The 57671-nt window shown below is 67.3% G+C and carries 43 protein-coding genes, 1 other RNA gene and 2 pseudogenes (1 of these 46 running past the window's edge); 27 read left to right on the forward strand and 19 right to left on the reverse strand.

Annotated elements, in window-relative coordinates; translation table 11 throughout:
* From RN629_RS08180 to RN629_RS08200, 5 genes and pseudogenes are all read right to left on the reverse strand, one after another.
* Positions 1–420, reverse strand: a pseudogene (locus tag RN629_RS08180) (biotin synthase BioB); the annotation flags it as partial.
* 14 nt (positions 421–434) lie between these two features.
* Positions 435–618 (reverse strand): annotated as a pseudogene (locus tag RN629_RS08185) (hypothetical protein); the annotation flags it as partial.
* A gap of 21 nt (positions 619–639) precedes the next feature.
* Entirely contained in the window at positions 640–1572 is a 933-nt protein-coding gene (locus tag RN629_RS08190) for a 50S ribosomal protein L11 methyltransferase (protein ID WP_407034776.1), read from the reverse strand.
* Positions 1562–2269, reverse strand: coding sequence for an SDR family NAD(P)-dependent oxidoreductase (locus RN629_RS08195; RefSeq protein ID WP_407034777.1), 708 nt, complete (start codon positions 2267–2269; stop codon positions 1562–1564). The genes RN629_RS08190 and RN629_RS08195 overlap by 11 nt, the downstream gene beginning before the upstream one ends.
* Positions 2270–2390: 121 nt before the next feature.
* Positions 2391–3749: a methyl-accepting chemotaxis protein gene (locus tag RN629_RS08200; protein ID WP_407034778.1), complete on the reverse strand. Its 1359-nt coding sequence runs from the start codon at positions 3747–3749 to the stop codon at positions 2391–2393.
* A gap of 308 nt (positions 3750–4057) precedes the next feature.
* On the opposite strand from RN629_RS08200, the gene sdhC reads away from it, so the two are divergent.
* The 6 genes from sdhC to RN629_RS08230 all read left to right on the forward strand — a co-directional run bounded on the left by sdhC (position 4058) and on the right by RN629_RS08230 (position 10809).
* Positions 4058–4402 (forward strand): succinate dehydrogenase, cytochrome b556 subunit, encoded by a 345-nt coding sequence (gene sdhC, locus RN629_RS08205; RefSeq protein ID WP_407034856.1) that lies wholly within the window; start codon positions 4058–4060, stop codon positions 4400–4402.
* Positions 4402–4785, forward strand: coding sequence for a succinate dehydrogenase, hydrophobic membrane anchor protein (sdhD, locus tag RN629_RS08210; RefSeq protein WP_407034779.1), 384 nt, complete (start codon positions 4402–4404; stop codon positions 4783–4785). The genes sdhC and sdhD overlap by 1 nt, the downstream gene beginning before the upstream one ends.
* Positions 4785–6593, forward strand: coding sequence for a succinate dehydrogenase flavoprotein subunit (sdhA, locus tag RN629_RS08215; RefSeq protein ID WP_407034780.1), 1809 nt, complete (start codon positions 4785–4787; stop codon positions 6591–6593). Before sdhD ends, sdhA begins: the two co-directional genes overlap by 1 nt.
* A gap of 251 nt (positions 6594–6844) precedes the next feature.
* Positions 6845–7615, forward strand: coding sequence for a trehalose-phosphatase (gene otsB / locus RN629_RS08220; RefSeq protein WP_407034781.1), 771 nt, complete (start codon positions 6845–6847; stop codon positions 7613–7615).
* Between the two features lie 3 nt (positions 7616–7618).
* On the forward strand, positions 7619–9397 hold the full coding sequence (locus tag RN629_RS08225; protein ID WP_407034782.1) for a glycoside hydrolase family 15 protein: 1779 nt from the start codon (positions 7619–7621) through the stop codon (positions 9395–9397).
* Complete coding sequence (locus RN629_RS08230; RefSeq protein ID WP_407034783.1) at positions 9394–10809, forward strand: alpha,alpha-trehalose-phosphate synthase (UDP-forming); 1416 nt, start codon at positions 9394–9396, stop codon at positions 10807–10809. The genes RN629_RS08225 and RN629_RS08230 overlap by 4 nt, the downstream gene beginning before the upstream one ends.
* 97 nt (positions 10810–10906) lie before the next feature.
* Here RN629_RS08230 and RN629_RS08235 read toward each other — a convergent pair whose 3' ends face one another.
* Positions 10907–11575, reverse strand: a complete 669-nt coding sequence (locus RN629_RS08235) for a hypothetical protein (protein WP_407034784.1) — start codon at positions 11573–11575, stop codon at positions 10907–10909.
* Between the two features lie 133 nt (positions 11576–11708).
* Here RN629_RS08235 and RN629_RS08240 point away from each other — a divergent pair, with 133 nt between their 5' ends.
* Genes RN629_RS08240 through RN629_RS08255 form a run of 4 tightly spaced genes read left to right on the forward strand, consistent with a single transcriptional unit; the run spans position 11709 to position 16697 of the window.
* Positions 11709–12377, forward strand: coding sequence for a response regulator transcription factor (locus tag RN629_RS08240; protein ID WP_407034785.1), 669 nt, complete (start codon positions 11709–11711; stop codon positions 12375–12377).
* Positions 12374–13729: an ATP-binding protein gene (locus RN629_RS08245; RefSeq protein WP_407034786.1), complete on the forward strand. Its 1356-nt coding sequence runs from the start codon at positions 12374–12376 to the stop codon at positions 13727–13729. Before RN629_RS08240 ends, RN629_RS08245 begins: the two co-directional genes overlap by 4 nt.
* Before the next feature lie 35 nt (positions 13730–13764).
* The gene (treF, locus tag RN629_RS08250) at positions 13765–15357 is read left to right on the forward strand and encodes an alpha,alpha-trehalase TreF (RefSeq protein WP_407034787.1); all 1593 of its coding nucleotides are present in this window, start codon (positions 13765–13767) and stop codon (positions 15355–15357) included.
* 56 nt (positions 15358–15413) lie between these two features.
* On the forward strand, positions 15414–16697 hold the full coding sequence (locus RN629_RS08255) for an Hsp70 family protein (protein ID WP_407034788.1): 1284 nt from the start codon (positions 15414–15416) through the stop codon (positions 16695–16697).
* A 104-nt stretch (positions 16698–16801) separates the two neighbouring features.
* Here the strand turns inward: RN629_RS08255 and RN629_RS08260 are convergent, their stop codons facing one another.
* Both RN629_RS08260 and RN629_RS08265 read right to left on the reverse strand, forming a co-directional pair.
* Positions 16802–19177 (reverse strand): TonB-dependent receptor, encoded by a 2376-nt coding sequence (locus RN629_RS08260; RefSeq protein WP_407034789.1) that lies wholly within the window; start codon positions 19175–19177, stop codon positions 16802–16804.
* 222 nt (positions 19178–19399) lie between these two features.
* Positions 19400–21658 carry an NADP-dependent malic enzyme gene (locus tag RN629_RS08265; protein ID WP_407034790.1) on the reverse strand — a complete coding sequence of 753 codons (2259 nt, stop codon included), beginning with the start codon at positions 21656–21658 and terminating at the stop codon, positions 19400–19402.
* Positions 21659–22006: 348 nt separating this feature from the next.
* Here RN629_RS08265 and mutS point away from each other — a divergent pair, with 348 nt between their 5' ends.
* Entirely contained in the window at positions 22007–24580 is a 2574-nt protein-coding gene (gene mutS, locus RN629_RS08270; RefSeq protein WP_407034857.1) for a DNA mismatch repair protein MutS, read from the forward strand.
* Between the two features lie 287 nt (positions 24581–24867).
* On the opposite strand, the gene ssrA is transcribed toward mutS, so the two are convergent.
* Positions 24868–25215, reverse strand: a transfer-messenger RNA (tmRNA) gene (ssrA, locus tag RN629_RS08275).
* 36 nt (positions 25216–25251) lie between these two features.
* Here ssrA and RN629_RS08280 point away from each other — a divergent pair.
* The gene (locus tag RN629_RS08280) at positions 25252–25683 is read left to right on the forward strand and encodes an RrF2 family transcriptional regulator (protein WP_407034791.1); all 432 of its coding nucleotides are present in this window, start codon (positions 25252–25254) and stop codon (positions 25681–25683) included.
* A gap of 31 nt (positions 25684–25714) precedes the next feature.
* Here the strand turns inward: RN629_RS08280 and RN629_RS08285 are convergent, their stop codons facing one another.
* From RN629_RS08285 to RN629_RS08300, 4 genes are all read right to left on the reverse strand, one after another.
* Positions 25715–27592, reverse strand: a complete 1878-nt coding sequence (locus RN629_RS08285; protein ID WP_407034858.1) for a glycoside hydrolase family 127 protein — start codon at positions 27590–27592, stop codon at positions 25715–25717.
* Positions 27593–27894: 302 nt separating this feature from the next.
* Positions 27895–28410 (reverse strand): FUSC family protein, encoded by a 516-nt coding sequence (locus tag RN629_RS08290; RefSeq protein ID WP_407034792.1) that lies wholly within the window; start codon positions 28408–28410, stop codon positions 27895–27897.
* Positions 28410–30134 carry a ubiquinone-dependent pyruvate dehydrogenase gene (poxB, locus tag RN629_RS08295; RefSeq protein ID WP_407034793.1) on the reverse strand — a complete coding sequence of 575 codons (1725 nt, stop codon included), beginning with the start codon at positions 30132–30134 and terminating at the stop codon, positions 28410–28412. The genes RN629_RS08290 and poxB overlap by 1 nt, the downstream gene beginning before the upstream one ends.
* A gap of 218 nt (positions 30135–30352) precedes the next feature.
* On the reverse strand, positions 30353–31171 hold the full coding sequence (locus tag RN629_RS08300; RefSeq protein ID WP_407034859.1) for an arylamine N-acetyltransferase family protein: 819 nt from the start codon (positions 31169–31171) through the stop codon (positions 30353–30355).
* A 125-nt stretch (positions 31172–31296) separates the two neighbouring features.
* On the opposite strand from RN629_RS08300, the gene RN629_RS08305 reads away from it, so the two are divergent.
* On the forward strand, positions 31297–32232 hold the full coding sequence (locus RN629_RS08305; RefSeq protein WP_407034794.1) for an L-threonylcarbamoyladenylate synthase: 936 nt from the start codon (positions 31297–31299) through the stop codon (positions 32230–32232).
* A 94-nt stretch (positions 32233–32326) separates the two neighbouring features.
* Here the strand turns inward: RN629_RS08305 and msrA are convergent, their stop codons facing one another.
* Positions 32327–32866 carry a peptide-methionine (S)-S-oxide reductase MsrA gene (gene msrA, locus RN629_RS08310; protein ID WP_407034795.1) on the reverse strand — a complete coding sequence of 180 codons (540 nt, stop codon included), beginning with the start codon at positions 32864–32866 and terminating at the stop codon, positions 32327–32329.
* A 78-nt stretch (positions 32867–32944) separates the two neighbouring features.
* Here msrA and galE point away from each other — a divergent pair, with 78 nt between their 5' ends.
* Positions 32945–33949 carry a UDP-glucose 4-epimerase GalE gene (gene galE / locus RN629_RS08315; RefSeq protein ID WP_407034796.1) on the forward strand — a complete coding sequence of 335 codons (1005 nt, stop codon included), beginning with the start codon at positions 32945–32947 and terminating at the stop codon, positions 33947–33949.
* 7 nt (positions 33950–33956) lie between these two features.
* Positions 33957–34796, forward strand: coding sequence for an HpcH/HpaI aldolase/citrate lyase family protein (locus RN629_RS08320; protein ID WP_407034797.1), 840 nt, complete (start codon positions 33957–33959; stop codon positions 34794–34796).
* Here RN629_RS08320 and RN629_RS08325 read toward each other — a convergent pair.
* Positions 34773–35468 carry a phosphatase PAP2 family protein gene (locus RN629_RS08325; protein ID WP_407034798.1) on the reverse strand — a complete coding sequence of 232 codons (696 nt, stop codon included), beginning with the start codon at positions 35466–35468 and terminating at the stop codon, positions 34773–34775. The two genes, RN629_RS08320 and RN629_RS08325, sit on opposite strands and share 24 nt — an antisense overlap.
* Before the next feature lie 179 nt (positions 35469–35647).
* Between RN629_RS08325 and RN629_RS08330 the strand changes: the two genes are divergently transcribed.
* A complete protein-coding gene (locus tag RN629_RS08330; RefSeq protein ID WP_407034799.1) occupies positions 35648–35773 on the forward strand; it encodes a hypothetical protein in 126 nt (41 codons plus the stop codon).
* A gap of 103 nt (positions 35774–35876) precedes the next feature.
* On the opposite strand, the gene RN629_RS08335 is transcribed toward RN629_RS08330, so the two are convergent.
* Both RN629_RS08335 and RN629_RS08340 read right to left on the reverse strand, forming a co-directional pair.
* The gene (locus RN629_RS08335) at positions 35877–36020 is read right to left on the reverse strand and encodes a hypothetical protein (RefSeq protein ID WP_407034800.1); all 144 of its coding nucleotides are present in this window, start codon (positions 36018–36020) and stop codon (positions 35877–35879) included.
* Between the two features lie 16 nt (positions 36021–36036).
* Positions 36037–36969, reverse strand: a complete 933-nt coding sequence (locus RN629_RS08340) for an MlaA family lipoprotein (RefSeq protein WP_407034801.1) — start codon at positions 36967–36969, stop codon at positions 36037–36039.
* 437 nt (positions 36970–37406) lie between these two features.
* Between RN629_RS08340 and RN629_RS08345 the strand changes: the two genes are divergently transcribed.
* From RN629_RS08345 to RN629_RS08370, 6 genes are all read left to right on the forward strand, one after another.
* Positions 37407–39824, forward strand: a complete 2418-nt coding sequence (locus tag RN629_RS08345) for a TonB-dependent receptor domain-containing protein (protein WP_407034802.1) — start codon at positions 37407–37409, stop codon at positions 39822–39824.
* A 70-nt stretch (positions 39825–39894) separates the two neighbouring features.
* On the forward strand, positions 39895–41016 hold the full coding sequence (locus RN629_RS08350) for an efflux RND transporter periplasmic adaptor subunit (RefSeq protein WP_407034803.1): 1122 nt from the start codon (positions 39895–39897) through the stop codon (positions 41014–41016).
* Between the two features lie 10 nt (positions 41017–41026).
* Positions 41027–44113 (forward strand): multidrug efflux RND transporter permease subunit, encoded by a 3087-nt coding sequence (locus tag RN629_RS08355; protein WP_407034804.1) that lies wholly within the window; start codon positions 41027–41029, stop codon positions 44111–44113.
* The gene (locus tag RN629_RS08360) at positions 44110–45513 is read left to right on the forward strand and encodes an efflux transporter outer membrane subunit (protein WP_407034805.1); all 1404 of its coding nucleotides are present in this window, start codon (positions 44110–44112) and stop codon (positions 45511–45513) included. Before RN629_RS08355 ends, RN629_RS08360 begins: the two co-directional genes overlap by 4 nt.
* A gap of 21 nt (positions 45514–45534) precedes the next feature.
* Positions 45535–46095, forward strand: a complete 561-nt coding sequence (locus RN629_RS08365; RefSeq protein ID WP_407034806.1) for a GNAT family N-acetyltransferase — start codon at positions 45535–45537, stop codon at positions 46093–46095.
* A gap of 31 nt (positions 46096–46126) precedes the next feature.
* On the forward strand, positions 46127–46672 hold the full coding sequence (locus RN629_RS08370; protein WP_407034807.1) for a cytochrome b: 546 nt from the start codon (positions 46127–46129) through the stop codon (positions 46670–46672).
* Between the two features lie 62 nt (positions 46673–46734).
* Here the strand turns inward: RN629_RS08370 and RN629_RS08375 are convergent, their stop codons facing one another.
* Positions 46735–47715, reverse strand: a complete 981-nt coding sequence (locus RN629_RS08375) for an SGNH/GDSL hydrolase family protein (RefSeq protein ID WP_407034808.1) — start codon at positions 47713–47715, stop codon at positions 46735–46737.
* Complete coding sequence (locus tag RN629_RS08380; RefSeq protein ID WP_407034809.1) at positions 47667–47990, reverse strand: hypothetical protein; 324 nt, start codon at positions 47988–47990, stop codon at positions 47667–47669. Before RN629_RS08380 ends, RN629_RS08375 begins: the two co-directional genes overlap by 49 nt.
* A gap of 187 nt (positions 47991–48177) precedes the next feature.
* Between RN629_RS08380 and RN629_RS08385 the strand changes: the two genes are divergently transcribed.
* The 5 genes from RN629_RS08385 to RN629_RS08405 form a co-directional block, all read left to right on the forward strand.
* A complete protein-coding gene (locus RN629_RS08385) occupies positions 48178–49167 on the forward strand; it encodes a glycoside hydrolase family 43 protein (RefSeq protein WP_407034860.1) in 990 nt (329 codons plus the stop codon).
* A gap of 420 nt (positions 49168–49587) precedes the next feature.
* A complete protein-coding gene (locus RN629_RS08390) occupies positions 49588–52818 on the forward strand; it encodes a TonB-dependent receptor (RefSeq protein WP_407034810.1) in 3231 nt (1076 codons plus the stop codon).
* A 226-nt stretch (positions 52819–53044) separates the two neighbouring features.
* A complete protein-coding gene (locus RN629_RS08395) occupies positions 53045–55717 on the forward strand; it encodes a glycosyl hydrolase 115 family protein (protein WP_407034811.1) in 2673 nt (890 codons plus the stop codon).
* Between the two features lie 62 nt (positions 55718–55779).
* Positions 55780–57351, forward strand: coding sequence for a glycoside hydrolase family 43 protein (locus RN629_RS08400; RefSeq protein ID WP_407034812.1), 1572 nt, complete (start codon positions 55780–55782; stop codon positions 57349–57351).
* Positions 57352–57494: 143 nt separating this feature from the next.
* Positions 57495–57671 carry the 5' portion of a glycoside hydrolase family 43 protein gene (locus RN629_RS08405; RefSeq protein WP_407034813.1) on the forward strand. It continues 1242 nt past the right edge of the window, so only the first 177 of its 1419 coding nucleotides appear in the window; it begins with the start codon at positions 57495–57497; its stop codon lies off the right edge, out of view.

Consider the following 57671-nt stretch of genomic DNA (forward strand, 5'->3'; position numbering starts at 1 on the left):
CATGCAGGTCTCCAGCCCCATGGCCTTCACCCCCTCGACCATCGCCACGACCCTGTCCATGTCGCGGTCCTTCGGGCTGCGCCACGCCGCACCCATGCAGAAACGCTGCGAGCCCGCCGCCTTGGCCTCCGCCGCCGCCGCCAGCACGGCCTCCACGTCCATCAGCTTTTCGGCCTTCACATCGCTGTCCGCCGACGCGCTTTGCGAGCAATAGCCGCAATCCTCCGGGCAGCCGCCGGTCTTGATCGAGCACAGCGTGCACAACTGCACCTCGTCGGCCGCATGATGCGCGCGGTGGACCGTCGCCGCGCGGAACAGCAACTCGGTGAAGGGCAGGTCGAACAGATCCGCAATCTCCCCCCGGGTCCAGTCGGTGCGCAGGCCCGGTGCGGCCGGGGAAAGCGCGGTCATCGTCGTCATCACGTCTCGTCCTGTCATGCGTCCGCCTCGGGCGGCATATTATGTCCCAGCAGCCTCAGCACATCCGCGGCCGCCTTCACAAGATTGGTCCCAGGCCCGAAAATCGCCTGTACCCCGGCCCTGAATCCCGGCATCCTACAGCGCCCGATAATCCTGCGGCAGGATAACGCCACCCATGCCCCCCTTGCTATCGGGTCGGCAAGATCAGGCCGGGCGCGGTCAGATATCCAGCGCCCAGCCGTCGCGTCCCTTGGGATCGAAGGGGCCGTTCGGCACGAAGCGCTCGGCCGCCGCGCGCAGGCGCAGCACGCTCCAATCGCCGCGACGATCGACGGCCTCCAGCGTGCAGCCGCACGCCGCATAGGCGGCCACCACGTCGGCGCGCTGCGTCTCCAGCAACCCCGCCAGCACCAGCGTCGCCCCGCTCCCCGCGATCGCCGCCAGTTCGGGCGCCATCGAGATCAACGGTCCCGCCAGGATATTGGCGATGACCAGATCATAGGGCGCCCCCGCCATGATCGGATCGGCGAGCGCGCCGTCGGCGACGATCAGCTCGACGCCGTCGACACCATTGATGGCGGCATTATCGGCGGTCACATCGATCGCGATCGGATCGATATCGGTCGCCACCACCTTCGCATCCGGCCAGAGATGCCGCACGGCAAAGGCGAGCAGCCCGGTGCCGGTGCCGACATCGATCGCATTGGCGATGGTCTCGCCCGCCATCGCGTCGAGCATGGCGAGGCAGCCGCTGGTCGTCTCGTGATGCCCGGTTCCGAACGCGCGGCCCGCCGGAATGTGAAAGCCGCGCCGGCCTTCGGGCACCGCCTCGCCGCCCGTGTGGACGAAGAAGCGACCGACCGACAGCGGCGCCAGCCCTTCCTGGCTCATCGTGACCCAATCCTGCGCCGCCAGAAACTCGACCGTGGCGGGATGGTCGCCCGCGCTCGGGACCAGCGCGCGGATCGCCGCGATGGTCGCCGCGTCGGGCTCCACTTCGAAATAGGCGTCGAGCCGCCAATGCTCGCGATCATCCTCCACCTCCTCGGTGGTCATGATGACCGCCTCGATCGCCAGGTCATCGGCCGCGTCGATCGCCTCCGCTTCGTCGCGGGTACAGGGCAGGGTCAGCTTCCAGCTGTCAGCGGACATAGCTCGCTCCATTGATGTCGAGAACCGCGCCGGTCATCGAAGGCGGCGCGTCGAGGCACAGGAAACGCACCGTCGCGGCGATCTCCTCCGGGCTGGCGACGCGGCCGAGCGGAATATCGGCCAGCAGCGCGTCGCCGCCCCGGCTCGCCACATATTCGTCGGCGGGGCCGGTCATGGTAAAGCCGGGACAGACGGCGAATGCGAGAATTCCCTCCGCCGCATAGCCGCGCGCGATGGTCTTGGTCATCGCGACCATGCCGCCCTTCGACGCGGCGTAATGCCAGTGCGCCGGGCTGTCGCCGCGATGGGCAGCCCGGCTGGCGATGTTGACGATCCGGCCGCCGACGCCGCGCTCCCGCCAGTGCAGCACGGCGCGGCGGCAGAGCTCGGCCGAGGCGGTCAGGTTGGCCTGCATCGTGCGCGCGCCATTGTCCGACCAGTCCCCGGCCTCGATCGGGTTCGCCTCGAAGATACCGGCATTGTTGACCAGCATGTCGATCGCGCCGCCCGCCTGGTCGAGTGCCGCGTCCCAGAGCAGTGCAGGCCCGGACGCCGTGGACAGGTCCGCCGCCAGCGGCGTGTCGGGCCCCACCCTGGTGGCATGGCCCAGCACCCGGATGCCGGGCGCGGCGGTCAGACTGGCGCGGATCGCGGCCCCGATGCCGCGACTGCTGCCCGTTACGAGGATGGTCGTCATGCCCGCCGCCGTGCCGGTCGCGCGCCGTCGCGTCAACCGGCCGGTCGATCCGCGTCCGGCATGGCCCGATCGAAAGGGGCCGCCGGAGCGCCCGCTTCGTCGCGCCCGTTCCGGCCGGCCGCTAGACCGCGACCCGGACCACGAAATCGCCCGCGCTGGCCTTCAGTTCGCCCAGATGGGTGTCGAGATGGTCGAAGCCGCGCCCGACACGATCGATCTCCTGCGCCACGCTTTCGGTATCCAGCCGGATCGCGGCGATGGTGTGCGACATCGAATCGGCCGCCAGCGCGGTTTCGTCGACCGCGGCGGTGATCGCGGTCACGGTCTGCGCCTGCGCTTCCATCGCGGACCGGATGCGTTCGGCCGAGACCTGCACGTCATGCACCGTCGTCTTGATCGAGGCATTGGTTTCTACCGTCGAACGGGTCGCGGCCTGGATCGCGGCGATCTTGGTCGCGATATCGTCGGTGGCGCGCGCCGTCTGGCTGGCGAGGCTCTTCACCTCCTGCGCGACGACCGCGAAGCCCCGGCCCGCGTCGCCCGCGCGCGCAGCCTCGATGGTCGCGTTGAGCGCGAGCAGATTGGTCTGTCCGGCAATGTCGCGGATCAGGCCCAGAATCGATTCGATCGACTTGGCATGGTCCGACAGCATTTCGGACATGCCGACCGCCTGCCCCGCCTGGGCGGCGGCGCGGTTGGAGACGTCGGCGGCAAGATCGACCTCGGCCCGTGCATCCTCGATCGCGCGGATCAGCCCGGCGGCGGTCTGCGCCGCCTCGCGCATCGCGACGGCGGACTGTTCGGCGGCGGCGGCGACTTCGCTCGACTTGCCCAGCATCCCGCGCGTCGAGAGCGACGCCTCCTCCAGCTTGCGGCGCAGGTCATGCCCCTCGACGGTCGCATTCTCGACGACCAGCGCGATGCCGTTGCGGAAATCCCCGACCAGCCTGTCCCGGTTGCGCTCCACCGCGCTGGCGACATAGCCGTTATAAAGCGCGACCGTGACCTCTGTCTCCATGCCGAACAACCGCATCAGCGTATCGATCAGGATCGACCGGCGCGGATCGTCATGCGGCACCTCGTCCAGCACGATCCGGAGTGCGGTGCGATCGCTGGCGCAGGACATGGCGAGCAGGTCCATCAACGGCACCTCGGCGACATAGGCGGCGCTGACCGACCGGCCGAGCGACTCGACCCATTCCCCGCTTCCCAGATGGCAGAAACGGTTGCGCAGATAGGCGCGCCCCGCCGACAGCCGCCGGTCGCGATCCAGCGGAATCCAGTCCGTCTGGCCCGGACGGCCGATGCGCCAATGCTCCCAATAGGCCTCGACCACCTCGTCCACGCGCGACTCGATCACCGGCCACAATCCGGCGGCCGAGCGGGTCAGCGAGCCGTCGCCCCCGTCAAAGGCGCGAATCCGCCCTTCCAGATCGATGGCCGCGGCAATTTCATTGGACGATGACAGACTGGACTTCACGGTGCGGGCCCCTCGTTCAGGCGCATGACGGTCAGGCGCGTGAGAATTCACTGGCCGCAATTCTGCCGTTCAAAGCGTTAAGGTCGGGTTAGCCGTACCGGACGCCACGGGTCGGCGCGGGAGAATGGGCGCGGGGGAGCCATCCGCACTTCCTCGCCGTCACGACTTGCATCCTGGCGGCGTCTTCATCATAGGCATGTCCGCAAACCAGCCTGACCTTTAGACTGTTCGAGGATCCGCCCTTGGCCGCCCGCAACACCGCCCGTCCCCTATCCCCGCATCTCCAGATCTGGAAATGGGGGCCCAACATGCTGGTCTCGATCCTGCACCGTGCCACCGGCGCGGGCATGGCGACCGTGGGCACCGTCCTTCTGGTCTGGTTCCTGGCCGCGCTGGCCGGGGGGCCGGAAAGCTATGCGACCTTCCGCGACGTCTTCACCGTCCAGTCGGGCGGGCTGAACATCATCGGCTATGTCGTGGGCATCGGCCTGACCGCCTGCCTGTTCCAGCATATCGCGAACGGCATCCGCCACCTGTTCATGGATGTCGGCGCGGGCTTCGAGCTGAAGTCGAACCGGCTTCAGTCACAATTCACCATCGTCTTCGCCGTCGTGATGACGGTGGCGTTCTGGCTATATCTGGGGGTCAAGTGATGCGATCGGGAACCGCGATCGGCCGCGTGCGCGGCCTGGGCTCGGCCAAATCCGGCGCCCATCATTGGTTGAACCAGCGGCTGACCGCCGGGTCCAACTTCCTGTTGATGGTCTGGCTGCTGATCTCGATCCTGCGCCAGCCTTCCTATGACTATGCCGCGATGCGGCTGTGGCTGTCCAACCCCTGGGCCGCCATCCCGATGGTGCTGCTGGTCGCCTCGGTCTTCTACCATATGCGCCTCGGCCTGCAGGTCGTGATCGAGGATTATGAGCAGGACCAGAACCGGGTCGCGCTGATCGTCGTCATGAACCTGTTCGTCTTCACGACCGCTGCGGTCGCCATCTTCTCGATCCTCAAGATCGCCTTCGGAGCCGCCGCCTGATGTCCGCTGCAGCCTACAAGATCATCGACCACACCTATGACGCCGTCGTCGTGGGTGCGGGCGGCTCGGGCCTGCGCGCCACCATGGGCATCGCCGAGGCCGGCCTGAAGACCGCCTGCATCACCAAGGTGTTCCCGACGCGCAGCCACACCGTCGCGGCGCAGGGCGGCATCGCCGCGTCGCTGGGCAATATGGGCCCGGACCACTGGACCTGGCACATGTTCGACACCGTCAAGGGGTCGGACTGGCTGGGCGACCAGGACGCGATCGAATATCTGTGCCGCGAGGCGCCCGCCGCCGTGTACGAGCTGGAACATGCCGGCGTACCGTTCAGCCGCACGCAGGAAGGCAAGATCTATCAGCGCCCGTTCGGCGGCATGATGCAGAATATGGGCGAGGGTCCGCCTGCGCAGCGCACCTGCGCCGCCGCCGACCGCACCGGCCACGCCATGCTCCACGCGCTGTACCAGCAGTCGCTGAAATATGACGCGGACTTCTTCATCGAATATTTCGCGCTCGACCTCATCATGGACGAGCAAGGCCAGTGCCGCGGCGTCATCGCTCTGTGCATGGAAGACGGCTCGATCCACCGGTTCCGCGCGCACAATGTCGTGCTGGCGACCGGCGGCTATGGCCGCTGCTATTTCTCGGCCACCTCGGCGCATACCTGCACCGGCGATGGCGGCGGCATGGTGCTGCGCGCCGGCCTGCAACTCCAGGACATGGAGTTCGTGCAGTTCCACCCGACCGGCATCTACGGCGCGGGCGTCCTCATCACCGAGGGTGCGCGCGGCGAAGGCGGCTATCTGACCAATTCCGAGGGCGAGCGCTTCATGGAGCGCTATGCCCCCTCGGCCAAGGATCTGGCCAGCCGCGACGTCGTGTCGCGCTCGATGGCGATGGAAATCCGCGAAGGGCGCGGCGTCGGCAAGGAGGGGGATCATATCTACCTTCATCTCGACCATATCGACCCGAAGGTGCTGGCCGAGCGCCTGCCCGGCATCACCGAGACCGGCAAGATCTTCGCCGGTGTCGACCTGACCCGCCAGCCGCTCCCCGTGACGCCGACCGTCCACTATAATATGGGCGGCATCCCGACCAATTATCATGGTGAAGTCGTCCGACTCAAGGACGGCAACCCGGACTCGGTCGTCCCCGGCCTGTTCGCGGTCGGTGAAGCGGCCTGCGTGTCGGTGCATGGCGCCAACCGCCTGGGCTCGAACTCGCTGATCGATCTCGTGGTGTTCGGCCGCGCGACCGGCCTACGCATCAAGGACACGCTGAAGCCCGGCACCGGCCATGCCCCGCTGCCCAAGGGCTCGGAAGAGCTGGCGCTGGGTCGCCTGGATCATTTCCGCCATGCGGCGGGCGAGGCGCCCACCGCCGTGATCCGCAGCGAGATGCAAAAGACGATGCAGCGCCACTGCGCCGTCTTCCGCACCGACGAGCTGCTGACCGAAGGCAAGCAGATGATCCGTGGCACCTATGCCAAGCTGGCCGATGTCGGCATCAAGGATCGCTCGCTGGTCTGGAACACCGACCTTGTCGAGACGCTGGAGCTGGACAATCTGCTCGGCCAGGCGGTGGTGACGATGGAATCGGCGCTGAACCGCAAGGAAAGCCGCGGCGCGCATGTGAACGAGGACTTCCCCGATCGCGACGACGCCAACTGGATGAAGCACACGGTTGCGACGTTCGACGGCTGGGGCGGCAAGGGCGGCGAGATCGCGATCGATTATCGCCCGGTCCACGACTACACGCTGACCGACGATATCGAGTATATCAAGCCGAAGAAGCGGGTCTACTGAGGCCCGTTACCGACGGTTCGGACCAAGGGGGGCTGGCGAGCGATCGCCGGCCCCTTTTTTATCCTCCCCACCCCGGGGAGGTGGCAGGCCGAAGGGCTGACGGAGGGGGGCGCAGCCGCAAGGGACGCCCATTGCCGCACGCCCCCTCCACCATGCTGCGCATGGCCCCCTCCCCCTACCAGAGAAGATAGCAACCCCAATCATTTCGCTTGCGCAGCGGAACGCGAGCGGCGGGGATGGGTTCACTCGGCATGTCCGCATCCGCTACGCTGTCGCCCATGCTGGCCGACCTCACCCCCCCGCCGCCTCGCCTGTCCGAACGGGACAGCCTGTTCCTCGATTTCGACGGCACGCTGGTCGACCTCGCCGACAATCCCGAGGGCGTGCATGTCAGCCCCGCCCTTGCCGATCGACTGGATGCGCTGGCCGCGCACATGCCCGGCCGCCTCGCCATCGTCAGCGGCCGTTCGATCGCGCAGCTCGACGCCCTGTTCGGCCCACAGGCGCAGCATTTCACGCTGGCGGGCAGTCATGGCGCGGAACGCCGCAGCCCCGAGGACGGCCATGTCCAGCCCGACACGCCTGCGCATCTCAGCCTGGCGACCGACGAGATGCGCGCCATCGCCGAAGCGCATGACCTGTATTTCGAAAGCAAGAGCTTCGGCGCGGGCCTTCACTATCGCCGCAAGCCGGACGCCGAAGCGCTTGCGCTGCGCGAGGCGAGCGTGATCGCCCGGCGCCACGGCCTGACCCTGCAACCCGGCAAGATGATGGTCGAGGTACGCCTGTCGGGCGACAAGGGACAGGCGATCGCCGCCCTGATGCAAACCGCCGCGATGCGCGCGACCCTGCCGATCTTCTTCGGCGACGATGTCACCGACGAGGACGGCTTCGTCACGGCCGCCGCGCTGGGCGGGGCGGGCGTGCTGGTGGGGCCGATGCGCGAGACCGCCGCGCGCTACCGCCTGCCCGATGTCGCCGCCGTCCACCAATGGCTCGCCCAAGCGCTGGAGAATGCGTAACTCATGCAACAGGATATGAATCTCTGGCCGATCGGCAACTGCCAGGTGTCCGCGCTGGTCGACGCGAGCGGCCGCTTCGTCTGGGGGTGCGTGCCGCGGGTCGATGGCGACCCGGCCTTTTGCGCCCTGCTGGGCGATGGCGAGCCGGAAACCGGTTATTGGGCGATCGAACTGGAGGACCGCGTCTCCACCACCCAGGGTTATCTGCGCAACACGCCGATCCTCGTCACCACCCATATGGACGATCGCGGCAACGGCATCGAGATCACCGATTTCTGCCCCCGATTCTCCCGCGAGGGCCGCACCTATCGCCCGACCAGCTTCGTGCGGATCGTCCGGCCGATCCGCTCGCCGCGGATTCGCGTGTCGCTGCGCGTCGCGACCGACTGGGGCCATCCCACCGAGCGGACCCAGGGCTCCAACCATATCCGCTACCTGATGACGCAACAGACGTTGCGCCTGACCACCGATGCGCCGGTCGGGCACATCACCGCCGAGCAATGGTTCCGGCTGGAGCGGCCGATCCACATGTTCCTCGGCCCCGATGAAAGCTTTGCCGGCGTACTGAGCGAGGCGTGCCGCGCGATGCTGGAGCGGACCACCCATGAATGGCATCACTGGGTGCGCGGGCTGGCCACCCCGGTCGAATGGCAGGCGGTCGTCATCCGTGCCGCGATCACGCTCAAGCTCTGCCAGCATGAGGAAACCGGAGCGATCGTCGCCGCGCTGACCACCTCATTGCCCGAACACGCCGATTCGGGGCGCAACTGGGACTATCGCTACTGCTGGATCCGCGACGCCTATTACACCGTCCAGGCGCTCAACCGGCTGGGCGCGCTCGATGTGCTGGAGGGCTATATCGAATATCTCCGCAACATCGTCGATGCGGCGAAGGGTGGCCATATCCAGCCGCTCTATGGCGTCGGCGGCGAACCGACCCTGGTCGAACGCATCGAGGAGAATCTGCCCGGCTATCGCGGCATGGGTCCGGTACGCGTCGGCAACCAGGCCTATGAGCAGATCCAGCACGACGCCTATGGCCAGATCGTGCTGTCGGACGTGCAGGCCTTTTTCGACACCCGCCTGTTCCGTATGTCGGGGACCGAGGATTTCCACTCGCTCGAACGGGTCGGCGAACGCGCCTGGGCCAAGTATGACCAGCCCGATGCGGGGCTGTGGGAGCTGCGCACCAAGAGCCATGTGCATACCTATTCGGCCGCGATGTGCTGGGCGGCGTGCGACCGGCTGGCGAACGCTGCCCAGGCGCTGGGCCTGGAGGAACGCCGCGCCTTCTGGCAGGAGCGCGCCGACCTGATGCGCGAGGCGATCGAGCAATCGGCGTGGCGCGAGGAAACGCAGCGCATGTCGGCGACCTTTGGCGGCGACGATCTGGACGCCAGCATCATCCAGCTGCTCGAACTGCGCTTCCTGTCGCCCGACGATCCCCGTTTCCGCTCGACGCTGGACGCGGTGGAGAAGGGATTGCGGCGGGGCAGCCACATGTTGCGCTATGCGACCGAGGATGATTTCGGCCTGCCGCATACCGCTTTCAACGTCTGCACCTTCTGGTTGATCGAGGCGTTGTATTTCACCGGGCGTCACGCGGACGCCCGCGCGCTGTTCGAGGAAATGGTGGCGCGCTGCACCCCCGCCGGGCTGCTGTCCGAAGATATCGACCCGAATACGGGCGAACTGTGGGGGAATTATCCGCAAACCTATTCGCTGGTCGGCCTCATCAACTGCGCCGTCCTGCTCAGTAAGCCATGGAGTGCCGTGCGATGAGTCGCCTGATCGTCATCTCGAACCGGGTCCAGCCGCCCACCACCGGGCCGGGCGGAAATCAGGGCGGGCTGGCGGTCGCACTTCTGGCGGCGCTGCGCGAACAGGGCGGCATCTGGTTCGGCTGGTCGGGGGAAGCCACCGACCAGTTCAACGGCCATATCAACTTCCAGCAGGGCGGCGGCGTCACCACCGCGACCATCGACCTGGAAGAGCAGGATATCGACGAATATTATAACGGCTATGCCAACCGGACGCTGTGGCCGCTCTTCCACTATCGCATCGACCTGACCGAGTTCGAGCGGGACTTCGATTCCGGCTATGCCCGCGTCAACGAACGCTTTGCGGAGACGGTGCAGCCGCTGATCGAACCGGACGATCTGGTGTGGGTCCACGACTATCACCTGATCCCGCTGGGCCGCGAGTTGCGCCAGCGCGGGTTCAGGAACCGGATCGGTTTCTTCCTCCACATCCCCTGGCCGCCCGTGCGGCTGCTGATGTCGCTGCCCAGCCATCGCAAGCTGGTCGAATCGCTCTTCGCCTATGACGTGGTCGGCTTCCATACCGAGGACTGGCTCGACAGCTTCCGCGACTATGTGACCAAGGAGCTGGGCGGGACGCTGGGCGACAATGACGAGGTGACGTGGAACAGCCGTACCATCCGCGCCATCCGCGCCCCGATCGGCATCGAGACCAAGGAGTTCGAGGACGCCGCCAGCGGCCATGACGCCCGCTTCGCGCGCGAACGCATGTACATGTCGGCGACGGGCCGCAGCCTGATCGTCGGGGTCGACCGGCTGGATTATTCCAAGGGGCTGGCCGAGCGCTTCCTGGGCTATGAACGCTTCCTGGCGTCCAATCCCGAACGGCGCGGCCTTGTCTACATGCTCCAGATCGCCCCGCCCAGCCGTGAGAAGGTGAGCACCTATCAGGAGATCCGCGCCAATCTCGACGCGCTGTCGGGGCGGATCAACGGCGAATATGCCGATATCGACTGGGTGCCGATCCGCTATGTCAACAAGGGGTTTCCGCGTTCGGTGCTGGCGGGCATCTATCGCGCGGCGCGGATCGGGCTGGTCACGCCCTTGCGCGACGGGATGAACCTGGTCGCCAAGGAATATGTCGCGGCACAGGACCCGGACGATCCCGGCGTACTGATCCTGTCGCGCTTCGCGGGGGCGGCCGAGCAGTTGAAGGACGCGGTCCTCATCAACCCCTATAGCGCCGAGGAAATGTCCGACGCGATCGTCCAGGCGCTGGCCATGCCGCGCGACGAGCGAATCCGGCGCTGGGAAAGCCTGATCGCCAATGTCCGGCGCGAGGATGTCTTCTGGTGGTGCGCGGTGTTCCTCGCCGCGCTGCGCGGCGACGGTGCCAACCACGAAGCCGAAGCGATGGCTACGGCGACGTCCTGACCCCTCGTTTCCGAGCTGGCGATGCACTGAGCCGGGCAGCGCATAAGGACCAGCGACGAAAGCGCCCCCGACGTGAAGCCGGAGGCGCTCCCGGGCATCAGGCCGCCGGGCGAGCGGCCGGAGCCCCGTCCGTGGCGGGCGGCGGCGGCACCGGGGCACCCTGCGGCGCCACGCCGTTCACCGGAGGCGGTGGCGGAACGGCACCCGGGACACAGCCTCCGGGCGGCGGGGGTGGCGGCGGAGCCGCGCCCTGCGGGCCACCGGGCAACGGGCCACCCGGCGGCGGGGGCGGAGGCGCATCGCCGCGCGGACCACCGGGCGGGGGCGGAGGCGGCGGGCCGTCACCGCGCGGACCGGCACCCGGCGGCGGCGGGGGCGGGCCCATCGGCACGACCGATCCATTGGGACCGACCAGATATTGGGCCTGCATGACGCCATCGTCATAGCGTCCCTGGACCAGCACGTTGCTGCCGACGGACGGCATGGCGTCGCGGGCGCCCGCCACCATCGCGCGGCCGGTGCCGTCCTGCACCACGAAACGGTCGCCGAACACCTCGGTCACGCGGCCCTTGGCGCTGACGATGCCGCTGGTCGAGGCCAGCCGGGCGATCGGGGTGGGGGTCGTGGGGGCCATGGTCACGGTCGGCCGGGTCATCGACACCGCCGCGGCGCCACCACCGGCGCCCAGTGCGACCAGCACCGCCGCCGCCAGCGCGAGCGGGGCCTTGCCCTGAAAGCGCGGGTTCTGGACATTCCATCGAGACATTGAACGGACTCCTTGGTTGATGAGCCGGTTCTAGGCGATTCGCCCCGATGCCCGCTGAACCACGCGGTTCAGATTGGGTTTAAGCACGGAGGCGATAGCCCGGCAGGATCGGCAAAGGGGAAAAGAACAGGTCATGCGCATCTTGCTGGTCGAGGATGATCCCGCGCTGGGCCCCGCCATCGCGCGCGCGCTGCGCGCCGAACATTGCGCGGTCGACCTGTTCGACAATGGCCTGGACGCCGGCCATGCCGGGGACACCGAGATCTATGACGCCGCCGTCCTCGACCTCGGCCTGCCCGATGGCGACGGCATGAGCCTGTTACGGCAATGGCGCGAGGCCGGGCGCGCGCTGCCCGTGCTGATCCTGACCGCGCGCGACGGCTGGTCGGACAAGGTGGCCGGGTTCAAGGCGGGCGCGGACGATTATCTGACCAAGCCGTTCCGCGTCGAGGAACTGGTCATGCGGCTGCGCGCGCTGGTGCGCCGCTCGGCGGGCCATGCGCAACCGCGCCTGACCTGCGGGCCGCTCGCCTTCGACAGCCAGACGGGGCAGTTCGAGCTGGACGGCCTGCCGCTCAAGCTCACCGCCTTCGAATGGCGTGTCCTGTCGGCGCTGATGCTGCGCAAGGACGCGGTGATCCCCCGGCTGGAACTGCTGGAGCGGGTGTATGAAGGCGATGCCGATGTCGATTCCAACAGCCTGGAAGTGATCGTCGGGCGGCTGCGCAAGAAGATCGGGGCGGATCTGATCGAGACGGTGCGCGGGCTCGGCTATCGCCTGACCTCGGGGGACGCGGCATGAGGATGCCGCGTTCGATCCATGGCCGGATGATCCTGATCTCGACGATCATGATCGCGGCCGTCCTGCTGCTGGCGGGCTGGGGGCTGGCCCGCACGCTGGAGGGGATCGTCACGCGCGGGCTGGACCAAAAGCTGGATTCGGAGATCGCGGTGCTGGCCGCCGCCGTCGATCCGCAGGGACGCGTCGATCGCGACCGGATCGCGCGGCGGCGCGGGCTACTGGAACCCGAACCCGGCTGGCGCTGGCGGATTCAGGGGCCGGACGGCACCATCGGATCTGGCGATTTCCCGCCGCTCGCCCCTCCAACGCCGCCCGCGCCGCCCGGCGGACCACAGCCCCCCGCCCCGCCACCGCCCGCCCCCGGCCCGGAAGCGCCGCACCCCGCCGAGGGGCGCACCGAACAGGGGGTACGCGTCCATGCGCGACAGGCTATGATCGCCACCCCGCGCGGGCCGGTGACGATCACCGCCGCCGCGCCGCGCGCCGTCATCGCCCGACCGATCCGGGCCGCGATCGCCCCGCTGCTCGCCATGCTGGCCGGACTGGGCATCCTGCTGGCGGGAGCAAGCCTGATTCAGTTGCGGCTCGGCCTGGGGCCGCTGCGCCGCTTGCGCGCGGAGGTCGCCGCGATCCGCGCGGGCGAGCGAGACCGGGTCGATGAGGACCAGCCCGCCGAACTCCGCCCGCTGGCGATCGAGCTCAACGCGCTCGCCGCCGACAGCGAGGCGACGCTGGCGACCGCGCGCGCCGCCGCCGCCAATCTGGCGCATGCGCTCAAGACGCCGGTGGCGACGCTGGCACTCGACCTGGCCGATGATCCGCCGCGCGCGGCGCAGGTCGCCCGGATCGATGCGACGATTCGCCACCATCTCGCGCGCGCCCGTGTACAGACGGCGGCGACCCGCGCCGCGACGCCGCTGGCCCCGGCACTGGACGATCTGGCGCACGCGATTGGACGGCTTCATGCCGAACGCGGGCTGACCCTATCGGTCGATTGCCCCGCCGATCTGGCGGTGGCGATGGATGCCCAGGACCTGGACGAAGTCGCGGGCAACCTGATCGACAATGCCGCGCGGCATGCCCGCGCACGAGTGCGGGTACAGGCGGTGGCGGACGGGCGGCACTGTCGCCTGACCATCACCGATGACGGCCCCGGCATCCCCGAACCCGACCGGATTCGCGCGACCCAGCCGGGCACGCGGCTCGACGAGCGCGGGGACGGGCATGGCTTCGGCCTCGCCATCGCGCGCGAACTGGCCGAACTCCATGGCGGGCGGCTGATGCTCGAGGAGGCGACGGGTGGTGGCCTGGCTGCTACGGTATTGCTGCCGCGCGCGATAGCGGTACGATGACCGAGGCCGACGCCCCACAGGAGAGACGCGACCCGATGATGCCCCGCCCCGCCCGGCTCCGCCCTCTGGTCCTGTGGCCCTTGCTGGCGCTGTTGCTTCAGGCGCAGGGCCCGGTGCGCGACCTGCCGCCCTCGCCCGCCAATATCTACGGCCCGCTCTTCGAGGCGGTGCAGGAGGCGCAGGTGTTCCCCGACGGCAAAACCTTCGCGGATGCGGTGCCGCGCGAAGACCCGGCGGCGATCCTCGCCGCCTATGCCCGCGAGAAGCCGCGCGACAAGGTGGCGCTCGCGGCCTTTGTCCGCCGCTACTTCTCGGTGCGCGGCGAAAGCGCCGGCCGCCCGCCGCTGCGCGCGCATATCCGCGACCTCTGGCCGGTACTGGGCCGCGCGCCCTTTGCCGCGACGCCGGGCTCCTCGGCGCTCGGGCTGGATCATGGCTATGTCGTGCCCGGCGATCGGTTCCAGGAAATCTATTACTGGGACAGCTATTTCACCATGCTGGGCCTGAAGGCGGACGGACAGGGCCCGCTGATCGAGGCGATGCTCGCCAATTTCGTCGCCCTGGTCGAACGCTACGGCCATATCCCCAACGGCACGCGCAGCTATTATCTCAGCCGGTCGCAGCCGCCCTTTCTCGCCCTGATGATGGACCTGTCGGAGGATCGCGATCCGGCGCTGGCCCGGCGGCGGCTGGCCGCGCTGGTCCGCGAGCATGATTTCTGGATGACGGGCGCATCCTGCCTCGATGGCGGTGGAGCGTGCGCGCATGTGGTGCGGATGCCCGATGGCAGCCTGCTCAACCGCTATTGGGACGCGCGCGAAACCCCACGCGACGAAAGCTGGCGCGAGGATCGCGAGACCGCCGCCAAAGCCGCGCCGCGCGCCCCCACCCTGGTCCAGCGCGACCTGCGCGCGGCGGCGGAATCGGGCTGGGATTTCAGCTCGCGCTGGCTTGCCGATCCGATGCGACTGGAAACGATTCGCACCACCGCCATCGTGCCGGTCGACCTCAACAGCCTGTTGTGGATCGGCGAGACGCGAATCGCCCGACGCGCCGAGGCCCTCGGGGACCAGGCGACCGCTCGCCGCTTCGCCGCGATGGCGAACCGACGAAAGGCGGCGATCGACCGCTATCTCTGGGTGCCGGGCGAACGGCGCTTCGCCGATTGGGACCGGGTGGCGCAGACGCCGACGGCGGCGCGGACCGCGGCCTCGCTCTTCCCGCTCTTCGCCGGCCATGCGAGCGCGGACCAGGCGCGCGCGGTCGCCGCCACGACCCGTGCCATGTTGATCGGCGAAGGTGGCCTGCGCACGACCAATATCCGGTCGGGCCAGCAATGGGACGCGCCCAATGGCTGGGCCCCGCTGCAATGGATCGCGGTCGAGGGGCTGGGGCGCTATGGCGAGCAGGCGCTGGCCAAGGAGATCGCCCGCCGCTGGATCGCCACCGTCGCGCGCACCTATCGCGAGACGGGCAAGCTGCTGGAAAAATATGATGTGGAGGACCGGCGGCCCGGCGGCGGCGGGGAATATCCGACGCAGGACGGGTTCGGCTGGACCAACGGCGTGACGGCGGCGATGCTCGACCGCTGGCCCGACCTGACGCCGCGTGTCGATGCGGCACCTTAGCTTTTCGCGCGAACAAAATTCGCCCTCCCGCGCCCGCATCGTGTAGCGGACGCGGCATGACCGATACCCCGCACACCATCCTCGGCATCGATTTCGGCACCACCAACTCGGTCATCGCCCGGGCCGAGCGGGGCGAATCGCATCTCGTGCCCTTGCAGGGACCGGGTGGCGCCGATCCCGTCTTCCGCTCTGCCCTATGCTTCTGGGAAGAGGATCGGATCGAGGTGGAAGCAGGACCATGGGCCATCGCCGAATATCTCGATTTCCCGAGCGGCAGCCGGTTCCTGCAATCCTTCAAGTCGGTCGCGGCGTCGCCGGTGTTCGAACATGCGACCGTGTTCGACAAACGCTATCGGTTCGAGGAACTGGGCCGCGCGTTTCTCGACCGGATGGCGGCCCGCAGCGGGGGCGTGCTGAACGGCAAGGCCGCGCGGATCATCGTCGGCCGCCCGGTCGAATATGCCGGGCACCGGCCCGACGAAGCGCTGGCGCGCCAGCGCTATGACGCGATGTTCGCGCGGCTCGGGGCCGAGATCCATTATGTCTACGAACCGCTGGGCGCGGCGTTCAGCTATGCCTCGCGCATCGCCGAGCCCGCCACGGTTCTGGTCGCCGATTTCGGCGGCGGCACCAGCGACTTTTCGGTGGTCCGCATCGCGGAGGCGGGCGCGGCGCGGCGGTGCGAGCCGCTGGGCCATGCGGGTGTCGGCATCGCGGGCGACCGGTTCGACCAAAGGCTGATCGATCACCTCGTCCTGCCTCTGCTGGGCGCGGGGGGGCAGTATCGGTCGTTCGACAAGATATTGGAGATTCCGCGCGGCTATTTCGCCGATTTCGCCGACTGGTCGCGGCTGGCGCTGATGCGCAACCGCAAGACTCTGGCCGAACTGGAAAAGCTGCGCCGCGCCGCGCTCGATCCCGATGCGATCGGCCGGATGATCGCGATCATCGAGGAAGAACAGGGCTATCGCCTCTATGACGCGGTCGGACGGGTCAAGCGCGACCTGTCGGCGACGGAGGAGGCGCGCTTCCGCTTCGAGGGCGGCGGTCTGTCGATCGAGGCGGCGGTGACGCGCGCCGATTTCGAACGCTGGATCGCCCCCGATCTGGTGCGGATCGAACAGGCGGTCGACCGCGCGCTGGCGGCCGCGGGATGCGGGGCGGCGGCGATCGACCGCGTGTTCCTGACCGGCGGCACCTCGCTGATGCCCGCGATCCGGCGGATGTTCGAGACGCGGTTCGCCGCAGAGAAGATCGCGACCGGCGGCGAACTCACCTCGATCGCCCATGGCCTGGCGTTGATCGGTGAGCAGCCCGACATTACCGCCTGGGCGGTGTGAGAGGGCGGGGCGAGCGAACAGCCCGCCCCTTCGCCCGGTTTAGATCCGGGTGATGTCCGATTGCTCCCCTCCCCCCGAAGGGGAGGGGCTGATCGCATCTTGCCTTAGAAGCCCTTCTTCAACGTCACGAACCACTGGCGCGGCGCGCCCGTGAGCAGCGTCTGGTTGTCGCCGCTGGCGGTGAAGCCGTTGGTGCCGATGGTCGAGATATATTGCTTGTCGGTCAGGTTGGTGACGCTGCCCTCGATCGAGAAGCCGCCCCATGCCGCCGGGAAGCGATAGCCGATGCTGGCATCGACCAGCACGCGGCCCGCGACCGACTGGTCGTTCAGATAGGTGAAGTAGCGCTTCGACATATAGTCCGCGCCGACCCGGCCAAAGACATGGCTGTCGTCATAGACCAACTCGCCCTTGACCATGTTCTGCGGCGTATCGACCACATAGCGGCCCTTCTCGGAGAGCAGATTGCCCTGCCCGTCGCGCACCGTCTGCTGATAGGTCGCATGGTTGTAGGAATAGCTGGCCAGCGCCGAGAAGGCCGAGGTCAGGCGATAAAAGGCGGAAAGCTCCGCGCCATAGCTTTCCACGCCACCGACATTGTTCAGCGTCGGCGGAATACCCTGGATCGCGGTGCCGATCGAATAGGTCAGCAGCCGGTCGGAGAAGTCGATATAATAGCCGACCGCCGACAGTTGCAGGCCGCCGGTACGGATGCGCACGCCACCCTCGGCCGTCTTGGACTTTTCAGGCCGCACGGTGCCCGAAACGCTGTCGAACGCCGTCTGGGCGATGGCGAAGGGCGGTGCGGTCGCGGCGGCGATGAAGGCGCGCATATTCTCGGTATAGCTGGCGAAGACCTCCGCCTGATTGCCCAGGTGCAGCACCGCGCCGATCTGCGGCAGGAACCAGTCCTCGCTCTTGATCGTGCCCCGCGCCAGCGCGCCGACCAGCGTATTGGCCTGGTTGCGGACGCGGACGCCCTTCCAGCCGCCGTTGATCGTCAGCTGGCCGATATCGAGCGTGTCGCCGATCGAATATTGCAGCGTCTCGGTATCGTACTTGCCGTTCCACGCGGTCGACATCGGATTGCTCTGGAAATCCGTCGCGCGGCGGTTCGGCGTAGCCGTGTCGGTCATGCCGTACAGGCGACGCGCCTGGTGCAGCGTGTTGCTTTCGTACCAGCCGGTCAGCTCGACCTTGTTGGTGCCGGTGGTCCATGCCAGCTTGGCGATCGTGCCGGCGCGGTCCAGGCGATATTCGGTCGTGCGGAACGACACCGGCGCGGGATTGGTGATCGGCGTGCCATCGGCGTTGGGCGCGCCCATCGTGGTCGGGTTGTAGGGCGTGATCCACGACCCCTGACCCTTGTTGTGATGATAATAGCTGGTCGAGGTCAGGGACAGATTGTCGGTCAGCCGGGCGTCGAAGATGATGCCGCCCAGATAGTCGCGCCGCAAACCCGCCGCGTCATAATAAGCATCGTCGAGCTTAACGCCATTGGGCAGGCCAATCCCCACATTCGCATAGGGCGCGTTGAAGCCGGTCAGCGATCCGTTATTGGCCGCCGCATAGGCCGCCGCGGCGGCACCATTGGTCGCCTGCTTGGCATATTGGACCGCCAGCGGATAATTGTTCGAGATATTATCGTTATAATAGCCCCGACGCCTGATGATATCGAGGCTCAGGTCCTGATAATCGTGCTCGCGCCGATCGGAGAAGTTGAAGAAGCCGGTGATCGAACCGCGATTCCCGAATTCCTTCACCAGCTTGGCATTGGCCTGATGCTGACGCTGACTGCCATAGCCTTTCCACTTGTCGGTGGTCAGATAGGCATAGCTGATATAGCCCTTCAGCCCGTCGCCCAGATCGCCGCTGTCGGCACGGACAAAGGCGCGGACGGTGTCGTTGCTGCCATAGGTGCCCGAGGCGGCGATCCCGGCGGTTTCGGACGGCGCACGGCTGGTGAACTGGATGGTGCCGCCCAGATTGCTGGTCGACGCGGTGCCGAGTGCGCCCGCGCCCTGTGCGACGCTGGTGCTCCCGATATTCTCGGAGATGATCGCGCGGCTGATATGCAGGCCATTGGTCGGGCCATAGCTCATATCGCCGAGTGGCACGCCGTCGAGCGTGAAGCCCAGGCGGTTCTGGTCAAAGCCGCGCAGGCTGATCTTGGTCGCCCATTCATAGGCCCCGAACGGGTCGGCCGCCTGGAAATTGACGCCCGGCAGCTTCGAGATCGCCTTGAGCGGCGAGGTGCCCGGCGTCAGGCGATCGAGATCGGCCGCCGTCACGGTCTGCACCTGGCGGCTCTGGCCGAAGCCCAGCACGACCACGTCCCCCGACGCGCCCGCCTGATCGCCATCGGCGGTCTTCGGGTCGGCCACCGCGTTGCTGACCGCCGCCTGGGCCGGCAGGGTCTGTGCGCTTGCGACCGGCGCGATCAACGCGGCGGTCGCCACACCGGCGAGAAGCTTCAACATCGTCATTTATCCCTAAAGAGGAGGCCCCCGTGTGGGATGACGCTTGCGGGGCGTGCATGACGGCTCGAAGACGAAGGCGTGACTGGCGCATGACGCCGGCGGACCGTTACTTTCTTGCAACGATGGGGCGGCGGCGGGCCGGTCCGCATTCCGGCACCGGCACGAAAAAAGGGGCCGGACAGTTGCCCTGCCCGGCCCCGTTCGAACGTTACTCGGGTCCGATCAGCGCGCGATACCACCCGCCGCCAGCACCGCCAGCGTGACCAGATCGCCCGCAGTCGAGGTCATCGGCGCGATCTGCACCGGCTTCTCCATGCCGATCAGCATCGGGCCGATCATGCTGTCGCCGCCCAGTTCGCGCAGCAGCTTGGCCGAGATATTGGCCGACTGGAGACCCGGCATGATGAGGACATTGGCCGGCCCCGACAGGCGCGAGAACGGGAAATTCGCCATCTGCTTCGGGTTCAGCGCGACGTCGGGCGCCATATCGCCTTCATATTCGAAGCCGACCTGCTGCTTGTCGAGCGCGGCCACGCCGTCGCGGACATTGTCGATCCACTGCCCCTCGGGATTGCCGAAGGTCGAGTAGGACAGGAACGCCACGCGCGGTTCATGCCCCATGCGGCGCGCGACCGCGGCGGTGCGCTCGGCGATGTCGGCCAGTTCCTCGCCCGTGGGACGCTCGTTGACCGTGGTGTCGGCGATGAACACCGTGTGGCTTTGCCCGACGAGCAGATGGATGCCGAACGGCACCTTGCCGTCGACCGGATCGATCACCCGGCGGATCTCGCGGAAGCTCTGCGCATAGGTGCGGGTGATGCCGGTGATCATCGCATCGGCCATGCCCATTTGCAGCATCACCGAGCCGAAGATGTTGCGATCCTGGTTGATCAGCCGCTCGGCGTCCCGCTTCAGATACCCACGCCGCTGGAGCCGCTGGTACAGGAAATCGACCATCTGCGGCACCATTTCCGAGGTGCGGCTGTTATGGACTTCATATTCCCGGGGGTTGGTGACGCCCAGCGCGGCGAGATTGTCATAGACGTCGTCGCGCCCGACCAGCACCGGCGTGCCATAGCCGCCTTCCTTGAACGCGATGGCGGCGCGCAGCACCACCTCTTCCTCGCCCTCGGCGAACAGCACGCGCTTCGGATGCGCGCGCGCGCCTTCATAGGCCAGCGTCAGGACCGAGGTGGTCGGGTTGAGCCGCGCGCGCAGCTTCTGGCGATAGGCGTCCATGTCCAGGATCGGCCGCGTCGCCACGCCCGAATCCATCGCCGCCTTGGCCACCGCCGAAGGCACCAGCTCCATCAGGCGCGGGTCGAACGGCGCGGGAATGATATATTCGGGGCCGAAGCTGTGCTGCGTGCCATAGGCCAGCGCCACCTCTTCCGGCACGCGCTGGCGCGCCAGCTCGGCGATCGCGTTGGCGGCGGCGATCTTCATCTCGTCATTGATGCCCGTCGCGCGCACGTCGAGTGCACCGCGGAAGATGAAGGGGAAGCCGATGACGTTGTTGACCTGGTTCGGATAGTCCGAACGCCCGGTCGCGACGATCGCATCGGGCCGCGCGGCCTTGGCCAGTTCGGGACGGATTTCCGGTTCGGGGTTGGCCATCGCGAAGATGATCGGCGACGGCGCCATGTCCTTGACCATCTCGGGCTTGAGCGCGCCCGCCGCCGACAGGCCCAGGAACACGTCCGCGCCCGACAGCGCCTCGGTCAGGGTACGGCGGTCGGTGACGGCGGCGTGCGCCGACTGCCACTGGTTGATGTCCTCGCGGCCCTGGTAGATCACGCCGGTCCGGTCGCACATGATGACGTTTTCGTGCCGGACGCCCATCGCCTTCATCAGCTCGGTACAGGCGATCGCCGCCGCGCCCGCGCCGTTGACCACGACCTTGATCTCGTCGAGTTGCCGCTCGGTCAGCAGGCAGGCGTTGATGAGCCCCGCGGCGCAGATGATCGCGGTGCCGTGCTGGTCGTCATGAAAGACCGGGATGTTCATCCGCTCGCGCAGCGTCTGCTCGATGATGAAGCATTCGGGGGCCTTGATATCCTCAAGGTTGATGCCGCCGAAGCTCGGCTCCATCAGTTCGACCGCGTCGATGATCCGGTCGACATCCTCGGTCTTCAGCTCGATATCGATCGAGTCGACATCGGCGAAGCGCTTGAACAGGACCGCCTTGCCTTCCATCACCGGCTTTGCGGCCAGTGCGCCCAGATTGCCCATCCCCAGGATGGCGGTGCCGTTGGAGATGACCGCGACCAGATTGCCCTTGGCGGTATAGTCATAGGCGGCGGCGGGATCGTCAGCGATCGCCTGCACCGGCACCGCGACGCCGGGCGAATAGGCCAGCGCCAGGTCGCGCTGCGTCGCCATCGGCTTGGACGCGATGATCTCGATCTTGCCGGGGCGTCCCTCGGAGTGGAACAGCAGGGCCTCGCGTTCGGAGAACTGGTCGGTGGGTTCGTCGGACATGCGCGCGGCCTTCGATGCTGTGGATACAGGGACGCTACGGCTCTTGAAGCTTTCGGGCACGGCTGACAACCCTGTCGCGCGTCACTTTTGCCGTCTGGTCCATCCGGATTATCGGGCCAGATTATCGGGCGACCGAGCCAGGCCCTTTGCCTTCACCATCATGCCGCACCGCACCATCGAAAAAGCGATCCGCGCCGTGCCTCGGGCCCCGAGTCTCGCCAGCCGATCGACGCCCCGCTATAGCGCACCATCCATTCCCGCACCGGGTGCCGACGAATTCGGCATGCCCTGTCCCGCTCTTGCCGTTTTGAATCTGGAACAGACGCCTCGATGACCACCCCCACCCCGATGATGGCGCAGTATCTGGCGTTGAAGGCCGAGGCGGAGGACTGCCTGCTTTTCTATCGCATGGGCGATTTCTTCGAGCTGTTCTTCGACGATGCGCGCATCGCCTCGGCCGTGCTGGACATCGCGCTGACCGCGCGCGGGGAGCATGGCGGCGAGAAGATTCCGATGTGCGGCGTGCCGGTCCATGCCGCGACCGCCTATCTGCAACGCCTCATCAAGGCGGGGCACCGCGTCGCCATCGCCGAGCAGACCGAAACGCCCGCCGAGGCCAAGGCGCGCGGCGGGTCCAAGGCGCTGGTCGCGCGCGGGATCGTTCGCGTCGTCACCGCCGGCACGCTGACCGAGGAGGCGCTGCTCGACGCCAGGACCGACAATTGGTGCGTCGCGATCGGCGAGGCGGGCGGCGCGGTGGCGCTGGCCGCCGCCGACATCTCGACCGGGCGGTTCGTGGTGATCGACGTGAAGGCGGAGGCGCTGGGCGCCGAACTCGCGCGGCTGGCCGCTGCCGAAGTAGTCGCGGCCGAGAATGGTGCCCATGCCGACGCCGCGACCAGCCTGCGGCCGACCGCGACCTTCGACAGCGGCGCGGCCGAGGATCGGTTGAAGCGACTCTACGGCGTGGCGACGCTGGACGGCTTCGGCCAGTTCAGCCGCGCCGGGCTGTCGGCGGCGGGCGGGCTGGTCGCCTATCTCGACCATACCGCCAAGGGCGCGCTGCCCTTTCTCCGTCCGCCGGTCCTGTGCCAGGCGGCGGGGGCGATGGCGATCGACGCGGCCACGCGCGAGAGCCTGGAGTTGACCCAGACGGCGGGCGGTCAGCGCAAGGGCTCGCTGCTCGATGCGGTGGACCGGACCGTCACCGGCGCGGGCGCGCGCGCGCTGGGCGGGGATATCGGCGCGCCGCTGATGAACCGGGCGACGATCGAGGCACGGCTCGACCTGGTGCAGCATTTCCATGACGATGCCGCTCTCCGCGAACGGTTGCGCGCGGCGCTGCGCGCGCTGCCCGATATCGGCCGGGCGATCGGGCGGATCGCGGCAGGGCGCGGCAGCCCACGCGATCTGGGGCAGTTGCGCGACGGGCTCGACGGGGCGTGGGCGCTGTCGGAGCAACTGACCGACGGGCCGCCCCTGCTCCGCGAGACGACGCCCCGGTTGCGCGGACATGGCGCGCTGATCGACCTGCTCCGCCGCGCGCTGGTCCCCTCCCCCCCGATCGACGCGGGCGAGGGCGGCTATATCGCGGCGGGCTATGACGCCGCGCTCGACGATCTGCGCGACGCGGGCGCGGGCGGGCGGCGCGCGATCGCCGCGCTGGAGGCCGAGTTCCGCCAGAAGACCAACATCGCCGCGCTGAAAATCCGCCACAACGGCGTGCTCGGCTATCATGTCGAGGTGCCCGCCCGCTCGGCCGACGCGCTGATGAAGCCGGAATCGGGCTTCACCCATCGCCAGACGCTGGCGGGCGTCGTCCGCTTCAATACCCCCGAACTGCATGAGGTCGCCAGCAAGGTCGCGCAGGCGGGTGCCCATGCGCTGGCAGCCGAAGCCGCGCATCTGGAGGATCTGACCGCCGCCGCGCTCGCCGCGCGCGAAGCCATCGCGGCGACGGCGGACGCGCTCGCCCGGCTGGACGTGGCGAGCGGGCTGGCCGAACGCGCGGTCGAGGGGGGCTGGGTCCGCCCCGAACTGGTCGATCATCCCTGTTTCGAGATCACGGGCGGCCGTCATCCGGTGGTGGAGGCGGCGGTGGCGCGCGCGGGCGAGCGGTTCGTCGCCAATGACTGCCAATTGTCGGAAGGCTCGCGGCTCTGGCTCGTCACCGGCCCGAACATGGGCGGCAAATCAACCTTTCTCCGCCAGAACGCGCTGATCGCGGTGCTGGCGCAGGCCGGCTCCTACGTCCCCGCGACCCATGCGCGGATCGGGCTGGTCGACCGGCTGTTCAGCCGCGTCGGCGCGTCGGACAACCTCGCGCGCGGCCGCTCGACCTTCATGGTCGAGATGGTCGAAACCGCCGCGATCCTGGCCCAGGCGACGCCGCGCAGCTTCGTGATTCTGGATGAAGTGGGGCGCGGCACCTCGACCTATGACGGCCTCGCCATCGCCTGGGCGGTGGTGGAGGCGATCCATGAGGATAATCGCTGCCGCTGCCTGTTCGCGACGCATTATCACGAGCTGACCCGGCTGGCCGAGCGGTGCGAGGCGCTGTCGCTCCACCATGTCCGCGCGCGCGAGTGGAAGGGCGAACTGGTCCTGCTGCATGAAGTGTCGGAGGGGCCGGCGGATCGCTCCTATGGGCTAGCGGTGGCGCGGCTGGCGGGGATGCCGCCCGCGACGGTGGCGCGGGCCAAGACAGTGCTGGCGAAGCTGGAGGCGGGCCGCGCCAAGACCGGCGGGCTGGCGGCGGGGCTGGACGACCTGCCCCTCTTCGCCGCCGCCGCCGCGCAGATCGAGGAAGAGCAGGGCGATGCGATCCGGGCGGAGGTGGAGAAGCTCGACGTCGACGCACTCTCGCCAAGAGAGGCGTTGGATGCACTGTACCGGCTGAAGGCGCTGGCACGGGAAGGGTAAGGCCCCCAGCCCCTCACCTTCCACCCCGGCGAAGGCCGGGGCCCCGTTGCAGGGAATGATCGAAGGCGGGATGCGATTGCTTCCCCTTCGCCGTCGTGGCGCACCACCAGCCGCGAGGATTCTGGGCCCCGGCCTTCGCCGGGGTCGGGCTGTGTCGAGAATGGGGAAACTTCCCCAAACGCCGTTCCGCCTGAGCGATGTCGAAGGCAAGGCCCGAAGCCTTACCGAATCATCTCACGAAAAAAGAAAGTGGGGAGCTTCTGTTGCCCGGTGCTCCCCGTACCGCTGGAATCCCCTTCTGTTGCCCGGTGGGGTCCAACCGCGCTATTTTGGTGTAACGTCAGGCCGTGAGGCCCTCAATTACGCCGCAATCGCGAGTGCTTCGTTATCGTTGGCACTTGTGAGTATGGGCCGTTGCGGTGGTCCCATTCCGAACGAAAACAGCGCTTTTCAACACACGTCGATCCTGGTTCGGCCCCGTCAGAAACGGTGTCCAGATACACCACCTTTTATGGTGGAGCCGCCGGGTACTGCCCCCGGGTCCGCTGCGTCTATTACTCGCCGCAATTTATCGTCATAGCCGGGCGAACCCGGCACGATGCGATATAGGAAGCCCTGCGCCATTACGCAAATGCCTTTCGCTCGCCCCATTTTGCGTCCATGGAGGCCCCATGTTGACCCAGCGGTCCCGTTATGCGCTGCGCGCGATGCTGTTCCTCACGGAGATGCCGGCAGAGGGCCCTCCGACCTCGATGACGCGGATCGCGGCCGAGGCCAATGTGCCGCGCAAGTTCCTGGAACTGATCCTCGCCGACCTGAAGGGCGCGAACCTGCTCGACAGCCAGCGTGGCAAGATGGGCGGATACCGCCTCGCACGGCCCGCGCACCTGATCTCGCTGGGCGACATCATCCGCACGATCGAAGGGCCGCTTGCGCTGGTCCCCTGCGTCAGCCGGACCGCCTATCGCCCCTGCAACGACTGCAAGAGCGAGGCCGACTGCGCGATCCGCCATGCGATGATGCGGGTGCGCGACGAAACCGCCCGCATCCTGGACGGCACCAGCCTGGCCGACGCCACCGCCCGGAAACTGGCGGCGGCGTAGACCTTTCCGCCCGGTTCGGATCAGCGTCCGGTCAGGTCAGCTTCCAATAGGTCGCATAACGCTCATGCGCGATGCGGTAATAGGGGATCAGGCGCACCGCGCGTCCATCCGCCGCCGGAACCGCGAATTCCAGCGGCTGGCCCGTGCCGCTGATCCGCCGTGCCAGCACGTCCGGCTCGCCGCTGAGCATCGGCGGCTGGAAGGGCGTGTTGTTATATTCGCCATATTTGCGTTCGCTGACGACAATGTCCGCGCCGGGGGCCAGCCCCTCGCGCCCCAGCGCCCCGGCCAGCACCAGCGGGCCATAGGTGAAGGCGACGATCTCCGGCGCGGCGGGCGCGCTCTCGACGCCCGGCTCCATCGCCATGCGCCATTCCACCGTGTCGCCCGTCTTCCACGTCCGGCGTGCCTCGACATAGCGGCCGGGCTTGTCCGAGCGCGACACCTCCGCCCCGTTGACCAGCAGGACCGCGGTCCGGCTCCACCCCGGATGGCGCAGCTTCAGCGTCAGCTCGGTCGGCTGGCGCAACGTCCAGCGCAATTGCGTCGACGGTGTCTCGGGGAAGCGCGTCACCTGGGTCAGCACCGCGCCCTTGTCGCGCCACGTCACCGAGGATGGGATGAACAGGTTCACGTACAGCGCGCGATCGTCGTGGAAATAGATCGAGTCGCGATATTTGACATGGTTCTCCATCCCCGTGCCGGTGCAGCACCAGAAGCTGTCCTCCGGGGTGTGATAGAGCTTCATATAGCCCGGCCGCGCCCCCTGGAAATAGGTCGCCATGCCGCTGTCGGGGTCCTGCGACGCCAGGATGCCGTTGTAGAGCGTCCGCTCATAATAATCGGCATATTCGGCGCGCGGATCGTGCAGGAACAGCGCGCGGGTCAGCTTGAGCATGTTATGCTGGCAACAGGTCTCCGACCCCTTGGCCGAGAACACATGCTTGTCGAAATCGGCCATGGCGAAGAAATGCTCGCCATCGCCATGCCCGCCGGTCGCGAAGGAGCGGGTATGCGCCACGGTGCGCCAGAAAAAGGCCGCCGCGTCGCGATAGCGCGCATCGCCCGTCGCCTCATAGACGCGCTGAAACCCGATGATCTTGGGCACCTGGGTGTTGGCGTGCAGCCCGTCCAGATAATCGCGCCCCCGCGCCAGCGGGGTCATGATCGCCTTTTGCGAGAAGCGCTCGGCGACGCGGCGATATTCCTCGTTGCCGGTCATGAAATAGAGGTCGGCATAGACTTCGTTCATGCCGCCATATTCGGTCTGCAACATCGTCTCGAACTGGTCGTCGGACAGCGGCCGGGTGGCGACCACGCCCCAGTCGGCCAGCCGGATCAGCACCGGCCGCGCCGCTTCGCTGTCCGCCAGCAGCACCGCGTCGCGCAGCCCCGCATAGACCTTGTGCAGCGTATACCAGGGCACGCCGGTAATCCGCTCGCCGCGCAGATGCGCCGCGACCAGCGCGGGCCCGTTGGGGAAGGCGCAGACCAGGCCGGTCCCCGCCGCCTGCTGGCACGCGGCCAGCTCGCCCGCGATATAGTCGATCCGCTGGCGATAGCGCCTGTCCTTCGTCGCGCGATAGGCGAGCGCGCAGGCCGATAGATAATGGCCCAGTGTATGGCCCTGACAATGGATGTCCGCCCATTGAGGCTCCGACTCCCAGCCGCCATAGACGGGCGCCTTGGGCTTCAGCCCCGCATTGGTGCGAAAATTGGCGAGCAGCCGATCGGGTTGCAGGCGCATCAGATACGCCTCGGTCATCTTCTGCGCATGGAGGAAGGGCCCCTCCGGCAGCGTGACGTCGGCCATGTCGAAAGGCTGGACGACGGGGGTTGGCCCGGTTTTGACCGGCGGAGTCTGCGCCCAGGCGCTGGCGGGCAGCGCCATCCCCCATCCGGCGGCCATCGCCCCGATGCTGGCGGTGGCAAGGACATCGCGGCGCGACGGCGCGGCATGGTGACAGCGACCCAAGACTCTTCTCCGACTAATATATTTTTTGCCAGCGTAGCGCCGTCACGCCGGATCGGCAACGAACTTTGCTAAAAACATCGCTCCTTGATACGATTCGCCTGTTCCTAAGGATCCACCGAACCGAACCGCCTATCGGATCAGTATCGCCCCGACGAACATCCTGGTTGAATATTTATTCATTTGTCTGACATCCGAATCGGACGCGGTTCCAGATCGCTGGCCGTCGTCGTTCCGGCTTATGCCGCGCGACGGAACAGCAGGCGATCGGCCAGCCAGTGCAGCGCCGCCCCGATCGCCACGCCGAGCAAGACCTCCTGCGCCCGTGCCATCGCGGAGGCGGGCACCGTGCCGCCCGGCGGCACCGTCAGCAACACGATGACCGAGGTCCACATGCCGGCCCGCAGATCGCTGCGAAACCGCGCGATGGCCGCCGTCACGCCGACCGCGACCGCCAGCATCCCCTCCGGCCCGGCCCAGGGCATGGCCAGCGCGACGGCGAGCGCCACCCCCACCCCGATCAGGGTCGCGAGCACGCGCCAGTTCAGCGAGCGATGGGTGTCCCCCAGTTTTTCCTGCGACACGACCAACGCCGAGACGCTGGCCCAGACCGGGTGGTCGAGATGCAGCCATTTGGCGAGCACCAGCGCCAGCACCGCCGCGCCCGTGCATCGAATCACGAACGCGGCGGCGCGGATCGTCTCCGCCCAGGACAGATGGGCCGTGACCCAGGAGCGCAGGGCGGGTGGGCGCATCAACGGAAGAGGTTGGCCCGGGCCAGTTCGATCACCTCGTCCCCGCGCCCGCTCAACACGGCGCGCGCGGCGTACAGGCTGAAGCCCTTGATCTGTTCGACCTTGACCTTGGGCGGCATCACCAGCTCGAACGTCTCGGTCACGACATCGACCAGCGCCGGGCCGTCATGCGCGAACGCCTCGCGCAGCGCCCCTTCCAGCGCGTCCGATCGCGTCACCCGCACGCCGAAATAGCCCATCTCCCGGGCAATGGCGCCAAAATCCGGATTCTGCAACGCGACATTGGTGTCGACATAGCCCGACGCCTTCTGCTCCAGTTCGACAAAGCCCAGGGTCGAGTTGTTGAAGACGACGATCTTGATCGGCAGCTTCATCTGCACGGCGGTCAGCATGTCGCCCATCAGCATCGCCAGCCCGCCATCGCCCGACAGCGACACCACCTGCCGCCCCGGAAATGCGCCCTGCACGCCCAGCGCCTGGGGCAGCGCATTGGCCATCGATCCATGGTTGAACGACCCGACCAGACGGCGCCGTCCGTTCATGGTCAGATAGCGCGCGGCCCAGACGGCCGGCGTGCCGACATCGGCGGTGAACACCGCATCCTCCGTCGCGATCCGGTCGACCAGCTTGGCGACATATTGCGGGTGCAGCGGCTTGTCGCCGTCGCGCGGGGTGGCGAGATCGTCGAGCCCTTTACGCGAATCCCGGTAATGCGCGCGCGCCTTGTCGAGGAACGTGCCGTCGCGCTCGCCCTGGATCAGCGGCACCAGCCCGCGCGCCACCTCGGCCACATCGGCGACCACGCCCAGATCGAGCGGGACGCGGCGGCCCAGCGCGCCGGGATCGCGATCGACCTGTACGACCCTCGCCTTGTCGGGATAGAAGCCGCGATAGGGAAAGTCGGTGCCGAGCATCAGCAGCGTGTCGCATTCCATCATCGCGTGATAGCCCGACGCGAAACCGATCAGCCCGGTCATCCCCACATCATAGGGATTGTCATATTCGATCCATTCCTTGCCGCGATAGGCATGGACGATCGGAGCCTTCAGCGCCGCGGCGAGCGCCACCACCTCGTCATGCGCGCCCGCCGTGCCCGATCCGCACAGCAGCGTGACCGCCTTCGACCCGTTGAGCCATTCGGCAACCTGCCCCAGGGCTCCGGCATCGGGCACCAGGCGCGGCGTGGCCAGCGCGGGGAAGGGCACGGCACGCGTCGCGGGCGCTTCCTGCAACGCAACGTCGCCCGGAATCACCAGCACCGCCACGCCGCGCCGACCGATCGCGGTACGGATCGCGCGGTGCAGCAGTTCGGGCATCTGTCGCGCATCCTGCACCATCTCGCAGAAATGGCTGCACTCGCGGAACAATTCGGTCGGGCGGGTTTCCTGGAAATAGCCAAGGCCGATCTCGCTCGACGGAATATGCGCAGCGATGGCCAGCACCGGCACATGGTTGCGATGGCAGTCATACAGCCCGTTGATGAGGTGGAGATTGCCCGGCCCGCAACTGCCCGCGCACACCGCCAGCTGGCCCGTCGCGGCGGCCTCGGCTCCGGCGGCGAAGGCTCCGGCCTCTTCGTTGCGCACATGCATCCAGGCGATCTCGCCCGACTTGCGCAGGGAATCGTTGAACGCGTTGAGGCTGTCGCCCGTTACGCCCCAGATCCGCTCGACTCCCGCCTCGACCAGTGTGCGGTTCAGAAGATCGGCGATCGTCTCGGCCATGGTGATTCCGTTCGTTGTTGATGGTAACGGACAGGAAACGATCGCCCGTACGATTGGCTTCGCGTCAAAGACATGAAGTTGCTGCAACCGTGATTGCCGCCAGAACATGCTCGAAGCCCGAAGGCGGATCGGCGCGGCGGGCCGTTGCGACCGCCCCATGCGCGGCGGCATGGCCGGCCGACGGATCGACCGGGCATGCCGTGCCTGCCCGCAACCGCCTATTGATCGAACAGGGCGGTGGTTTCTTCGGGTGTCAGGTCGATGCCGAACATCAGGCTCATGCGCATCCGATAGACGCGCGGATCGGTGATCGCGGCATCGGTCTCGTCCTCCGCGACGCGCCGGCGATATTGCCGGTCGGTCAGCGTGGCGAAGCCCCGCGGCAGGATGATGCTCACGATATTGGCCTGACGGAACCGGCTGTCCTCGGCGGTCGAGGTCCAGTGATTGCCCATCGCCAGATCGGCCTCCCACACTTTGTCGGTGGTGAAGCTATATTGCGGCTGCCACCCTTCGCCGGTCGAACGGCCATCGGTGTTGCCGGGATGGCCGTTGCGCAACAGCATCCAGCCATGCTGCGCATCGCGGACCAGCCGGAAGCGCGCGCCGTCCGGCGCCTCCGCTTCCGCCCCGTCGACCAGCGGCATGGGCGGCGAATAGCTGCCCCCGAAGCCCGCATCGGCGATCCAGTCCTGTTCACCGATCGTCACCAGGCTGAGCGCATGCGTCGTCGGAGGCACGTCGGTGGTGCGCAGCCAGACACGCGCCAGCAGCGGCCGCGCCTCGAACCCGTGCGCCGCCAACGCGTCGAGGAACAGCCGGTTCTGCTCGAAGCAATAGCCGCCGCGCTTGCCGATCACCAGCTTGCCAAAGACGCGCGCGCTGTCGATCCCGATCGGACGGCCGAGCCTGATGTCGAGATTTTCAAAGGGAATGGCCAGGCGATGCGCCCATTGCAGCCGCGCCAGCCCCTCGGCATCCACGGTGACGCGCGAAGGCAGGGCGATGCGGGCGAGATAAGTGTCGAGATGGAACATGGCCCACAGATAGGGTGCCCCGTGCCGCTTGTCGAAGGGGGCCGGCACCATCGACGTTCGCCCAATCCCCCTTTTGCCCGCCCCCTTCTGCCTCATCCCCGAAGCCGCTATAGCCCGGCACGATCATGGACTTTCCCGACGACGACGCCACCCTGGCCTTCGGCCCTTCCGCTGTCCGCGCCGCCGCGCGCGTCATTCTGGCGGGCGGCATCGTCGCGGTGCCGACCGAAACGGTCTATGGCCTCGCCGCCGACGCCACCGATGCGCAGGCCGTGGCGCGGATCTATGCCGCCAAGGGGCGCCCCTCGTTCAACCCGCTGATCGTCCACGTGCCCGATCTGGCGGCGGCGCGGGCGATCGCCGATTTCGATGCGGATGCGCTGGCCCTGGCGCAGGCCTTCTGGCCCGGGCCGTTGACGCTGGTGCGCCCATTGCGCCTGGGCACGGCGATCGCCGGGCTGGTGACGGCGGGGCTGGACACGGTCGCGATCCGGGTGCCGCGCCACCGCGCCATGCAGGCCCTGCTGGCGGAGAGTGGCCGCCCGCTCGCCGCCCCGTCCGCCAATGCGAGCGGCGGGATCAGCCCGACGCGCAGCCAGCATGTCCGCGCCAGCCTGGGCCCCGCCATACCGATCCTCGACGACGGCGCGACCGAGGCCGGGCTGGAATCCACCATCGTCGCAGGCCGCATCATCCTGCGCCCCGGCCCGGTGACGGCGGCGATGCTCGCCGATGTGCTGGGCACCGTCGAACAGGGCCCCGAGACCCCCGCCCTCGTCACCGCGCCGGGCCAGCTCGCCAGCCATTATGCGCCCCGCAAGGCGCTGCGGCTGAACGCGACCGAGGCGGCGGCGGACGAATGGCTGATCGGGTTCGGCGCGGTCGCCGGGCATGACACGCTGTCGGCATCGGGCGATCCGGTCGAGGCGGCGGCGCGGCTGTTCGATGCGCTCCACCGCGCCGATGCGAGCGACCATGCCCGGCTGGCGATCGCCCCCATCCCGGCGGACGGGATCGGCGCGGCCATCAACGATCGGCTGCGCCGCGCCGCGACGCGCTAGGCAAATCGGCAGGGAAGGCCGGGAGGCGACCGGCTGCCCTGCGCCTGAAAGGGGGGCAGGCCATATCGATACCCGCCCCCCGCATCCTACACTGTCAGGCGGTCACGGCCTTCGACCGCGTGGCGAAGCTTTTGCGCAGTTTTTGCAGCTTGGGCGGGATCACCGCCATGCAATAGGGATTGGACCGGCCCGAGACCTCCCAATAATCCTGATGATAATCCTCGGCCGGATACCATTCGCCCATCGGCTCGATCGTCGTCACCACCGGCTTGTCCAACCCGTCCTGCGCGCGCGCCAGCGCCGCCTGCATCGCCGCGTCCTGCGCCGCGTCGGCGGGGAACATGGCGGAGCGATATTGCGTGCCGACGTCATTGCCCTGGCGGTTGAGCTGCGTCGGGTCATGCGTCGCGAAATAGATGTCGAGCAGATCGTCGAGCGCGAGCTGTTCGGGGTCATAGCCGATGCGGATCGCCTCGGCATGACCGGTGTCGCCGCCGCACACCTGCTTGTAGGTCGGGTTGGGCAAAGTGCCGCCGATATAACCGCTTTCGACCGACTCCACGCCGATCACATCCTTGAACACCGCTTCGGTGCACCAGAAACAGCCACCGGCCAGCGTCACATATTCGGTCACGGATATCTCCTTGTCGTCTTGTACGCCTAGATAGGAAGGCGCTAGGCCACGGCAATCCAAAGCTTCGAGGCAAAAGACATGGCGACGATCGACGGCAAGATCATGGTGACGGGCGGCGCGGGCTATATCGGCAGCCATGCCGTGCTGGCACTGCTCGACGCCGGATATGACGTCGTCGTGCTCGACAATCTGGTCACCGGCTTTGACTGGGCGGTCGATCGCCGCGCCGCGCTGGTCGTCGCCAATGTCGCCGATGACGACGCCGTGCGCGCCGCGATCCGCGAACACCGCGTTCGCGCGATCATGCATTTCGCCGGATCGGTGGTGGTGCCGGAATCGGTCAGCGATCCGCTCAAATATTATCGCAACAACACCGCCGCCAGCCGTTCGCTGATCGAAAGCGCGGTGGCCGAGGGCGTGGCGCATTTCATCTTCTCGTCGACCGCCGCCACCTATGGCACGCCCGAGCGGGTGCCGGTCGCGGAGAATGATCCCAAGATGCCGATCAACCCCTATGGCATGTCCAAGCTGATGACCGAGATCATGCTGAAGGACGTCGCCGCCGCGCATCCGATCAATTATTGCGCGCTGCGCTATTTCAACGTCGCGGGCGCCGATCCCGAGGGGCGGACCGGCCAGTCGACGGTCGGCGCGACCCATCTCATCAAGATCGCGGTCGAGGCGGCGATCGGCAAGCGCGACGGCGTCGGCGTCTATGGCACCGACTTCGCCACGCGCGACGGCACCGGCGTGCGCGACTATATCCATGTCTCCGATCTTGCCGCCGCGCATGTCGCGGCGCTCGAACTGCTGATCGCGCAGCCGGGTGAGAGCCACACGCTGAACTGCGGCTATGGTCGCGGCTTTTCGGTGCTGGAAGTGCTCGACGCGGTGGATCGGGTGACGAACCTGAAGGTCGAGCGCCGCCTGGAAGGACGCCGGGCGGGCGACCCCGCCGAGCTGGTCGCGGACAACAGCGCGATCCTGTCGACCCTGTCCTGGCGGCCCCAGCGCGACAATCTGGACGGGATCGTCCGCGATGCGCTCGCCTGGGAACGCAAGCTGGCCGAGATGGGCCGGTAAGGCCGCGATGCGGCTGCGCTCGCTCCTGTTCGTGCCGGGCGACCGGCCCGATCGCATGGCCAAGGCGATGGGAACCGGCGCCGACGCGCTGATCCTCGACCTGGAAGATGCGGTCGCGCCGGACGCAAAGCCGCGCGCGCGCGACGCGATCGCCGCCTTTTTATCCCGCCCGCGCGACGCAGATGTCGGGCTGTTCGTCCGGATCAATCCGGTCGACGGCCCGCTGGCGGCCGATGACCTTGCCGCGATCCTCGACGCGCGCCCCGACGGCATCGTCCTGCCCAAGGCCGAAGGGCTGGTCAGCCTGCACGCGCTCGCGGCCCGGGGCGTGACGCATATCCCGATCCTGCCGATCGCGACCGAGACGCCTGCGGCGATCTTCCGGCTGGGCGACTATGCGGGGGCCAGCATCCCGCTGGCGGGGCTGACCTGGGGCGCGGAGGACCTGCCGGCCGCGATCGGCGCCACCAGCGCCCGCGAGGCGGATGGCGACTATACCGCGCCCTATCGGCTGGCCCGCGCCCTGACCCTGTTCGGCGCGCATGCGGCCGGCGTGCCGGCGATCGAGACCGTCTATCCCGATTTCCGCGATCTGGACGGACTCGCCGCTTATGCCGGGCGCGCGCGGCGCGACGGCTTTACCGGCATGATGGCGATCCATCCGGCGCAGGTGGCGGTCATCAACGCCGCCTTCACCCCGTCGGAGGAGGAACTGGCGCGGGCGCGGGCCATCGTGGAGCTGTTCGCCGCGAACCCGGGCGCGGGCGCGTTGCAGCTCGACGGGCGGATGGTCGACGCGCCGCATTTGAAGGCGGCGCAGCGGCTATTGGCGCGCGTCACCCCATGAGGCGCGCAGCCGCGTCGTTGCCCACCACCATCCCAGCGCCCAGAAGGTTCCGAAGCACCATCCCGCCGCGACGTCCGACGGCCAGTGGACGCCCAGATAGACACGGCTGACCCCGATCGCGACGACCAGTCCGATCGCCAGCGCCATGATCGCCGAACGCATCCGTCGATGGCGCGTCACCTGCGTCGCCAAGGCGGCCAGCGTCAGATAGACCATCGCGCTGCCCGCGGCGTGACCGCTCGGAAAGCTGGCGTTGGACACCGCCACCCAATGCGGCACCAGATCGGGCCGGGCGCGCGCGATGCCGGTCTTCATCACCGTGACCACCGCGCCGCCACTGATCCCGGCCGCCGCGGTCGCCACCGCCGTCAGCCACAGGCCGCGCGCAGCCAGCAAGATCGCGGCGCCCGCCACCATCAGGATCAGGACCGGCACGCTGCCCAGCGCGGTGATGTCGACCGCCACGCGCATAACCCCTGGCGATTGCGCGTGGGCGCGCAGCCACAGCAGGATCGCGCGGTCCGCCGCAAAGGGCCAGCGATCGACCAGCAGCCCGATGATCAACAGCAGCGCCAGCGCCAGCGCCGTCGCCCCCGCCGCCGCGCCGCGCAAAAGCCAGGACGGGGTATGGCGCGTCGGCTGCACGGGCGACGGCGTTCCGACGGGGCTCAAGCAGCGATCTCGATCATGCCCTTCCTCTGACGCGCCGAGCCGCGTCCTGCAATGCCCGACACCGCGTTCATCGACGTACTCAATCTGCGCGATTAGAAAATTGGGTTTGCCATTTTAAGCAACTTGTCGCATTTTTGTCTCACACTAGCGCGCAGACTGGTGGGAGAGGATAGGTCGCCATGAACCACGATATGATTTCGCCGCTGAATCGTCTGATGATCCTGACGGTCGGTGCGATTGCGAGCTGGGCCGCCCTGGGTGGTGTCGTGGCTGGCGTATCGCATCTTGTTCGTCGCCTGATCTGACGCCCCGATCGGCGCGTCCCTGGGGCGCGCCGACCGAAGGCCTTTCAGGCACGCCGGGTCGAAACTTCGGGCAGTTCAGGCTACGGTATGACCCGCCCGCGAATCACTCGACACAGGCGCGGGACGGCGCGCCGTGCAGCGCCACCGCGCACTCCGCTTTCGAAGTTTCGGTTTGCTCCTGACGCTGTTGCGGGATCAACAGCGCGGACAATAGCAGCGAGGCGAGGCAGAATGCGATGAGGCGCATCGGTCTTCCTTTCGAATCAAGAACCGGATCGTGAGGCTGGCCGGTCAGCCCGGCGGGCGCAGGACTCGATCGGTACGACCGGGTTTCCGGCCGCCGACGCCGCATAGGCTCCGGCGGGCGGCGGGGCCGTGCCCGCGTCGCCTTGCCCCTTCAGGCGTTCGAGCCGCTCCGCCCGCCGCCGCAGATAGCGATCGCGCCGTTCGCTATAGGGATGGTCGCTGGCGCGTATGTCACGCAGTTCCGCATCCATCTCGACGCGGCGATCGAGCACCCGGATCACCCCGCTGCCGATCAGATAGGCGCGGTTGCGAAACGGCCCGCCGATCGCGACCGGCATGACGACGCCGTCCACCACCCCGCCGACGATATCGCGGATGGTCGTCGGCCCCAGCAGCGGCACGAACAGGAATGGCCCCTGCCCGACCCCGTAAAAGCCCAGCGTGTCGGAAAAGCCGTTCGGACGCCAGGGCAGGCGAAAGGGACAGCGGCCGGCGGCGTCGTGAAATCCCAAAAGGCCGATCGTGGAGTTGATCGCGAAGCGGCCGACCGTTTCCGCCGCCTTGCCGAATTTCAGCTGGAGCAGGAAATTGGCGAAGACGACAGGCTCGCGCAGATTGTTGAAGAAGTTGCGCAGACCGGTGCGGACCCGCCTGGGCGCGACTTTGCGATAGGCCTGGGCAGCGGGCGCCATGACCGCGTCGTCCGCCCGCTGGGTCAGCGCGAAGGACGCCTCGTTCATCGCCGCCAGCGGATCGCCGGGCCGGAACTTGCTCGCGGTCACGACGATCTCGGCCGGGGCGGCCTCCTGTGGCGGCGTCACGGCGGCGGACGGCGACGATGACAGGACGACGGCGTCCTCCTGCGTCGCCAGGGCCGATGGCGATGGCGGTTCCCATTGGCCCGCCGGTATTTCGGCGGCCAGCAACGCGGCGAGCGACAGCAGGATCATGCGCCCCTTCCCGGCATCACCCGCGCCCCGGACACGCCATGAGCGACCGGCATCCCCACCGGACAAGGCCAGGACAAGGCGGGGGACAAGCGTCGGAACAGGGCGCGGGAACCTCCCTGTCTCGCATCATATGGCTGGGCATTGGCATAACCCTAAGACGAAGCCACTCCGCCGCCTCCGCACCCGGCCTCCGCGAATTCCGCCCGCGCTTGGCCGTCCGCTGGCCGTAGCCATGCCCCTTTCATGGATTTTTGATGGAGTTTTGATGGATATCGGGCGAGCTGATCTTGGTCGCCAGCCCGCGCCATGCTTATCCGCTGTCCTGCTCCGCCGCGCACGTATGGATATTGTGTTGCGATCATGTCGCCCAAGCTTGAACCAACAATTATTTCTTCGGCGCTGGCCACCGGCAGGACGATGGGCGACGGGCGGCCCGCATGGTGAGGGCGATCGACCGGAGCATCGGCGGCTGGGCGATCGTCGTCGCGGTCCTGCTGCCCATGCCCGCGGCGGCGCGGTCACGCGATCAGGACGCCCCGCGCGCCTTCGACATCCGTCCCGGTCCGCTGGCCCAGGCGCTGGTCACGCTGGGGATGCAGGCCGGGATCAGCGTGGCGACCAGCGATCCCATGCTGGCCAGGACGGCGCTGCGCCATCGGATCGTCGGGCGGATGACGGTGGCTGCCGCACTCGACCGGCTGCTCGCGGGCACCGGGATGCGGGCGGTGCGGGTGATGGACGGGCTCTACCGGATCGAGCGGGCACCGCCGCCGCACCCGCGCCGCGCTCCGACCCAGCCCTCCCCGCCGTCCCCGGTTATCGGACGCGAGATCGTGGTGACCGCCAGCAAACGCGACCTGCCGCTGAATGACTATCCCGGGTCGGCGCATATCCTGATGGGCGACACGCTGCGCCCCGCGCATGGCGGCGCGCCCGATACGCAGGCGCTGGTCCAGGCTCTGCCCATCCTGGCGTCGACCAGCCTGGGGCCGGGACGGGAAAAGCTGTTCATCCGCGGCATCGCCGACAGCAGCTTCACCGGCGGCAGCCAGGCGACAGTCGGCCAGTATCTGGGCGATGTGCAGATCAACTACAGCACGCCCGATCCCAATCTGGCGCTGTACGATGTCGAGCGGGTCGAACTGCTCGAAGGACCGCAGGGCAGCCTGTACGGCACGGGCGCGCTTGGCGGGGTGATCCGGATCACGCCCGCGCCGCCCCGTTTCGATCGGTGGAGCGGCACCGTCGGCGCGGATGCGGTCCATCTGGCGCATGGCGGGATGGGCGGCAATCTGTTCGGCGTCGTCAACGCGCCGCTGGCACGCGACGCCGCGTTGAGGGTCGTCGGCTATGGTTCGGTCATGCCGGGCTATATCTTCGACACGCGGCGCGGGCGGCGCGGGGTCAATCGCGGCGAGGTCGTCGGCGGCCGGGCGGCGCTCCGCCTGCGCCCCGGCGGCGACTGGACCATCGATGTCGGCGCGACCTATCAGAGGACCGCCAATCACGACGCCCAATATGCCGATGGCGGCACCACCCGGCCCAGCCGCGCCACGCCCGGAACGCAGCCATCGTCGCACGATTTCCGGCTCGCCTCGGTGACGGTGCATCGCGAATGGGCGGGAGGACAGGCCCTGACCGCCGCCTTTTCCCTGGTCGAAAACCGCCTGTCGGCCCACTATGATGCGACCCCGTCGGGCGGCGCGGTGCGGACGGTGGAGAGCCGCGAGGCCGCCCGCGTGATGACCGGCGAACTCCGCCTGTCACGCCGCCGCCCCGGCGGCACCGGCTTTGTCCTGGGCGCCTATGCGACGCTGAGCGACGATCGCCTGACCCAGACGGCGAGGACACGCGGGACCGAACAGCCACTGCGCGGTGTCGGCAACCGGATCGTCGATATCGCGCTGTTCGGCGAGGGGACGGTCCGCCTTGCCCCCAGGCTGACCGGCACGATCGGGCTGCGCGCCAATTATCTCGACTTTTCGGGCATCACCATTCTTCCCGACGGCCAGGAACAAGATGCCGCCATCGCCGTACCGGGCCAGGGCGACGTGATCTTCATCCCCAGCGCGGCGTTGGCCTGGACCGCGACGCCGTCGCTGACACCCTATCTCCGCTATCAGCGGGGATATCGCGTCGGCGGCTATGCGCTGAACGCCAGGCGGGCCGCCGATCCCGACGACGACCCCGATGGCGACGACGCCCTTGCCGACTATGAGGCCTTCCATCCCGACACGCTGGACGTGATCGAAATGGGGATGCGGTTCGGCGGGCGCCGTGATCGCCTGTCGGGATCGGTCGCGCTGTCGCGGGCGAAATGGCGGCATATCCAAAGCGACCTGCTCGGCCTGAACGGCCCCTATACCGTCAATATCGGCGATGGCCGCATCCATGGGCTGGAGGCGACGCTCGACTGGCGACCGGACGCGGCGACCGAAGGGGAATTGTCGCTGTTCCTCGCGCACAGCACGCTGACCGCACCCGCGCCCGACTTCGCCCGCCTTCGCCTGCAATCCCTGCCCAACACGCCGGCGCTGGGGCTGCGTATCGCGGGGCAGCGGCAATGGCGGATCGGGCAGGACGACGCGCTGAGCCTGCACGCCGCGCTACGCTATGCGGGCCGGTCCTGGCTGGGCGTCGGGCCGCTGCACATCGCCCAGCGCGGCTATCTTCAGGCGGACGGCGGGCTGGCCTGGACCCGCCAACAGGTCAGCTGGACTCTGGACGTGACCAACCTGTTCGACATGCGGGGCAATCGCTTTTCGTCGGGCAATCCGCTGGCCAGCCGCACCAACGGGCAATGGACCCCCTTGCCGCCGCGCACGATCCGGCTGGGACTGCGATACGGCTTCTGACAGCCCTCCTCCACACATTATCCACATGATCTCGACGATCGCGCAAGGCGTCCGCGCGATAGGCTGCATCATGTCTGCCATGCCCGTCCCCCGTGCCCTTCTGCCCCTGTCGTTCATCGTCCTGTCCGGCATGGCGCTGGCCGGATGCGGCGGCCAGGCCCCGGCTGCCCAGCCAAGCGCGGCGGAGGTGCTGACCACCATCGTCCGCCCCGCCCCCGTCACCATCGCCGACGAACTGCCCGGCCGGGTCATCGCGTGGCGCACCGCCGAGGTCCGCCCGCAGGTCGGCGGGATCGTCCAGCGCCGCCTGTTCGAACAGGGCGCGCTGGTTCATGCCGGGCAACCGCTGTTCCAGATCAGCCCCGCCCCCTTCCGCGCCGACGCCGACACCGCGCGCGCCACCCTGGCCAAGGCCTCGGCCGCCTATGCGCGGGCGAAGGGGCAGGCGGCCCGGCTGGCGCCGCTGGTCGCGGCCGACGCGATCAGCCGCCAAAGCTATGACGACGCCGTCGCCGCGCGCGACCAGGCCGCCGCCGAGGTGGCGGAAGCGCGCGCCACATTGCGGCGGCGTCAGCTCGATCTCGGCTTTGCCCGCGTCACCGCGCCGATCGCCGGCCGGATCGGCGCGGCCAATGTGACCGAGGGTGCGCTGGTCGGAACCGGCGATACCAGTCCGCTGGCGACGATCCAGCAGATCGACCGGGTCTATGTCGACATCCGCCAACCCGCCGAGACCTATGCGGCCCTGCGCGCGTCGGGCCGGGGATCGGAGTCGGTGGAAATCGTGACCGCTTCCGGCCGTGTTCATCCCGTGCGGGGCCGAATCCTGTTCTCGGGCATCGCGGTCGATCCCGGCACGGGCGACGCGCTGGTCCGGGTAACGGTCGACAATCCGGGCGAGCAGCTCTTGCCCGGCATGTTCGTCCGGGCGCGCCTGCCGCGCGCGAGCCTGGCCGCTGCGCTGACCGTGCCGCAACAGGCGGTGACGCGCGATGCCAAGGGCGTCGCGCAGGTCAGCGTCGTCGGCCAGCAGGATCGCGTTCGCCCGCGGCGCGTCACGCCGGGGGATGTCGTGGGCGGCCGGATCGTGATCCTGTCCGGCCTGCGCGCCGGTGAAAGGGTGATCGTCGAGGGGCAGGACCGGGTCCAGGCCGGCACCCCGGTCAAGCCGCTGCCCTGGCACGAACGCTGAGGACGGGTCGATGCCGAAATTCTTTATCGACCGCCCGGTCTTCGCCTGGGTCATCGCCATCGCCATCATCCTGCTGGGCGCGATCGCGCTGCCGCAGATGCCGGTCGCCCGCTTCCCCAGCGTCGCGCCGCCCAGCGTCAGCATCTATGCCACCTATCCCGGCGCCACGCCCCAGACGCTGAACGACAGCGTCGTCTCGCTGATCCAGCGCGAATTGTCGGGGGTGAAGCACCTGCTCTATTTCGACAGCAGCAGCGACACCTCGGGCAACGCCACCATTACCGCCACCTTCCGCCCCGGCACCCAGGTCGAAATGGCGCAGGTCGATGTGCAGAATCGGCTGAAGACGATCGAGGCACGCCTGCCCCAGGCGGTGCGCCAGACCGGACTGACCGTCGAATCGGCCTCCAGCGGCTTTCTGATGATCGTCAGCCTGATGTCGGAGGATGGTCGCCATGACGAGGTTGGGCTGACCGACTACATGACCCGCCATATCGTCGACGAACTCAAGCGCGTGCCCGGCGTCGGGCGGGTGCAGAATTTCTCCGCCGAGCGCGCGATGCGGATCTGGATCGATCCGGCCAAGCTGGCGGGCTATGGACTGAGCGCCAGCGACGTGACCGCCGCGATCGGCGAACAGAATGTCCAGATCGCCCCCGGCGCTCTGGGCGCCGAGCCGACGGCGCAGGGACAGCGGGTGACGGTGCCGCTGACCGCCGACGGCCAGTTGAAGACGGTCGCGGATTTCGCATCGATCATCCTGAAGGCCAATAGCGACGGGTCATCGGTGCCACTCGACAAGGTGGCGCGGATCGAACTGGGGCGGCAGAGCTTCAGCACCGCGACACGCGAAGGCGGCAAGGTCGCGGCGTCCGTCGCGATCCAGTTGTCGCCGGGCGCGAACGCGGTGGCCGTGTCGAAGGCGGTGCGCGCGCGCATGACCGAGCTGGCGCACGCCTTTCCCGCCGGTGTGAGCTGGTCGGCGCCGTTCGACACCGCGCCCTTCGTCCGCATCTCGATCGAAAAGGTGCTGCACACGCTGGTCGAGGCGATGATCCTCGTCTTTCTGGTGATGTACCTGTTCCTCCAGAATATCCGCTACACGCTGATCCCGGCCATCGTCGCGCCCATCGCGCTGCTGGGCACGATCGCGGTGATGCTGATGGCGGGCTATTCGATCAACGTGCTGACCATGTTCGGCATGGTCCTGGCCATCGGCATCATCGTCGACGACGCGATCGTCGTGGTCGAGAATGTCGAGCGGCTGATGCACGAGGAGCATCTGTCCCCGCGCGATGCCACCATCCGCGCCATGGCGGAGATCACGCCCGCGATCATCGGCATCACGCTGGTCCTGTCGGCCGTGTTCATCCCGATGGCGCTCGCCTCGGGATCGGTCGGCACCATCTATCGGCAGTTCACCATGGCGATGGCGGTCTCGATCCTGTTCTCCGCCTTTCTCGCGCTCACCCTGACGCCTGCCTTGTGCGCCACGCTCCTGCGGCCGGTCGAGGCCGAGCGCCCGAAGAACCGCGTCTTCCGCGCCTTCGACCGGTGGTTCGAGCGCATGACGCTGCGCTATCAGGGCTGGGTCGGCGCGGTGTTGAGGCGCAGCGGGCGGATGATGCTGATCTTCGTCCTGCTCGTCGGGCTGCTCGGCATCGGCTTCGTCAATCTGCCCTCCGCCTTCCTGCCCGAAGAGGATCAGGGCTATTACATGACCAGCTTCCAGTTGCCCGCCGACGCGACCGCGACCCGCACGCTGGAGGCGGTCGAGGCGTTCGAGCGCTTCGCCGCCGCGCGCCCCGGCGTGGAGACGACCCAGTCGATCCTGGGCTTCGGCTTTTCCGGCTCGGGTGCCAATGCGGCGATGATCTACACCATCCTGAAACCCGGCGCCGATGTCCGGCAGGAAATCGCGGCGGCCGACAAGGCGATGGCCGCTACGGTCCATGAGGGCATGATCATGAACATGATGCCGCCCGCCATCGAGGAACTCGGCACTTCGCTGGGCTTCAGCATGCGGCTGGAGGATCGCGCCGGCAAGGGGCGCGAGGCGCTGTCCGTGGCGCGCGACCTGCTCCTCGGCCATGCGGCGCGCGATCCCCGGCTGTCCAACGTCTATGCCGACGCCCTGCCCGGCGGCACCCATGTCCGGCTGGACATCGATCGGGCCAAGGCGCGCGCGATGGGCGTGTCGTTCACGGCGATCACCGACATGATCAGCACCGCGCTGGGCAGTTCCTATGTCAACGACTTCCCCAATCAGGGACGGTTGCAGCAGGTGATCGTGCAGGCGGACGCCCCGCATCGCATGAACCTGAACGACGTGCTGGCGATGCGGGTGCGCAACGCCAGCGGCGGCACCGTCGCGCTGGCCGAACTGGTCACGCCGGTATGGCGGCACGGGCCGCTGCAACTCGCCAATTACAACGGCTATCCGTCGATCAGCATCACCGGGTCGCCCGCGCCGGGCACATCCAGCGGCGATGCGATGAAGGCGATGGAGGAGATCGCGGCCCAGCTCCCGCGCGGCTTCGCGATCGAATGGACCGGCGCGTCGCTTCAGGAACGCGAGGCCGGGGCGCAGGCACCGATGCTGCTCGCGCTGTCGATGCTGGTCGTCTTCCTGGTGCTGGCCGCGTTGTATGAAAGCTGGTCGATCCCCGCCGCGGTCATGCTGGTCGTGCCGCTGGGCCTGATCGGGGCCGTCGCGGCGGTGATGCTGCGCGGCATGGCCAACGACATCTTCTTCCGGGTCGGGCTCATCACCATCATCGGGCTGAGCGCCAAGAACGCGATCCTGATCGTCGAGTTCGCCAAACGCTATCACGAAGAGGGCATGAGCCTGATCGACGCGGCGATCGCAGCCGCCCGCGTCCGGCTGCGCCCGATCGTGATGACCAGCCTGGCCTTCACCCTGGGCGTGATGCCGCTGATGCTGGCGCGCGGGGCCAGCGCCGAGACACAGGCGGCGATCGGCACCGGGGTCTTTGGCGGGATGATCACCGGCACCTTGCTGGCGGTGATCTTCGTACCCGTCTTCTTCGTCGTGGTCCTGGGGCTGGCCCAGCGCCGCCGGGCGGAAAAGGCATGACCATGGGACGGCATCTTTCCTCCGTCGCGCTGCTGCTCGCGACCACCGCCTGTTCGATGACGCCCCGGCTGACCCTGCCCGACGCGCCCGTCGCCACCGCCTATCCGGTGACGCTGGACGGCGAGGCCGTGCCGGAATGGCGCGCCATGTTCGGCGATCCGCGCCTGCAAAGCCTGATCGCGCTGGCGCTGAGCGACAATCGCGACCTGCGCATCGCCGCGCTGAACGCCGAGGCCGCCCGCGCGCAGATCCGCGTCCAGCGGGCGCAGGGTCTGCCCAGCGTCGCGCTGGACGCGGGCTATACCCGCCAGCGCCAGCCCGCGAACGTGGCGGGCGCGGGCGTGGGGCTCGACACCGGCCAGGCATCGGGCTTCACCTTCGGCCAGTTCAGCGCGCAGGCCGCGCTGACCGCGTTCGAGATCGACCTGTTCGGCCGGATCCGCGCCCAGAACGCCGCCGCGACCGAACGCTATCTCGCCTCGCGCGCGGGCCAGCGGGCGGTGCGGCTGGCGGTGATCGGCGCGGTGGCGGACGCCTATCTGGCCGAACGTCTGGCCGAGGAACAGTCGCACCTGACCGAAGCGACGCTGACCGACTGGCAAAGCTCGCTCGCCATCACCCGTCGCCTTCATGCGGCGGGACAGGCAAGCGGCGTCGATCTCGCCCAGGCGGAAGGGTTGCTGCGTCAGGCGCAGGCCGATCTGGCCCAGCGCCGCCGTGAACGCGAACAGGCGACCAACGCGCTGGTGCTGGCGGTCGGCGCACCGCTGCCCGGCGACCTGCCGCCCGCCATGCCGTTGACGCGGCAACCGATCCGCACCGCGCTGGCCGCCGGCACCCCGTCGGACCTGCTGGAACGGCGGCCCGACATCGCCCAGGCGGAGCATGAACTGCGTGCCGCCAATGCCGATATCGGCGCGGCGCGCGCGGCATTCTTTCCCCGCCTGTCGCTGACCGGTGCATTCGGCTTTGCCAGCCTCGCGCTCGACACGCTGTTCCGGGGGGCCAATCGCAGTTGGTCCTATTCGCCCGCCATCTCCACCCCGATCTTTCGCGGCGGCGAGTTGCGCGGCTCGCTCGATCTGGCGCGCATCCGCCGCTCGGTCGCGGTCGCCACCTATGAAAAGGCGATCCAGACCGGCTTTCGCGAGGTGGCCGACGGGCTGGCGGCGCGGGCCAGCTTCTCGGCGCAGCGGACCGCGCAGGAACAGGTCGTGCAACAGGCCGAGAAGCGCGTGGCGCTGGCCGGGCTATCCTATCGCGCCGGGGTGAGCGGACGACTGGACTTGCTCGATGCCCAGCGCACGGCCTATGCCGCGCAACAGACGCTCCTGACCGTGCGGCGCGACGAACTGGCCGGCGCGGTCGCGCTGTACCGCGCGCTGGGCGGCGCAGGATGACGTCGTCGCAGGAGTAGAGCCATGCCCCCGTCGTCGGTCACCCTCACACGCGCCGGCCCGGCCGACTATCCCGCATTTCAGAGCGACCTCCAGGCCGCCTTCGCGCTGGCCGTCGCGGACGAGCATGGCGTGGTCCCGGAGGGTGCGATCCCGTCGCTGGACGACATGGACAAGACGATGGCCGCGCGCGACAGCATCGTCCTGCATATCCTGGCCGACGGGCAAAGGGTCGGCGGCGCGGTGGTGGTGATCGATGCCGCCACCCAGGCCAATCATCTGGACCTGTTCTTCATCGCGGTCGGCCAGCATGGCCGGGGGCTCGGGCGGAAGGCCTGGTTCGCGATCGAGGCGCTGTTCCCCGACACCCGTTCGTGGGAAACCTTCACGCCCTATTTCGAAAAGCGGAACATCCATTTCTACCTCAATGTCTGCGGCTTCCACATCGTCGAATATTTCCATCCCGGGCATGTCGGTCCCCAGGGCCTCGGCCCGGCGGGGATGCCCGATGACGGCGCCATGTTCCGCTTCGTAAAGGAGATGCGACCGGCGCGCGGGTGCCCCGACTCGATCGCCACGCTATGAAGGCCCTGTTGCCCCGGCCCTGGAGAATGCCATGAATGTTCAAGACCGCTATTCCCTGCCGATGCGGCTGATCCACTGGACGCGCGCGCCGGTGATCCTGGGCCTGCTCGCGCTGGGCTGGATCATGACGTCGCTGCCCGACACGCTATCGGCCAAGTTCGAGTGGATGTACCCGGTCCACAAGGAATTCGGCGTGCTGGCCTTTTGCATCGGCATCGTCGCGCTGATCGTCCGCGCCAGGACCGCCGTGCCGCGTCACCCCGCCGGACTGGCGCGGTGGGAGGTGACGCTGTCGTCCTTCGTCCAATATGCGATGCTGACCCTGGCGCTGGTGGTGCCCTTGATGGGCTATGCGATGTCCAGCTCGTTCACCCAGAGCGACGGCGTCCCGTTCTTCGGGATCGAGCTGCCCGAACTGCTTCCCAAGAACGACAACGCGTTCCACCTGTTCGCCTGGCTGCACAAGACCCTGGCCTATACGCTGCTCGGCCTGGTCGTCCTGCACATCGCGGGGGCGATCAAGCATCGCCTGCTGGACCGGGACCGCGACGCCGATGTCCTGCCGCGCATGCTCTGATCCCGCCTGATCGCGCCCCGCCCCTCTCACATGCTCGAAGGGAGGGAAGCGGCGGGGCGCGTTCAATCGGCCGGGCGATCCGGAAGGGAACGCCCCGCGCCGCTTCGGCTGGCGCGAAACAGCGCCAGCGGAACCGCCTGCCCCATGACCCGATAGCCGTTTTCCGACGGATGCAGGTGATCGCCCGAATCATAGTCGGGCAGGAGCCGCTCGGGATGCGCGGGATCGCGCAGCAGCTTGTCGAAATCGATCACCGCATCGAACACCCCGGCGGTGCGGATGAAGTGGTTCACCGCCTGCCGGTCGGCCTCGATCGCGGCGTCGGGCCGGTAATAGTCATTCCCCGTAAACGGCGTGATCGTGCCACCGAACACCCGGATGCCGTGCGCATGGGCGCGCTGCGCCAATTGCCGATAGGCATCCGTGATCTGCCGCACCAGGGCCGCGTGCCGCTCGGGCGGGCGGGGCCCCTCGCGCGACAGCGAGCCGAGATCATTGACCCCCTCCAGCAGGATCGCCCAGCGCACCCCGGTTCGCGCGATGACGTCGCGATCGAACCGCGCCACGAGATTCGGCCCCAGCCCGTCGAGCAGGATGCGATTGCCGCCGATGCCCGCGTTGAGCACCCCGATCCCCCGCGTCGATGGCGCAAGGCGAAGCCGCTGCGCGAGCACATCGCTCCAGCGCGTATTGCGATAGGATGTGACGCCGAATCCGTCGGTGATGGAGTCTCCGATCGCAACGACGCTGGCCTCGGTCCCTTCGCCGTCGACCTCGATATCGGATATGGCGTACCATCGCGTGACCGGCGTCGCGTTCGGCCAGTGCCGCGCCAGCAACTGGTCGCCCTCGGTGAAGAAATTGGTGCCCCGCGCGCCCGGATGGCCGGTCTGCACCATGTCGGCGGCGGGCAGATACAGGCTGACGGTCAGGTCCGCGCCGCGCGTCAACGGCATCGCGATCGGGTCTGACCAGATTTCGCCGCCCGGTGGGATCACGCTGTCCGGCCGCCCCGCGAAGGACAGGCGCCGCCCCTCCGCCACTCCCGGCGTGCCGAGCTGGTCGGGAATCGCGATGGCCGCCCCACCGATGGGAAGGGGACGCCCGCCAAATGCGTTGGAAAGGCGAACCCGGACGCGGCTCCCCCCGCCGAAAGGCGGAAGGTCTGGCGCAGCGTGATCGCCCCCGATGACGGCAGCGCATCCTTGCCCGTGACATGCATCTGTGCCGAGCCCCAGGATGCGATCCACTGGGCGGAAACCGAAGTGGCCGACAGGCCCAAAGCCGTTGCCAGCACCAGCGCCTTGACGAATTTCATGCCAACCCAGCCTTTCCCATCCGCGTTCCTCCCCACCGGCCTCGCGGCCGGGCGCCGGCCCACTGGACCGGTCACCTTTTCTTCTTGCAGTTTTTGTCCGACCAATACAACCTGCCACTATCCTGATTCCGTGAAAATTGGACAGGCCTGTTGGAGATGAGCGATGCGAGGCGGAAGCGTGAAGACGATGATGGGCGCGATACTGGGGCTGGCCGCCACCGCGGTGGTGGCGCAGGATCAACCGCGCATTCCCGGGCAGAACCCGCTGTTCACCGATGTCTTCACCGCCGATCCCGCCCCGATGGTGTATAAGGACACGCTCTATCTCTACACCGGCCATGACGAAGCGCGCGGCGACCAGTTGTTCCGCATGAATGACTGGCTGGTCTTTTCGACCAGGGACATGAAGCACTGGACCGCGCACGGGCCGGTCATGCGCGCGACCGATTTCGCCTGGGCCTCGCGCGATGCATGGGCCATGCAGGTCACCGAGAAGAAAGGGAAATTTTACCTCTACGCGCCGGTTCGGGTAAAGGGCCCGCCATCGACCTTCGCGATCGGCGTCGCGGTGTCCGACACGCCCACCGGCCCGTTCCGGGATGCGCGCGGAACGCCGCTCGTCACGAACGAGATGACGAAGATGGGCAAGACCGACGATGAGGATATCGACCCCACCGTCTTCACCGACAATGATGGCACGAGCTGGCTCGCCTGGGGCCATTTCGACCTGTACCTGGCCAAGCTCAAGCCCAATATGACCGAACTGGACGGTCCAATTCGGAAAATCGATCTGCCGAATTACACCGAGGGCCCCTGGCTGCATAAGCACAAGGGCATTTATTACCTCTCCTATGCCTCGATCGATGAAAAGGCCAAGGGCGCGGAACGCATCGCCTATGCGACCGCCACCAGCATGCAGGGGCCATGGACCTATCGTGGCCTTATCACCGGTAAGGCCAAGAACAGCTACACCATTCATCCCGGCATCGTGCAGTTCCGCAACCGCTGGTATCTATTCTATCACAATGCCGTGCTGAACATCGGCGACCAGAAGGGCGCGACCGGCCGGCGCGCGGTCGCGGTCGATTATCTCTGCCACAACAAGGATGGATCGATCCGCTTCGTCGAGCAGACCGAGCGCGGCGTGACGGCCAAGCCCCCAGCCTGCGAGAACTGAGATCGTCACAGGCGTTTGCGCGCCACATCGCGATCCGCGACCCCCATGAAAGGCCGGGCACCGCATCATCGGGGTCCGGCCTTTTCCATGGCTGGACAGGCCAGCCACCTCCGCAATGAGGTAAAATCTCTTTTTTTATTTGGTAACGCCAATTCTCTTGATATTAGTCTTACCAATATATACAACCGTATGAGCAAGGCGGTCGAAGAACGTCGGAGCAGGATGATGAAAGGTCGCCCTTCAGGCCACCACCCGGAATGATGTGACGACGCATATTCGGGGCGTTGCGCTGTTATCCTGCGCTGTCTCCCCTTGCGCCATGGAGGCTCGGTACCACCGAACTGGCGGGCCGATCCTGCCGACGATGCGGCGTCCGCAAGAGACGCCGGACCAGGGATGTAACAGGAGAGGGGTTCAGGGATGCAATTGCCAGACAAAATGCCGTCAGCGCGCGCCGGTCGCTATCTGCTGGGCTGCGGCTTCGCCCTCGTCGTGGGCATGTGCCAGCCCGCCTTCGCGGCGACGACCGACCATGACCCTGCCGCGCTCGACACCGCGACGGCGGCGACATCGCCGGACGGCAAGGACACCCCCGCCCCTCAGCGCAGGACACCGGCTCCGCCGAGCGCATCCCCCCAGGGGCAAGGCCGGGTGCTGACCCCGAACAGCGACGACAGCCTGACCCAGGCGCGCAGCAACGAGATCGTCGTCACCGGCTATCGCCGGTCGCTCGAAGACTCGGCGAACGCCAAGAAGAAGGCGACGAATTTCACCGATTCAATCTTCTCGGAGGATGTCGGCAAATTCCCCGATCTCAATCTGGCCGAATCGTTGCAACGGCTCCCCGGTGTGCAGATCGATCGCGACCGGTCGGGCGAGGGTACAACGATCAACGTTCGTGGCTTGAGCGCCGGCTTCACCGTGACGACGATCAACGAATTCGCCACCACCACATCTGCATATTCGGGGAACGAAGGGCGCGGATCGGGCCTCGATGTGCTGCCGAACGAATTGTTCCGCCGTCTGACGCTCAGCAAGTCGCCGACCGCCGCCATGGTCGAGGGCGGGACCGCCGGTTCGGTCGACATGCAGCCGTTGCGCGCATTCGACCGCAAGGGTTTCCACTTAAGCCTGCAGGCGCAGGGACAGTATCAGGACGCCAGTTCCACAACGACGCCGCGCATGGCGTTGATCGCCAGCGATACGTTCAAGACCGGCATCGGCGAATTTGGCATCCTGGGGGCGCTTGCCTATGCGCAGCGCAACTATCGCAGCGAAAGCTTCGACACGATCGGCTGGACGACACTCAATGTCTCGCAAGTCTGTCCGCGGCCGACTGCGAAAAACCCCAATACGGGCTGCAATTCCAATAACCTCATAACCGGCGGTTATGGTGGCGGCGCAGGCGCACTGCTTACAACCGTCCCTGGCAATGTGCCCGCCGAACTGGGACTTGGCGCGGCGGGGTCGCCGCTGACGATGTGCGGCAACAACACGCCCGGCGGCACGTCGGGACTGAGTTGCCAAGACCTCAGCTACGGACTCGTTCCACGACTGATGCGCGCGGAACAGACGGTGGGCAAGCGCAGCCGTCTGGGTGGTCTGCTCAACCTAGGCTATCGGCCCACGCCTGATTTGCGGTTCAACGTCGATTTTCTGTTCAGCGATGTCAAAAACAAATTCGAACAGTATCAAAATATGATGGTTGTTCGCAGCTATAACAACCAGATCCCCATCGACTTCAAATTGAATGACAACAAGGTTCTGACTCACGGAACTTTTGCCAATACCTATTTCCTTGACCAAGCCGACCAGGGCAATACGCCGTCTGATCTCTTCTATCGATCAGCCAAGATGGAATGGGACATTGCTCCCAATCTGCGATTTTCTATGGCTGGCATGATGAACACGGCGCATCTACTGAACCAGTCACTGGATTATACCTTCCAATCGGCGCCCGCCCGCGTTCCGATGACGTACAGTCCAGCCGGCTCTCCGCAACAGAAGTTGCCGCAGAGCGACCTGACCCCTGTAGCGACTGGTCAGTACGCGACGTACAATTACAACCCTGGCGACCTGACACCGTCAGTCGCGAGCAACATCGACCTGTCGACCTTCTCCGGCTATTCGTGGAATAGTGCTTCCATTGGCGTGACACGTCAAAAGCTGATGCAGAAGGCCTATCGGTTCGATTTGGTGGGCGGCGACCCGGATACTATCCGGTTTTCGATAGGGTATATGCGCAATCGCTTTGATCGTCGCATCACAGGCTATGGTGGCGGAAACACGGCAGGTTGTTTCATGCAGGGAACCTGCGGCTCCAACTTCGTCTCGACCGAACCGTCCCTGCTTCAGGCGATTCCCGACTCGCAATTGTCCAATTATCTGACCAAACTGCCATCCCTGCCGCTGTTTAAGAATGCGCCCTTCAACGCGGGTTTCAACAAAGGTTGGCTGGTACCGAACTTCGACAAGATTGCGCAGACCGTCAATCTGGACTATTTTCGAGAAGGTCTCAATCCTGGTACGGATGCGTCCAACTATCTGAGCTCCTATTCGCGGCGCGACCTGTTAGAGGACACCAACGCCGCCTATCTGATGGTGGACGGCAAGACCGATTTTTTCTTCGGCAAGGAATTGCGGTTCAATCTCGGCACGCGTTTCGCCAGCACCTATCAACGCGCGAACGGCCGTGTGAACGACATCATTCTGTTGGGGGGGACCGGCGTCTCGATCAAAACGTTCGACAATCGCTATCGCAGCTTCCTGCCGAGCGCCAACTTCGTCTATTTCCTGAGCCGCAGCCTGCTTCTGCGCGGCGCGATAGCCCGGACCGTGACCGGGGTTAATCCGTCCGACCTGCAACCCAACTACAGCCTCGATCTCGATGCGACGACCTTCAGCTCGGGCAATCCGAAGCTACAGCCTTTTTACGCCGATAATTTCGACGTGGGTGTCGAATGGTATCCTCGGTCGCGCACAGTGTTGACGTTCAACAGCTGGTGGAAAAATATCTTCAACTATCCATTCGTCCTGAACACACAGCGCCCGTTCAACAGCCTAGGCATTAATTTCGATGCGCTGACCGTTCGACAGAAGGCGGGTATCAATAACAATGGCGGACCAGACAATTACGTCATCCAGGTTTCACAGCGCCTGAACACAGACCTTGTCATCAAATTGTCAGGTCAGGAATTCCAATGGGTTCAGCCGACCGATTTCCTTCTGAAGGGGACAGGTTTCAACGTCAACGTCACGCATATCGATCAAAAATTGCAGGGCGTTCGACCACCCAATTTCAACGCCAACGCTTTGCTCGCCGGGCTTGCCCCCTGGACCTACAACGCAACAACCTATTACGAGAGCAAAGCGTTTTCGCTACGTTTGTCCTTTGTTCATCGCGACGCCAATCTGAACTCGGTCTGCCCCTGCAACAATGTCGAGGGAGATCTCTATTCGATCGCGACCAATTATCTCGATGCGCAATTGACCTTCCCGCTGCCATTCTACCGCCCGATGGTCTTCACCGTACAGGCGCAGAACCTGATGCAGCAGGTCAGCCTCACCCGATACGAAAATCAGGAGGCGCGACCGTACAACGGCCAATATGCCGGTCGCAACTTCGTGGTCGGCCTGCGCGCCAATTGGTAAACACCGTTCCCTCCGCCTCGGGGCAGCGTTCTTCGGACGCTGCCCCTTTTTTTGGCAGGGGATGGCGGCGCGGTCGGGGATGACATGTCCGATCCGCGATGCAAACAGATCTTGAACGAAGAACGACGGTGACGATGATGGTTCGAGCGCCCGGTCCGCTCGAACCGTTGGGGCCTGCGGACATTCGCGAGGTGCCCCCCGTCGCCGGTCCGATGGAGGATGAGGCATGACACCGATCAGAACGATGCTCCTTGCGTCCGCCATGACGCTGGTCATGCCCGGCACGGCCCTCGCCGCCGCCGACAGGTGCGATCGCCCGGTGGCGGTCTGCACGAACCCGACCCCCGCCGCCTTCCGCCTGCTGGCGGGGGGGCGGGGCGCGCAGGTCGTGGTCGATGCCGGGGCCGATACCGCCGTGAAGGATGCGGCACAGGGTTTCACGGGCGATCTGGCCCGGGTCGGCGGCGCATCCGCCGGGGTGGTGCGGACATCGCTTGCCACGGGTGCGCCCGCTGTCGTGATCGGCGTGCTGGGCCAAAGTCCGCTGATCGGCGGGCTGGTCAAGGCAGGCCGAATCCGCGCCACCGACATTGCCGGTCGTTGGGAAGCCTATCGCCAGATCGTCGTCGACCGGCCATTCCCGGGCGTTCCCCAGGCCTTGATCATCGTCGGCGCAGACCGGCGGGGCGCGGTGTTCGGCACCTATGACCTGTCCGAGCGGATCGGCGTCTCGCCCTGGAGCTGGTGGGCGGACGTGCCCGTCGCGCATCGGAGCGACCTGTGGATCGCGAAGGGCGACCGCACCGACGCGCCCAGGGTCCGCTATCGCGGGATTTTCATCAATGACGAGGAGCCCGCCTTCGGCACCTGGGCGCGCACGCATTTCGGCGGCATCAACGCCAAAATGTACGCGCACGTCTTCGACCTCATCCTGCGGTTGAAGGGCAATTATCTGTGGCCCGCCATGTGGGGCAAATCGATCGCCGCGGACGATCCGGCATCGATGCCGCTCGCCGATGCCAAGGGTCTTGTCCTGGGCACCTCGCATCACGAACCGATGACCCGTGCCCAGTCGGAATGGCATCGGGCACCGACACCGGGCCAGACGAGCGCCTGGGACCGGCAGGGCAACCGCATCGCGTCGCCGTCCGGGGCCGCGAAGGACGCGGTGATCGGCGGCAAATGGGACTATCTGACGAACGCGCAGAATCTGCGCGCATTCTGGCGCGGCGGCATCGAGCGGATGATGACCGCAGGGTCACGCGGCCAGCCGATGGAACAGCTCGTCACCGTCGGCATGCGCGGCGACGGCGACGAACCGATGAGCGAGGGCACCGCCACGCATCTGCTGGAACGCATCGTCGCGGACCAGCGGACGATCATCGCCGACGTGACCGGACGCCCCGCCTCCGCCACGCCCCAGGTCTGGGCGCTCTACAAGGAGGTGCAGGACTATTACGACCAGGGCATGAAGGTGCCCGACGACGTCACCCTGCTGTTCTCGGACGACAATTGGGGGCAGATCCGGCGCCTGCCGACCGGCGATCGCGACCGATCCGGGGGCTATGGCATCTATTATCACTTCGATTATGTCGGCGGCCCGCGCAGTTATAAATGGCTGGCCAACACCCAGGTGCAAAAGACCTGGCAACAGCTCGACCTGGCCTATCGCCGGGGCGTGAAGCAGTTGTGGGTGGTGAATGTCGGCGATGTGAAGCCGATGGAAATGCCGATCGACTTCTTCATGAAGATGGCCTGGAACCCGGACGCGATGACGCCCGAGGCGCTCGCGGCCTATCCCGAAACATGGGGCCGCGCCCTGTTCGGCCCGGCCCATGGCGGACAGATCGGGCGGATCGCCGACGATTATGCGCGCCTCGCCGCGCGGCGTAAGCCCGAACTCGTCGATGCCGACAGCTTTCCGCTCGGCGGCCTGTCCGCCGACCGGCTCGACGGCGGCGAGTTCGGACGGATGGTCGCGGCGTGGACGGCGCTGGAACAGCGGATGCTGGCGATGCGTGACCGGCTGCGCCCCGACCAGCGCGACGCCTATCTCCAGCTCGTCGAACATCCCGTGGCGGCGATGGCGAACCTGTATCGCCTCTATTATGCCGTTGCGTGGAACCGCAGGCTGGCGGCGGCCGACGATCCCCGCGCCAATGGGTTCGCCGATCAGGCGGAAGCGGCGTTTCGCCGCGACCGGGACCTGACCGAGGCCTATCACCACGCCCATGACGGCAAATGGGACGGGATGATGCTCCAGACCAAATTCGGCTATACGAGCTGGTCCGATCCGAAGACCGACCAGATGCCGCAGGTCAAGCGCGTCTCGCGTGCGGACGGGCGCCCGACGGCGAGCATCGGCGCTGCCGCCGCTCCGGCCTCTTCCCCCACCGCCCCGACGGGCCATTATGCGGTCGCCGAAGCGGGGGCCTTCGTCCGCGCACGGGGCCGTGCCGACCTGGGCTGGCGGGTCATCCCGCATCTGGGACGGACCGACGGCGCCATCATCTCCTATCCCCAGGGCCGGCCGGCGACGACGACGGCCGATGGCGTGCGCGCCGATTATGCCATGACGCTGAAGCAGGCCGGGGATGCGACGCTGCGGCTGTACATGGTCCCCGCGCTGGATACCAATGGCGGCAAGGGCTTGCGGATCGGCGTCTCCATCGATGGCGCGCCGGTCCAGATCCTGACCATGAACTTGAAAGTCGACGGACCGGAATGGACGCGCGCGGTGAAGGACAACGCCTTCCCGCTGGAGGCCAAATTTCCGTCGCTCGCGGCCGGAACGCACAGGATCGCCATCTGGCGGATCGACGACAATATGGCGGTCCAGCGGCTGCTGCTGTTCACGGGCGCTATTCCGCCCAGCTATCTGGGGCCGGACGCGCCATGAGCCACGATGCCGACCGCCGCCGGGCCCCTTTCGGTGAAGCAAGAGAGATGACGATGCGAAAAATGGCATGGATGCCAAAGGCGATCACGCTCGGCCTGGCATTGATGCAGGCCGCGCCCGGTTCGGCGCAGGTGTGGCGATCCGATCAGGGCGATGGCACCTATCGCAATCCCGTGCTGTTCGCCGACTATCCCGATCCCGACATCATCCGGGTCGGGCGCGACTTTTATTTCGTCTCCACGACGTTCGTGGATTCGCCGGGCATCGTCATCCTGCATTCGCGCGATCTGGTGAACTGGCAACTGGCGACCCATGTCGTCCCCCGGCTGGACGGCAACCCCAAATACGACCTGCGCGACGGCGGCGATTATCGCCATGGCTTCTATGCCGCCAGCATCCGCCATCACGACGGAGTCTTCTATATCGCGGTCACGCCGGTCGGGCAGAAGACGCGGATCTATCGCGCCCGCAGCATTACCGGGCCATGGACCTATACGGTGCTGGACCGCGCCGCGTTCGACCCCGCGCTGTTCATCGACGACGACGGCAAGGGGTATATCATCACCTCGGTCGGGACCGACGGCACGACGACGCTGCTGACGCTCAACGCCGACTATACGGCGGTCACCGCGTCCAAGGTGGTCTATTACAACAAGGGTGCCGAGGGGTCGCACGTCGTCAAGCGCAACGGCTGGTATTATCTGTTCAACGCAATCCCGAACACGCTGTCGATGACGATATCGCGCAGCCGCAGCCTGACCGGACCATGGGAAACCCGTCCGTCGATCAGCACGCGCGACCGCACCGGCGGGCATCAGGGGGCGATCGTGGACCTGCCCGATGGCGGCTGGTTCGGCTTCGTGATGTATGATGCGGGGCCGATCGGCCGCATGACTAATATCAGCCCGGTTCACTGGGTCGACGACTGGCCCGTCTGGGGCACGGCGGATGCGCCGGGGCGCGTCCCGGAGCGCGCGCGCAAGCCGATCGACGGCCAGCCCTTCGCCGAACCGGCGACGTCGGACGATTTCAACGCCCCGCGTCTGGGCCTGCAATGGCAGTGGAACCACAACCCGGACGACAGCCGGTGGTCGCTCACCGAACGGCCCGGCTTCCTGCGGCTTCGGCCTACGGGCGCGGACAATGTCTGGCTTGCCCGCAACACGCTGACCCAGAAAGGACAGGGACCGGCGGGGCGCGGCGTCGTGCGGCTGGACATATCGGGGATCGGCGAAGGCGATGTCTGCGGCTTCGGCACCTTCGGCAAGATTTCGGCGCAGCTCTCGGTGCTGGGCCTGCCGGGGAACCGCCGCGCCCTGACGATGCGCGTGACCGATGCGACCGTCGACGGCCCCCGGACCCAGGTGCGCGAGGCCGCTATCCCGATCGCCGGGACCCGCCTGTGGCTGCGCACCGACATGGATTTCGTCGGCCATGTCGGCCGCGTCGGATACAGCCTGGATGGCCAGCGATGGCAGGATGTCGGCGGCACGTTTCCGCTCGTCTATGACTGGCGAACGGGAACCTTTCAGGGACAGAAATTCGCCCTGTCCTGCTTCAATCCCCGGCCCGGTGCCGGGCGGCTGGACGTGGATTCCTTCACGCTGGCGCCATTGACCGGGACGGATCGATGACCCCGCCGACCTGATCGCGCAGGACCGCGCCCGCCGCCGTCCCGCCGCCCCCATCACCATCGTCCCCAGAAAGGCCCGCCATGCCCTCCTTCCCGCGCCATACCGACTCCCGCCGGCACCCTCGGATGCCCGGAATGATCGCCATGGGCACCGCCGCCCTCGCGCGAGGGCTGGCGGGGTCCGCCCGGATCGGCCTCCTGCTGGCCGCCGTTGCGGCCGTCACCCTGCCCCAGGGCACCGCGCTGGCGCGCAATCCCATCGTCCAGACCCGCTTCACCGCCGATCCCGCGCCCATGGTGCATGACGGTGTCGTCTATCTC

The sequence above is a fragment of the Facivitalis istanbulensis genome (genome assembly GCF_040560405.1).
Taxonomy (GTDB): domain Bacteria; phylum Pseudomonadota; class Alphaproteobacteria; order Sphingomonadales; family Sphingomonadaceae; genus Sphingomonas; species Sphingomonas istanbulensis.

Excerpts from the sequence above, each read along its gene's own strand:
- RN629_RS08190 (WP_407034776.1), bottom strand. The coding sequence starts at position 1,572 with ATGTCCGCTGACAGCTGGAAGCTGACCCTGCCCTGTACCCGCGACGAA.
- RN629_RS08195 (WP_407034777.1), bottom strand. The coding sequence starts at position 2,269 with ATGACGACCATCCTCGTAACGGGCAGCAGTCGCGGCATCGGGGCCGCG.
- sdhC (WP_407034856.1), top strand. The coding sequence starts at position 4,058 with ATGCTGGTCTCGATCCTGCACCGTGCCACCGGCGCGGGCATGGCGACC.
- sdhD (WP_407034779.1), top strand. The coding sequence starts at position 4,402 with ATGCGATCGGGAACCGCGATCGGCCGCGTGCGCGGCCTGGGCTCGGCC.
- sdhA (WP_407034780.1), top strand. The coding sequence starts at position 4,785 with ATGTCCGCTGCAGCCTACAAGATCATCGACCACACCTATGACGCCGTC.
- otsB (WP_407034781.1), top strand. The coding sequence starts at position 6,845 with ATGTCCGCATCCGCTACGCTGTCGCCCATGCTGGCCGACCTCACCCCC.
- RN629_RS08225 (WP_407034782.1), top strand. The coding sequence starts at position 7,619 with ATGCAACAGGATATGAATCTCTGGCCGATCGGCAACTGCCAGGTGTCC.
- RN629_RS08230 (WP_407034783.1), top strand. The coding sequence starts at position 9,394 with ATGAGTCGCCTGATCGTCATCTCGAACCGGGTCCAGCCGCCCACCACC.
- RN629_RS08235 (WP_407034784.1), bottom strand. The coding sequence starts at position 11,575 with ATGTCTCGATGGAATGTCCAGAACCCGCGCTTTCAGGGCAAGGCCCCG.
- RN629_RS08240 (WP_407034785.1), top strand. The coding sequence starts at position 11,709 with ATGCGCATCTTGCTGGTCGAGGATGATCCCGCGCTGGGCCCCGCCATC.
- RN629_RS08245 (WP_407034786.1), top strand. The coding sequence starts at position 12,374 with ATGAGGATGCCGCGTTCGATCCATGGCCGGATGATCCTGATCTCGACG.
- treF (WP_407034787.1), top strand. The coding sequence starts at position 13,765 with ATGATGCCCCGCCCCGCCCGGCTCCGCCCTCTGGTCCTGTGGCCCTTG.
- RN629_RS08255 (WP_407034788.1), top strand. The coding sequence starts at position 15,414 with ATGACCGATACCCCGCACACCATCCTCGGCATCGATTTCGGCACCACC.
- RN629_RS08260 (WP_407034789.1), bottom strand. The coding sequence starts at position 19,177 with ATGTTGAAGCTTCTCGCCGGTGTGGCGACCGCCGCGTTGATCGCGCCG.
- RN629_RS08265 (WP_407034790.1), bottom strand. The coding sequence starts at position 21,658 with ATGTCCGACGAACCCACCGACCAGTTCTCCGAACGCGAGGCCCTGCTG.
- mutS (WP_407034857.1), top strand. The coding sequence starts at position 22,007 with ATGATGGCGCAGTATCTGGCGTTGAAGGCCGAGGCGGAGGACTGCCTG.
- RN629_RS08280 (WP_407034791.1), top strand. The coding sequence starts at position 25,252 with ATGTTGACCCAGCGGTCCCGTTATGCGCTGCGCGCGATGCTGTTCCTC.
- RN629_RS08285 (WP_407034858.1), bottom strand. The coding sequence starts at position 27,592 with ATGGCCGCCGGATGGGGGATGGCGCTGCCCGCCAGCGCCTGGGCGCAG.
- RN629_RS08290 (WP_407034792.1), bottom strand. The coding sequence starts at position 28,410 with ATGCGCCCACCCGCCCTGCGCTCCTGGGTCACGGCCCATCTGTCCTGG.
- poxB (WP_407034793.1), bottom strand. The coding sequence starts at position 30,134 with ATGGCCGAGACGATCGCCGATCTTCTGAACCGCACACTGGTCGAGGCG.
- RN629_RS08300 (WP_407034859.1), bottom strand. The coding sequence starts at position 31,171 with ATGTTCCATCTCGACACTTATCTCGCCCGCATCGCCCTGCCTTCGCGC.
- RN629_RS08305 (WP_407034794.1), top strand. The coding sequence starts at position 31,297 with ATGGACTTTCCCGACGACGACGCCACCCTGGCCTTCGGCCCTTCCGCT.
- galE (WP_407034796.1), top strand. The coding sequence starts at position 32,945 with ATGGCGACGATCGACGGCAAGATCATGGTGACGGGCGGCGCGGGCTAT.
- RN629_RS08320 (WP_407034797.1), top strand. The coding sequence starts at position 33,957 with ATGCGGCTGCGCTCGCTCCTGTTCGTGCCGGGCGACCGGCCCGATCGC.
- RN629_RS08330 (WP_407034799.1), top strand. The coding sequence starts at position 35,648 with ATGAACCACGATATGATTTCGCCGCTGAATCGTCTGATGATCCTGACG.
- RN629_RS08335 (WP_407034800.1), bottom strand. The coding sequence starts at position 36,020 with ATGCGCCTCATCGCATTCTGCCTCGCCTCGCTGCTATTGTCCGCGCTG.
- RN629_RS08340 (WP_407034801.1), bottom strand. The coding sequence starts at position 36,969 with ATGATCCTGCTGTCGCTCGCCGCGTTGCTGGCCGCCGAAATACCGGCG.
- RN629_RS08345 (WP_407034802.1), top strand. The coding sequence starts at position 37,407 with ATGGTGAGGGCGATCGACCGGAGCATCGGCGGCTGGGCGATCGTCGTC.
- RN629_RS08350 (WP_407034803.1), top strand. The coding sequence starts at position 39,895 with ATGTCTGCCATGCCCGTCCCCCGTGCCCTTCTGCCCCTGTCGTTCATC.
- RN629_RS08355 (WP_407034804.1), top strand. The coding sequence starts at position 41,027 with ATGCCGAAATTCTTTATCGACCGCCCGGTCTTCGCCTGGGTCATCGCC.
- RN629_RS08360 (WP_407034805.1), top strand. The coding sequence starts at position 44,110 with ATGACCATGGGACGGCATCTTTCCTCCGTCGCGCTGCTGCTCGCGACC.
- RN629_RS08365 (WP_407034806.1), top strand. The coding sequence starts at position 45,535 with ATGCCCCCGTCGTCGGTCACCCTCACACGCGCCGGCCCGGCCGACTAT.
- RN629_RS08370 (WP_407034807.1), top strand. The coding sequence starts at position 46,127 with ATGAATGTTCAAGACCGCTATTCCCTGCCGATGCGGCTGATCCACTGG.
- RN629_RS08380 (WP_407034809.1), bottom strand. The coding sequence starts at position 47,990 with ATGAAATTCGTCAAGGCGCTGGTGCTGGCAACGGCTTTGGGCCTGTCG.
- RN629_RS08385 (WP_407034860.1), top strand. The coding sequence starts at position 48,178 with ATGATGGGCGCGATACTGGGGCTGGCCGCCACCGCGGTGGTGGCGCAG.
- RN629_RS08390 (WP_407034810.1), top strand. The coding sequence starts at position 49,588 with ATGCAATTGCCAGACAAAATGCCGTCAGCGCGCGCCGGTCGCTATCTG.
- RN629_RS08395 (WP_407034811.1), top strand. The coding sequence starts at position 53,045 with ATGACACCGATCAGAACGATGCTCCTTGCGTCCGCCATGACGCTGGTC.
- RN629_RS08400 (WP_407034812.1), top strand. The coding sequence starts at position 55,780 with ATGGCATGGATGCCAAAGGCGATCACGCTCGGCCTGGCATTGATGCAG.